This window comes from Desulfofundulus thermobenzoicus (assembly GCF_009428905.1).
GTDB classification, from domain to species: Bacteria; Bacillota; Desulfotomaculia; order Desulfotomaculales; family Desulfovirgulaceae; genus Desulfofundulus_A; species Desulfofundulus_A thermobenzoicus.
The window spans coordinates 1-57671 of record NZ_WHYR01000018.1 but is presented as its reverse complement, the minus strand read 5'-3'; the positions used below and the strand labels follow the sequence as shown (position 1 = coordinate 57671).

Below are 57671 nucleotides of genomic sequence, written 5' to 3'. Positions count from 1 at the left end.
GAGCTTTATACGTCCCGAGGCCGTGGTGCACTTGGCGGCGCAAAGCATGGTCTCCGTGTCGTGGCGCGAGCCGGCGCAGACTTTTGCCATAAACGTTCTTGGTACCATCAACCTGGTAGAAGCAATAGCTCAAACGGTACCTGAATGTAAAATTATCACGGTCGGTTCCGGAGAAGAGTACGGCCTTACGGCAACGGAGGGAAGCCTGCTTACTGAGGACCACCCCTGTCGACCTTACAATCCTTACGCTTTGAGCAAGTTTGCCATGGGGCAGGTGGCCTTGCAGATCGCGCGTCGGCACGGGCTGCGCGTGATCCATGTACGTCCCTTCAATCACTTCGGGCCCGGGCAGCAGGAGGGATATGTGGTCAGTGACTTTGCTGCGCAGATTGCCCGCATCAAAGCAGGCCTGCAGCAGCCGGTCCTGCGGGTGGGAGATCTTTCACCCTGCCGGGACTTCATTGACGTGCGGGACGTGGTAGAGGCCTATGCGGCCCTGCTGGAGTACGGAATGGAAGGAGAGATTTACAACGTATGCTCGGGAGTGGCCCGGTCCATACGGGAGGTTCTTGATCTGCTTTTGGAAGAAGCTCGGGTGCCGGTTAAAGTTGAAATTGACCCTGCCCGGATTAGACCCGCTGAGATTCCGGTTTTTGTGGGGTCCGCGGACAAGTTATCTGGGGCTACAGGATGGCGTCCACAAAGAGATTTTGCCGTCAGCCTCCGGGAAACGTTGGATTGGTGGCGGCGGAAGACCCAGGAGGGGCCAAAATAACCGGAAATAATTGGTTAGGCGGGGGAAAGACTTTTTCGGTTATGGAGAGGGGAAGCGCGGTGGAAACTGCCCAGAAATGACTTATTGACCTGGGAAGGCCGTTTCCGGCCGGAGGTGCTGCGCCGCAATGCGAAGCGCTTCAGCCGGGAGCGGTTTAAAATGAAAGTTACAGCTTTTGCCCGAGAGAAGTGGGAAGAATTTCAGAAGGAAGGCAGGAAGGATATTTGAAAGCCCTCGTGCAATCTGGAGGCAAGGGGAGGCGGCTTAGGCCCCTTACCATACCCCTACCAAACAGCTTATCCCAATTATAAACAAGCCCATCATTTTCTTCGTCTTCGAGCAGGTCCGCGTGGCGGATATAGAGCATGCGGGCATAATGATTTCTCCGGAAGTAACCGGTGTCACGGCGGACGCTATGGCAGCCATGGTGCACAGCAAAATCCTGGGCTTCAGGCGGGAGTCTGCACCGGCTGCCGTCGCATGAGAAATACTGGGCTGACTAACAGGCGAGGAGGGTGGAAAGCCGGGGGCTCTAAACCCGGCGTGATAAAGCATGGTTGCGTCAAGGGACCCCAAGCCTATCTTTGAGCGGTTGATCGGGCGATTGCTTGATGGAATGGTCGTGCCGTTTATTGGGGCAGGCGTTTCCATCGACGCAAAACATCGCGGGGGTATTTCCGGCCTGACAAAAACGAATTGCATGTGCAAGCGCGTCTTGCTTGCGCTCTTCGATAAAAAATGCCATGCAAGAGAGGGAGACCATTGCGCTTCGTGTGTGGTGCGCAAGGAGATCGAAAGTTATCCTATAAAAGAAATATCTTTTGATAAAGCCTGCGAATTGTGGGAGTGGTCCTGTCCGGGTGACCGGGGTGGTGGGACCAGTCGGAGATGCGAGCTTATCCGTGAGATTCTGAAAGTTCCTGAATTTGCAAACGTGGAGCCGGCAGATGCTCATTACTACCTTGCCTTTCTTGCACGTGAAGGGCTCATCGATGAAGTGATCACCACGAATTACGACACCTGTATCGAAGAAGCTTACTGCAATACTTTTGGGTTTAGTAACGCCCCGGGAGGCGACGATTCTCCCGCGGTGGTCATAAGAGACCTGGCAGAATACCGGGCCAACGGTGGCAAAAGGTTTACAGAAGGGAAGGACAAGCGTCGGTGCCTCAAAGTTTACAAGATTAACGGATGCGCAAGCATGCTGCGTACGAAGTGTATGAATGAGTGTCGAGATTACTGTAAAAATATTCTTTTGACGGAAAGGGATCTGCAAGATTGGGGCAAAAGGGGTTGGGCCCGGGATCTTTTCCGCGACCGGCTGCGTTCACGTGCCCTGCTGTTTTCCGGTTTCGGCAGTGATGAGCCGCAGGTGCGCCATACGGCCCTGCAGGTGTGTGAGGAATTTGCTTCGGAAGAACGTGACACCGCAACAAACCGTTCGCGTAACTCTGACACAATATGGGAAAAACCTAATGCACCGTTTATAGTTGCATATGTGAATACCCTTTCTTTTAGCCAGGCCCAGATAATGCGGGCTTATGCCCCTTACGAAGATGTTTCGTTAAGCCCCGAGAAAACAAATTCGAATGTGTTTCTCGGTTCCGACGTGCATTTTTTTGATGCCGGAGGCTCGTCAGGTGAGCAGCAACTGCCGGCCAACCTATTCTGGAAGCGCCTTTTCCAGGCCGCCTTTTGGCGGCTCTTGCGCAGGGCCTGCGGGCGTGAAAGCGCCATTGTGTCCTTTTTCCTGCTGGTGTTGCCCTGTGCTTTTGCATTATTGAACGAAGCCCTGGATTGGTTTATTTACCGGAATGGAGAGGAGTGTATTTTCGGTCGTTTTCCAGAAATGCTTGACCTGGCGGAAGACAAGGGAAGGATGATTCCTCTGGCCCGGTGGGTCGAGCGCGTGCGTACAATCCGGCCTGAAATTGTTCGCGGCTTGTATCACCCCCTGGTGGACCGCCCCGTGCTTATCCCGACTGTTCTCCTGTTAGTCTATTTAATAATTGGTAATAATGACCAGAAATCCGACATTTCTTGGGAAGAACTGAGGGCGAAGATCAATGTCGACGATAGTCCTTTAGGACTCTCCATTGACGGGTGCCAAACGTTTGGCGATGCTGGGGTCAGGTTATACATAGCCCACCGGAACGTTGCAGAGCAGTTGCCAAAACAGGTTGAGTGGCATGGATACAAGGAAATGACCGTGGCCATCCAGATAGTGATCAACCCCTGGCGCGCTAGAACGAGCAGGGTAAATTTAGTAGACGGGAAGGGTAATAAAGTCAAGGTGGTTACGGTTCGCCAGATTTCGATTCTTGAACTTTTTGGGTATGCGACCAGTGTTCCGGAGGCTATAAAGAGGTTCCACGAGAGGCTCCGTACAACTTTTCTCTTAATCGATCCCGGACGGGCCAGGTTGCACCACCGTTCAAAACTATTGCGTTCCGGGGGTGATGATGATGGAAGATATGAATTTAAATGAATGGGTTCTCGATGTCGACCTGGAATCGCTAATGAATTATACAGAATGTAAGGATTCTAACCTGAACATACATAAAATTTACCTGTCAGATGTTGCGATGGCTGTTCACGTTTCCTGCAGGAACGGAGTTTCTGGGAGCAGCAACACAAAGGAGCACCTGGGACGGCTCCTGCGCTTTTTGGCCGGATGTGCCGGTGAGGTAGGCTTCGTGGTTCCTATACTTTGTGTGATTGATGCTCGCGATGGAAAAAAGACAAATGAAAAAACAGTATATGAACAATGGTCTGCCGACCAGGACTGGCATCGCGGCGACTTTTCCATCATCGTTATAAAAGACGCTCAGACTCCGGAGGATACGATCCGGAAAATGCTGGGTGGAGTGGCGACAGCGTGGCCATCAATTGAACTGGAGCCCCACGACCTCGGTGCTATTATCAACAGTTTTGAAAGTGAACGGCGGTCACAGCAGGTATCGGATAATTACGCGAGTCTTTTGGCCGCCATGGCAGTGGCTTTGCGTGAGGAAAGCGGTGCCCCCATTAGCAAGTGGCTGGATGAGCGGATAAGTGATGTGCGGCGGATTATGGCGGGGAGTGATATTAATGGATCATAGGCATGTATTTCGCGTAAAATCGCTGAAAATTTGCCGGTTCAGGGGGTTTGTGAACAGCGATCCGGTCACACTTGATACCGATGCCGATGTTGTACTGCTCGCAGGCCCTAATGGATTCGGCAAGACCAGCCTCATTGATGCGCTCTGCCTGTTATTGAACGGCCATTATTACGAAGAAAGACGTCCGCTGGTTTCTTGCACGGCTGCCGGCGGCAACGGCCTTAATTATGCTCAAATAGAGGCTATTGTAGAATGCAACGGTTCTGAAAACGATAGGAGGAGGTTGGTTACTGTTCGCGACAACCAGAAGGGTCCCCCTGATATTTCGCCCCCGGACAGCTTCTGTCCCCACCACGATATGCCTAAAGAGCTGGCCGCCCGCTGCAGCTTTTATTACCAGGATCTCTTAAGCAAGCTGTTTGAAGAAGAAGGTGCGCAGGTTCGCCTTCTGGAATTTCTTCGGCCCCTGCCGAAACCGGTGACAGTGGTTCTTGATGCTGTAAAAAGGGCACGGGTGCAGTGGAAAGATATGGTATTAAGTGTACTGGGCGACCTGGCCAGTGAAGAGGGTTTGCCGGCCGAAAGCACGATCAACGAGGAGAGAAAGCGGGCTGCGGCTGCTTTCAGGGACGCCTGGAATGAGCTGGTAGAGATAGCGGGTGCGGAAGGAGATATCAAACTACCTGGAAGGTCCGGGGACTGGCTGTTTCTGATTAATTCGGATAACCTGCGCTCCGGATGGGCAGGCGAACTCAGAAACCTGGCGGCGGACTGTTTGGCCTTGCTTTTGCCTGATCGGAAGCAGTCCGCCCCGGACGAGAAACCGCCTGGTTCCTTGCGTCTCATTGAAGAATCACTTTTTGAGCTGCGGCGCAAAGTAATAGACCGAATAAGCGGGGCTGAAGAGAAGCTTCGCTCATTACTAGAGGACCTTCCCGATGATACCATGCTTCTGCCGCCTCACGCCTGGCCGGCAGAAGAAAAGGATATAGCTGCGGCGTTGGAAAAGGCCACTGAGTTGGAAGCTCAAGTTTTACTTCTTGAAAATTTGGAGCGTCACTTTGGCAACCCCGGTGGCCCCGATCTGCTGGCAATTTTGGTCGCGTTGCGGGACAGGGGTGGAGATTGGCTTAAAGTGCCGGATGCCGCCCCTGATTTCAGCCCTCCTCCCCCCGTCATCGCATGGCTGCGTGAGGCCGTATCGCATGATCTGGCCGGGTTGGCGGACCAGTTCGAGAAATGGCAGGCGCATGTTAAAGAAAGACGTATTGAGCTTCTGGAGCAACTGCTTGGTATGCGAAAAACGGTCCACAACAGAAAGGTGTTTCTGGAAAAGTGCAAGCAGATTTACGGATTGATGCAGCAGGTTTTACGGTTCAATCCTCATTTTAAAGTTTTAATAGATGCCGGTTCACCGATTTCTCTCCCGGAGTTGAAAAAAATCCTGGGGGATACGGGAGCGAAAGACCATCTTCTCACGGCCGTTGAGCGCGTACGGGAGGCAGTATCGGAGTGGATACGGATAGAGGAACTGGATGAAAAGAGGAAGGCTGCTTTACAGCAGAGAGCTGGTTACATGCGGGCCCAGGAGACGATAAATTCGGTTGCTAGAGCCCTGGAGGAAGAAGCCGGAAAAAATTCGATATTGAACTCGGCAATTCTACCACCGGATGATGTAATCAAAAAATTGGAACAAACAGTAGATGAGATTTTAAATCGTTTTCGCCTCGTGGACGGTATTTGCCCCGTTCACTTTAAAATAAAGAAGGATAGGAGGGTGAAGACGGGATCGCCTTTAGAGGTTTACACGGATGACAACCGTCCGCTGGGCGCCTTATCTACGGGTCAGAGGGCTCAGCTGGGCCTGGCCATGATCCTTGGGCTCAATTATTCGCTTAACAGGTATATAGGCCATAGCATTATAGCCCTGGATGACGTAACCACAGCTTTTGACATGGCGCAGTTGCCGCGGACTGCCGCGCTCATCAGGCAGATTGCGTATGCGAGCGGTGAGGAGTTTGGTCGGCAGGTCTTTATCGTCAGCCACCATGAAGATCTCACCAACCGTCTCCTTGACTTCCTTATACCCCCTGAGGGTAAAAAAATGCGAATTTTAAATTTTAGCGATTGGACTCCAAATAACGGGCCGGTGATTGAGCAAAGGGAAGTTATTCCGGGTCTGGAGGCTTCTGAAAGTAATAGGAAGAAGTTTGTGGAAACCCTCAAATCCATTTGTCTGGCGGGTTATTAATTTTAGTAATCAGAGCAGGTGCGAAAGGATGAGACGTTCTAATACCAATTGCCAGAGCCACGGCGGTGATTGCCGTTTTTACTTTGCTTTCTAAAGTACTGGGGTTTATGCGCGAAATGGCTCTGGCCTGCGTCTTCGGGGCCAGCGCGGCCACCGACGCCTACCTGGTGGCTTACACCGTGCCAAACGTGATTTTTACCGTGCTGGGCGGGGCGCTGACCGTGACGGCGGTGCCCCTGTTTGCTTCCTATGTTTCGGCGGGTAAGAAGGACGAGGCCTGGCGGCTTTTTGCCGTCTTTTCCACTTTGTTAAGCGCGGTCCTCCTGGCGGTGGTGCTGGCCGGTGTGCCCCTAGCGCGGCAGATCGTGTGGCTGGTGGCCCAGGGCCTGCCGGAAGGCACGGCCCGGCTGGCGGCGGCCTTGCTGGCGGTCATGCTGCCGGGCGTGCTGTTTCTGTCCCTGGGCAACCTTTTCTACGGCCTTTTAAACGCCAATAACATCTTCGGGCCCCCGGCCCTGGGTCCGGTGGTCACCAATGTATTTATCATTGCTTTCATTCTGGCCGGCCTGAGGTTTGGCATTGTTGCCGTGTCCGTTGGGACCCTGCTGGGTAATATTGCCGCCATGGTCCTGCAGTTGCCTTACCTGAGGCGGGCGGGTTTTCCCTTTCGACCCGTGCTGGAGCTCCACCACCCCGGCCTGAAGCAGGCCTTTGGCCTGATGTTCCCGGTGATGATTGGTACGGGGATTGGCTGCCCCGGGGGGTGATTGTGATGGCCCTGGGCACGGCTATTTTTCCTGCGCTGTCGAATAAGGCCGCTTCCGGGGACGGTACCGGTTTTAGCCACACCCTGCTGCGGGCGGTGAAAACGGTTTTGCTTGTCGCCCTGCCTGCGGGTGTGGGCCTGGCCGTACTGCGGGAGCCGGTGGTGAGACTGCTTTTTATGCGCGGGGCCTTTGACGAAAACGACGTGGCCATGACCGTTTTCACCCTTTTGTGCTTCTCTTTCGGCCTGGCGGGGCAGTGCCTGGGGCCGGTGCTCACGCGGGGCTTTTACGCCCTGCAGGATACGGCCACGCCGGTGAAGGTGGGGGTATGTACGGTGGGGTTGAACCTGGTTTTCAGCCTGCTGCTCATCCGGCCCCTGGCCCACGGCGGGCTGGCCCTGGCCAATTCCCTGGCGGCCACTTTTAACGTGGTGGTGCTGTTTTATTTGCTGGCGCGTAAAGTTCCCGGCTTCGGTGTAAAAAATGCCCTTTCCTTTGCTGCCGGCGCGGCCGTAGCTTCTCTTCTGGCAGGAGGCGCGGCGGCGTTCGTGGACGGGTACCTGGCCGGTGTGCCGGCGGGAGGTACCGTGGTGCTGGCCCTGAGGCTGGTTATGGATGCCCTGGCCGGGCTGCTGGTATTCGCCGGGGTCTGCCGGTTCCTTAGGCTGGACGAGTACCTGTACCTGGAGGGTGTCCTCCGGCGGGCCTTTTTGCTCGGGATGAGCTTTATCCGCGCGAGACCGTCGTACCGGTCCAGGTAGGAAAGCTTTTGGGGGTACGTGTTGATTGTTTTTCCAGGACAACCGCCGCGCCCCGGCGGATTTCATCCAGTTCTGGCTGCGCAAGGGGGCGCATGTGATAATTTACGGAGCACTTGGTCTCTCGTTGGCCGCCGCCCTGGGCGGTACTGGTTCTGGCGGCCGGCGGCGCTGGATGCTGGCCGGGGTAATCGTGGCTCTGGTGGCCGCCCTGGACGAGTGGCACCAGACCTTTGTTCCCGGCCGCACCGGCCGGGCGGTTGACGTGCTGGTGGACCTGGCGGGGTTTGTGGTTTTGGCCTTTTTGTCTGGCTAATTGGTCACCGCGCCAAATCTACCGGCTATAGTTTTCGGTCAGATATATAAAAAATTTTCTTCATGGCAGGAAATAAAACATATATTCACCAATATAATACCAGGGCGGCTTTGTAATAGTTTCATGGGGGGTGCTGCTGTTGCGGATAAGGGACCCCATTCATGGGATGATTGAACTTAATTCAGGGGAAGCTGCGATTATAAAAGAGGAAGCCTTTCAGCGATTGCGGCGCATTCGCCAGTTGGCCCTGACATCATTAGTATACCCTGGCGCAACACATACCCGCTTTGAACACAGCCTGGGAGTCATGCACCTGGCGTCCAGGGTAATGGATTCTTTGTATAAACGGCCGTTTCTACGGAAACGCTTCCCGGAAGACGAGTTTAAAAGGTTACGGCAGTTGGTCCGGCTTGCCGCCCTTCTGCATGATGTTGGACACGCTCCTTTTTCCCATGGTGGCGAAGGAGTTTTCCCAACGGGTTTAAAACATGAGCATTATTCGATTGCCATTATCCGCAAGTACTTTGCTCCCATTATTAATAAATATTTCCCAGAGATCAAGGTTGAGGAGATTGTAACCCTGTTAGATAAGGGATACTTAGGGTCGGACCTGGTTTTTCTTGGTAAGATAATTGATGGGGAAATGGATGCCGATAAGCTGGATTATCTCTTGCGGGATTCTTATTATTGCGGTGTCCGTTATGGAAAATATGATCTGGAAAGGATTTTAGATACGGTAACCTTTGTACCGGTTAGGGAAACTCTTTCTTCTAATGAATTTGAAGGTGAAGGAGGTTCCGGAACGGGTTTTTGGCTGTTGGGGGTAGATTCCGATGGAATTCAAGCCGTAGAAGAGCTTATCTTTGCCCGTTACTGGATGTTTATCCAGGTCTATTTTCATAAAACCAGACGAATTTACGATTACTATTTAACCGCATTTTTAAAGGATTTTCTCCATCAGAGATTTCCACAAAATGGAGGATGCCTGCCTGACCTGGATCACCTGGAAGATTACATTAACCTTGATGATTGTACTGTTTTGGATGCGATTAAGGAAATGCGGCAGTCTAACGAATGGGCCAGGCGGATTTATGAACGGGATCACCTTTCTGAAGCTTTTGTTACTCTGCCCCATCATAGCGGGCTCGCTAGTTATTTGATAGTTGAGGAGTTAAAAGAGCGTTTTACCGCACGGTATGGCAATGATCCAACCCTTGCATTTGTTGACGACAGAGCGAGAAAATTACCTACAAACCCCTTTTTCGGTTTAAAAAAGGAAGAAGAGGGTGGCGAGGATGGCAAGGAAAAGGAAACCTTTGCCAGTATAATAGTGCAGGATAAGCATAACCTCGAAAAGTGCCATTCAATATTTGAACTGTCACTGCCTCTGGAACTCTTATCCCAAAGAAATATAAATATTGTTCGCTTTTACGTAACGCGGGAAAAGAAAAGTGAGGCTGCCAGCTGGTGTAATGAACAATTTACTCAAATTCAATCTAAGGTTAAAAAAATTGAGAAGGGGTGGATCTGATGGAACTCGAAGCACTTATTGCCTGTTTGGTCGATGAAATGCCGGTGAGGGGGAAAAAAGCCCTACAAAAGTTAGTCTACTTCTGTGCTGAGGCTGGTGTTCCTGTGCGTACCAATTTCCGCTTATATATTTACGGACCCTACAGCAACGAGGTAGCCGAAGAGCTGGGAGAGGTTATTGGGCGTGAAATTGTAAAAGTAGGCGACGACGGATACAGCTTTTATAAAGGGCTTACTTGCGATAAAATTCTTTGCAAACACCAGGAACAAATCAGGGCCAACATGGACAAGATCCGGCGTGTTCTGAATACGTTCCGCAATTTTTCACCCACATTGCTTGAACTATATGCAACTGTCCATTTTATTGCCACTGCCTTAAAAGAAGCCTATGACAATGTATCTAAAGAAAGAATAATTGGGGAAGTTTATAATGCGAAGGCAGGGAAGTTTACAACTGAACAGATCGAGCGAGCTCATGATGATCTGGTAAAATGGGGTTGGCTTGAGGAAGGCGAAGTATGCCCGGGGGAAGCATTTCAGCATTAAACTCGGTCTCCAGACTCATTTTTCTGCCCCGGGGCGTAATAGTCATGGCCCTGGGACTTTTGTGCCCGGCCGCACCGGCCGGGCATTGGACGTGCTGGTGGACCTGGCGGGGTTTGTGGTTATGGCTTTCTTACCCGAAACCCACCTCATTCCCCTGGTGTTGCAGGCGGCCCTGGGGCTGCGCCCGAAAGTGATCATTTTCGGCGAGCGGGGCTACTCGGTTAATCAGGCAACGGCATGCTTCTTGAAACCCTTCTGGACCTGATGTAAACTGTAACCAGAAAGAACATGAGGAGACGGCTCGATGACTGAAAATCAGGTCGACCATGACCGCCTGTTTAAAGAATTGCTGGAAACATTTTTTGCCGAATTCATGGAGTTGTTCTTTCCGGAAGCCGCCCGATCCATAGACCTGACCCAGATCAGGTTTCTCCAGCAGGAAATCTTCACCGATGTTACAGCCGGTGACAGGCACAAAGTGGACATTCTGGTGGAAACCAGTCTCAAGGGCCAACCCGGATTGATTCTGGTACACATTGAACCACAATCGTATGTGCAAAAGAATTTTAACGAGCGGATGTTTGTTTACTTCAGCCGGTTATACGAGAAGTACCGGCGGAAGATATTACCGGTGGCCGTGTTCGGCTACGACCGGATACGGGATGAACCGGACAGTTTCGGGATTACCTTTCCCTTTCTGGATGTCCTGAATTTCCGGTTTTACAAGCTGGAGTTGAAAAAACTTGATTGGCGGGAGTACATACATAGTGATAATCCGGTAGCCGCGGCGCTGTTGAGCAAAATGGGCTTCAGGCCGGAAGAAAGGGTGCGCGTAAAGCTGGAGTTCCTGCGCATGCTGGCCCGGATGAAACTGGACCCGGCGCGGATGGAGCTGCTGGCCGTCTTTTTCGAGACCTACCTGAAGCTGAACCGCGAGGAAGAAGAACAACTTTACCGGGAATTGGGTAAAATGGACAAAAAGGAGGTTGACGCCATTATGCAAATAACCACCAGCTGGTATGAAAAAGGCCGTGTCGAAGGCCGTGCGGAAGGCCGTGCGGAAGGCCGTGCGGAAGGCCGTGCGGAAGGCCGTGCCGAAGGCCGTGTGGAAGGAAAGATTGAAGCCAAGCGGGAGGTCATATGCAAATACCTGGCCCGCAGGTTCGGAGTTGATTCTGCCAGTGTGCAGGACAAAGTGCAGCAACTGACCGACATGGATGCGCTGGACCGGGTACTGGAGCAGCTGTTTGCCGCCAACTCCCTGGAAGAAGCCCGGAACATCATATGGGAGGAACTGAGCAGGTTCACTCAGTGAGTGTATCTTGAAAAATTATATTCCCCAGGGCAGGCAGGTTCCTGGTCAGTGGAAATAACAGGTCGGGTGTTGCAGGTGTCATTTAAAGTTCAAAAACACTGGTGGCGGTGGCTGCTGGTTGGGGTCTGCCTGCTGGCTATCGCTTATTTTTCCGGCCAGTCCTTTGCCGAGCAGGACCTGCGGCCGGAAATTCGGCGGCACCCCCGTATGGTTGAAAAGGTGCGGGAACTGCCGCCGGTAAGCTTTTCCTACAGCGGCCAGCCGGTGGACAACCGCCGTGCCCCGGCGGATTTCATCCAGTTCTGGCTGCGCAAGGGGGCGCATGTGGTAATTTACGGCGCGCTGGGTCTGTCATTGGCCGCCGCCCTGGACGGTGCCGGTTCTGGCGGCCGGCGGCGCTGGATGCTGGCCGGGGTAATCGTGATTCTGGTGGGTGCCCTGGACGAGTGGCACCAGACTTTTGTTCCCGGCCGCACCGGCCGGGCGGTGGACGTGCTGGTGGACCTGGCGGGGTTTGTGGTTTTGGTCTTTTTCTTTTCTTTGTTTGTACGGTTCAGGGAAAAATCTTTTGCATCACAGGAAATTCGTACTGTTGACAGGGGGTCGGCATTTGTGTCATTGTTTGGTGAGAGGCTGGCATTTTTGCGCCAGCAAAAGGGGCTTTCCCAGGCGGAGCTTGCCCGCCTGCTGGGTGTGGGGCAGAGCACCATAGCCATGTACGAAAAAAATAAGCGTTTGCCGGATTATCAGTTTTTGATACGCCTGGCGAATTTTTTCGGTGTGTCCACAGACTATCTTCTGGGACGTGTTGACCAACCACACTTTAGTGGGGACGAAAAGGTAATGGATGTAAAACTGCACGCGGTGGCTATCGACCCCCTGTTTGCCGGCCTTCTGAGGCGGGTTTCAGACCTTACCGAAGAAAAAAAGCAGACCCTGGCTGAGTACTGGGAATTGGCCCTGGAATACGTGAAAAGCAAGAAAAAAAGCAAAAACTAAGGCGCAGGGGAGGCTTTTATGCGTGTTCTGGTTACCTTGGCAAACCGTAACTCAAGTTAATGACCGGCTACATTAATTTATCCGGGGTGATACCGTAAATGATCGATTTACATACGCATATTCTGCCCGGTATGGATGACGGTGCGCCGGAAGAGGGCGAGGCCCTTTCCATGGCCTGCCTGGCGGTGGAGGACGGCATAAGCCACCTGGTAGCCACGCCCCACGTGGTGGAAGGGCGGTTTTGCCCGACGCGCGGGGGAATTCTTCAGGCCGTTGCCCGATTGAATGAACTGCTGGTTCAATATGATCTTTCCTTAAAAGTCCTGCCCGGGGCCGAGTACCGCCTGGAACCCGACCTGCCGGACCGCCTGGCCCGGGGAGAGTTGCTGGCCTTAAATGACGGGGGTCGTTATTTGCTGGTGGAACTGCCGGCCGCTTTTGTGCCCCCCTATACGGAGCGGGTGCTATACGAACTGCAGCTCCGGGGGATTACGCCCATCATCGCCCACCCGGAAAGAAACGCCGCCTTCTGCCGCCGCCCGGCCCTGCTGCAGGCGCTGGTTTCCCGGGGGGTGCTGGCCCAGGTTACCGCGGGCAGTCTCACCGGGATGTTCGGCCGGGAGGCGGCCGGGAAGGCTTTTTATTTTTTGGAGCGCGGCCTGGCCCACTTTGTGGCCTCCGACGCCCATTCCTCCACCGGCCGGCCTCCTGTAATCTCCCCGGCGCTGAAGGAAGTGGAGTGCCGTTTGGGCGACGAGGCGGCCCGGTGGCTGGCTGAAAACTCCCGGCGGGTGCTGGAAGGCCGGGGTATCGCCGTGGAAGATGTGCCGGAACGGCGGCCTGGACGGTACCGGGGCTTTCTGCAGGCGCTCCTGGGGAAGCTGGGGCGTTGAAAAGCGCAGCGGTAAAAAGCCAGGTCCTTTTCCAAAAGCATGGCCCGGTGGGGATTATCCCGCTGGTGCCGCTGATGCGCCACCAGCTTCCGGACTAGGAAGTGCTTGCGGAATGCGCCAGGCGCATAGAAGAAGCGCCTGTCCAGTGGCAACCGGACCTGTACCTTGGCCTGGCGCTGTTTTCATCGCTCCGCTTTACCAGGGAGATCATCTTAAAAATAATCGAGGTGAGCAAAATGGAAGCGTCTCCGCTGTTTGACGGCATCCGGGAGAAATGATTAATCAGGGCCAGGAGTTGGTTTAATTCCCCGTGAGGTTGAATGTCTGGTTATGAAAAACCGGCCTATCTTTTTTCAGGGGTAAACGGATGGATAGGAAAAGACATGGAAGGGATTGTCGCCGAATTTATGTACCACATGTTTCCTACCAGGACGATCCGTTCTGTCGCGGGATGTGGGACAGGTATGATTAATCCGGCGGAACTTTACAGGACTTTACAAGGAGGCTTGAAAAATGAGCGTAACAACCGGTACATTGATTGACTGGACATACGAACAAAAATGCCAGAAAGCGGTGCAGGCCCTGGGCAGAAAAGGTTTCACCGCCATTTACTGCAAAACAAAACAGGAGGCAGTTGATTATATCTTGAAGGAAGCGGCAGAAGCCGACACCATCGGTTTCGGTGGCTCCTTTTCGGTGGCCGATTTAAAGGTAGCCGGGGCGTTGCGGGGGATGGGAAAAGAACTGCTTATACACGGCTTGCCCGAGCTGTCTCCGGAGGAAAGGCTGGCCATTATGCGCCGGCAGCTCACCTGCGACCTCTTTTTAACGGGCACCAACGCTCTGACCCTGACAGGGTGCCTGGTTAATATCGACGCCACCGGCAACCGGGTGGCCTCCATGGTCTTCGGCCCGAAAAAAGTCATTATCGTAGCCGGACGCAATAAACTGGTCGAGGATGAAGAGGAAGCAATCAAACGAATTAAGGCCCATGCCGCCCCGCCCAACGCCAGGCGCCTCAATTGCAAGACCCCTTGCGCAGAGACCGGCTTCTGTGCCGACTGCAATTCGCCCGACCGCATCTGCCGCATCATCACCATCATGGAGCGCAAACCCAGGCTTTCCGATGTGCGCGTACTGGTGGTCAACGAGGATATGGGGCTTTAGCAGGTATTGCCAGTTAAGTTGGAAAGCCATACGCCGGGAGCGGGGCGGCGGGCATGATAAATCAAAAACCAGATGGAGACCACTGGCCGGGTGTTTTACCCGGCCTTTATTCTCTGCAAAGGATGGAGGATTATTGTGGCCGGAAACGCTGGAAAGGTGGCCTTTCCCCGGGGTATAATACTTTCGGAGGTGAGCGCTTTGGATATGGAGAAAATCAAGGAAATAGCCGTTCCAATATTCCGGCGGTACGGCGTGGTAAAGGCCTTTGTCTTCGGTTCCTACGCGAGAGGGGAGCAAAACGAAGAAAGCGATGTAGACTTCCTGATTGAATACGCCCCCGGTGCAAGAAGGTCGCTTTTTACTCATGCCAGGATAATCGACGAATTAAAAGAAGCTCTTGAAAAAGACGTGGATGTGATAACGGAGAACTCTCTTTGCCATCTTTTACGGGAAAAGGTCCTGCGGCAGAAGAGGGCGATCATGTAAAGAAAAAGATGACAAAGTGCGACTTTTGCATGTTCTGGAAAGCGCCGAACTGATTTTGGAGTGGGTTCAAGGCGTAGAAAAAGAGAAATTCTTTGCCGATAAAATGCTCCAGGAAGCGGTAATCAGGCGTTTGGAGGTAATCGGAGAAGTGGTTAAAAATGTATCGGATCAGCTCAAAAAGAAGTATCCGGAGGTGCCATGGAGAGAAATAGCGGGAATGAGGGATATCTTAATTCATGAATATTTCGGGGTAGACCTGGAAGAAGTTTGGGAAACAGCAACAAGAGACATTCCTGAAGTGGTCAATCAAATTAATGTCATCGCCCATGGGTTGGGCTAGTTATTTCCAGCTGCCTGCTGGACAAATGTCCCTTGAGATCCGAATCCCGAACGCCCGGCGGGAGGAGAATCCCTTTTGAAAGTACGCATCAACCACTGTCTTCTGGGCGGAAAACCGGCCTATGATGTGCAAATAATTGACCGGGGCGCTACGGTACGGGATTACCTGGATGCTTTAAACGATTTTATCCGGGAACACTGTCCTCCCTGCAACGGCTGCACCGCCTGCTGCTGGGAGCGGGTGCCCCTGACCTTCCCCGATGTGGCCGCCTTCCTGCGGGACGAACATTTCCGGCGCCAGTTCCGGGGTCATCCCTCGCCCCTCCTGTCCTTTTTGCGCCGTTACGGCTATGTATACGTGGAGGGGCCGGTGGTGGACATCGGCCTGGGTTTTCGGCCCGACGGTTCCTGCATTTTCCTGGATGCCCGGCGGGGCCGGTGCTCCATTTATCGCTTGCGCCCTATGGTCTGCCAGACCTACATCTGCCGGCTCACCACCCGCCGGGCGGCGGCACTGCGGAGCCTGGTGGTCAACGCCGGCATGGATGAACTGGTCCGGCGCTGGCTGGCCGAAAGCCGGCGCTGCGGTGAAAAACCGGTGATGCACGAAGCTATCCGCCCCCGGCCCCGCCCGGCCGACTATCCGGCCGGCGCCTTTGGCGGGGCGGAGGATTTTGCCTGCGTGCCGTTAAAAAAACTATGCCCCTCCCGGTTATGGCGTTCACTGTATCATGATACGCGGGAGTCACGATAAATAAGTTATTCGACATGGTTTTTCTGGGCAAAAAAGTAATACTCCCGGCTGGTTGGAGGCCGATGGTTTTCCTGAAACTGGTTGCGCCATTGACAGGCCCGGCAAAGGGGGGTAGAATCTAATGAGGAGTATGTCCCGGGAAAATGTTTTAAAAGTCCGGTACCCGGTACCTGAATTAACTTATTTATGGAATGAGGGTTTCCACCAGTAACTCCTGGGGAAATGGGTGATATAGATGCCTGTTCAGCAGCGTCCCTTTAAATTAAAATCCGACTTTCAGCCCCGGGGTGACCAGCCCGGGGCCATTGCGCAACTGGTGGAGGGGCTGCAGAAGGGCTACCCCATGCAGACCCTGCTGGGTGTCACCGGCTCCGGCAAAACCTATACCATGGCCCAGGTGATCCAGGCGGTGCAGCGCCCCACCCTGGTGCTGGCCCCCAACAAGACCCTGGCCGCCCAGCTGTGCAGCGAGTTCAAGGAATTCTTCCCCGATAACGCGGTGGAGTATTTTATCAGCTACTACGATTATTACCAGCCGGAGGCCTACATCCCCCAGACCGATACCTATATCGAAAAGGATTCCTCCATCAACGACGAGATAGACAAGCTGCGCCACTCGGCCACCTGCGCCCTGTTCGAGCGGCGGGACGTGATCATCGTGGCCAGCGTATCCTGCATCTACGGCCTGGGTGACCCGGAGGAATACAGCACACTGGTGCTCTCCCTGCGCAGGGGGGGTAATTACGACCGGGATATGGTGCTGCGCAAGCTGGTGGACATCCAGTACGAGCGCAACGACGTGAACTTCACCCGGGGCAAGTTCCGGGTGCTGGGTGACGTGGTGGAGGTCTTCCCCGCCTCCTATACCGAAAGGGCCATCCGCATCGATTTCTTCGGGGATGAGATTGAGCGGCTGCTGGAGTTCGACGTGCTCACCGGGGAAGTGCTGGGGGAGCGGCAGCACGTGTCCATCTTCCCGGCCAGCCACTACACCGTCTCCCGGGAAAGGATGGAGCGGGCCATTGCCTCCATCGAAGCCGAGCTGGCGGAACGGCTGGCCGAACTGCGGGCCCGGGGCAAGCTGCTGGAAGCCCAGCGCCTGGAGCAGCGCACCAATTACGACATTGAAATGATGCGGGAGATGGGTTACTGCAAGGGCATTGAAAACTATTCCCGCCATCTCACCGGCCGGGCGCCCGGGGAGCCCCCCTACACCCTGCTGGACTACTTCCCCCGGGATTTCCTGCTGTTCATCGACGAGTCCCACGTGGCGGTGCCCCAGGTGCGGGGCATGTACGAGGGGGACCGTTCCCGCAAGGAAGCCCTGGTGGAACACGGTTTCCGCCTGCCTTCGGCCTTTGACAACCGGCCGCTCAAGTTTCACGAGTTTGAGCAGAAAATAAACCAGGTAATCTTTGTTTCGGCCACTCCCGGCCCCTATGAGCTGGAGCACAGCGCCCGGGTGGTGGAGCAGATCATCCGGCCCACGGGGCTGGTGGACCCCGAACTGGCGGTGCGCCCCACCCGGGGGCAGATGGACGACCTGCTGGCGGAGATCCGGCAGCGGGTGGCCAAAAACCAGCGGGTGCTGGTGACCACCCTGACCAAGAAAATGGCCGAGGATCTCACCGATTACTTCCGGGAAATGGGCGTCAGGGTGCGCTATATGCACTCGGACATCAATGCCATTGAACGTATGGAGATCATCCGGGACCTGCGCCTGGGGGTCTTCGACGTGCTGGTGGGGATCAACCTGCTGCGGGAGGGGCTGGACCTGCCCGAGGTCAGCCTGGTGGCCATCCTGGACGCCGACAAGGAAGGTTACCTGCGCTCGGAGCGTTCCCTGATCCAGACCATCGGCCGGGCGGCCCGCCACGTGGAGGGGAAGGTGATCCTCTACGCCGACCGGACCACCGAGTCCATAGCCCGGGCCATCAAGGAAACGGAACGCCGGCGCAAGCTGCAGATGGAGTTCAACCGGCAGCACGGCATCGTGCCCCGCACGGTGGTCAAGGGAGTGCGGGAGGTTATCGAGGCCACCCGGGCGGCGGAGCCCGCGGCGGTTTACCAGGCCGGTCCAAAACCGGCGAAGAAGAAGCTGTCCAGGAAGGAATTGAAGCAGATGATCGGCCGCCTGGAGAAGGAAATGCGGGAGGCCGCCCGCCACCTGGAATTCGAGCGGGCCGCCGCACTGCGGGATATGCTCATTGAACTGCGCCTGGAACTGCGGGGCAAGGACGCCCGCCTGCTGCCGGCGGCGGAAGTGGCGGGGGAATAGGCCGGCAGGCGGAACATGGGTTTACTTTACCCGTTGACAGTTCAGGCCCAAACTTTGCCCAGGTCCACTACCAGTCCGGGGAATATTTCCGGGGTGAAGGGGGCATTGCCGGCGACCCGGTTCACCGGGACGTAGCCTTCCCCTTCCAGGCGGTATTCCTCCACCGTGGTGCTGTCCGGGTCCACCAGCCAGTAGTATTTTACGCCGTACAGGGCATAGACGTGGGCCTTGGTTACTTTATCCCGTTTGGCAGTGGTGGGGGAAAGGATTTCCACCACCAGGTCCGGCGCCCCGGCGATGTTTTTGTCGGTAATGATTGCTGCCCTTTCATGGGAGATAAAGATCAGGTCGGGCTGGGCAATACTGATCCGGGAGAAAAGCACATCCAGTGGAGCATAGAATACCTCGCCCAGATCGTGCCGCAGCACGTGATCATCAACAATCCGTTGCAGGTTGCGGGAAATCCGCTGGTGGCGGGTGGTGGGGGATGGAGTCACGTGCAGCACTCCTTCCAGGATCTCATAACGGTTGCCGTCATCCGGCAGGTCCAGGTAATCCTCGTAGGTGAGGATGATCTTCCCGGCGGGAGGAGCGAGGTTATTCATAAAAAAGCCCCTTTCCTGAAAATTCCTTATTCTGTCCGGTTGGCTGCCTTCCAGATCGGTTCCTTACCGCCATTTTATTATCCGGGTATTTAGATGTCAAGAAAGGAAAGGTTTTTCGACGATGCCCGATAAAATTATCATTAAAGGTGCCCGCGTGCACAACCTGAAAAATATCGATGTGGAAATCCCCCGGGACAGGCTGGTGGTGTTTACCGGCCTTTCCGGATCCGGGAAATCTTCCCTGGCTTTCGACACCATATACGCCGAGGGGCAGCGCCGCTATGTGGAGTCCCTGTCGGCCTATGCCCGGCAGTTCCTGGGCCAGATGGACAAGCCGGACGTGGACTACATCGAAGGCCTTTCCCCGGCCATTTCCATCGACCAGAAGACCACCAGCCACAACCCCCGTTCCACCGTGGGTACGGTGACGGAAATCTACGATTACCTGCGCCTGCTCTTCGCCCGGGCTGGCCGGCCCCACTGCCCGTCCTGCGGCCGCCCCATTGCCCGGCAGACGGTGGAGCAGATGGTGGATCAGCTCACTTCCCTGCCCGAGGGCACCCGGTTACAAATCCTGGCCCCGGTGATCCGGGGGAAAAAGGGCGAGCACCAGAAGGTGCTGGAGGAGATCCGCAAAAACGGCTTTTCCCGGGTGCGGGTGGACGGCCAGGTGCGGGATTTAACGGAAAAAGTGACCCTGGAAAAGAATAAAAAGCATACCATTGAAATCGTGGTGGACCGGGTAATCATCCGTTCCGGGGCGGAAAGGCGCCTGGCCGATTCCCTGGAAACGGCCCTGGGGCAGGCCGGCGGGGTGGCCCTGGCGGCGGTGGTGGATGGCCCGGAAATCCTCTTTAATGAAAATTTCGCCTGCCCGGAATGCGGGGTCAGCCTGCCGGAAATCGCCCCCCGGCTTTTTTCCTTTAACAGCCCCTACGGCGCCTGCCCCACCTGCACCGGCCTGGGGGTGAAGCGGGAGGTGGATCCGGACCTGGTCATCCCGGACAAGAGCAAATCCATTGCGGGGGGGGCCATCGAGGGCTGGTTCAAGGGCAGCAACGCCTATGCCTGCCTGGAGGCCCTGGCCGACCGGTACGGTTTTTCCCTGGACACGCCGGTGGCGGAACTGGCCCCGGAGCATCTGGAAAAAATCCTTTACGGCACCGGCGGCGAGCGCATCCCGGTGGTTTACCGGGACACCTTCGGCCACCGGAAGCAATACTATGCTTCCTTTGAGGGCGTCATCAACAATATTTCCCGCCGCTACCGGGAGACTTCTTCCGAGTATATGCGGGAGGAAATGGAGCGTTATATGAGCGACCGCCCCTGCCCGGACTGCGGCGGCGCCCGCCTGCGGCCGGAGGCCCTGGCGGTGCAGGTGGGCGGCCTGTCCATAGTGGAGGTCACCCGCCTGTCGGTTAAGGAGGCGCAGCGTTTCTTTGCCGGCCTGGAGCTGACGGAGAGGGAGCGGATCATTGCCCGCCAGATACTCAAAGAAATCAACGCCCGGCTGGGCTTTCTGGTGAACGTGGGCCTGGACTACCTCACCCTGGACCGGGCGGCGGGCACCCTTTCCGGCGGGGAGGCCCAGCGCATCCGTCTGGCCACCCAGATCGGCAGCGGTCTCACCGGCGTCCTCTACATCCTGGACGAGCCCAGCATCGGCCTGCACCAGCGGGACAACCAGCGCCTGCTGGACACCCTTTTGCACCTGCGGGACCTGGGCAACACGGTGATCGTGGTGGAGCACGACGAGGACACCATCCGGACGGCGGACCACATCATCGATATCGGTCCCGGGGCGGGGGAGAAGGGCGGGGAAGTGGTGGCCCGGGGCACCCTGGAGGACATTATCAATACGCCGCAATCCATCACCGGCCAGTATTTAAGCGGCCGCCGGTACATCCCGGTGCCGGCGGTGCGCCGGCGGCCCAACGGCAAGGCCCTGGAGGTGCTGGGGGCGGCGGAACACAACCTGAAAAACATCGACGTTACCTTCCCCCTGGGGGTATTTACCTGTGTTACCGGTGTTTCCGGTTCGGGTAAAAGCACCCTGGTCAACGAAATTTTATACAAGTACCTGGTGCGGGAACTCCACGGCAGCCGGGTACAGCCCGGGGCCTGCCGGGGAGTTAAGGGGCTGGAGCACCTGGACAAGGTGATCAACGTGGACCAGTCCCCCATCGGCCGCACCCCCCGCTCCAACCCGGCCACCTACACCGGTGTGTTCGGCGACATCCGGGATCTCTTCTCCCAGACCCCCGAGGCGCGGGTGCGGGGCTACAAACCGGGGCGGTTCAGCTTCAACGTCAAGGGGGGACGCTGCGAGGCCTGCGCCGGGGATGGGATCATCAAAATTGAAATGCACTTTCTGCCCGACGTTTACGTGCCCTGCGAGGTGTGCAAGGGGCGGCGCTATAACCGGGAAACCCTGGAGGTCAAATACAAGGGGAAAAGCATTGCCGACGTGCTGGACATGACGGTGGACCAGGCGGTGGAGTTCTTCCGGCACATCCCCAGGATACACCGGCGGTTGCAAACCCTGCAGGACGTGGGCCTGGGCTACATCCGCCTGGGCCAGCCGGCGCCTGAGCTGTCCGGGGGGGAGGCCCAGCGGGTGAAGCTGGCCACGGAACTCTCCCGCCGCTCCAACGGGCGCACCCTGTACATCCTGGACGAACCCACCACCGGCCTGCACATGGCCGACGTGCACCGGCTGCTCATGGTGCTGCACCGCCTGGTGGAGAACGGCGATACGGTGGTGGTCATCGAGCACAACCTGGACGTGATTAAAACCGCCGATTACATTATCGACCTGGGCCCCGAGGGGGGCGACGGCGGCGGCCGGGTGGTGGCCACGGGCACCCCGGAGGAGGTGGCCCGGGTGGGCGCCTCCTACACCGGCCGGTTCCTTGGCCGGGTGCTGGCGGCCGGTCGCCGGGAGCAGGCCATCCTATCCGGTGAAACGGGGATGGGGATGCCCATGGAGAAGGGGGAAGCGGCCCGGGATAATGTGGCTTCGTTATAGGGTGGGTGGATGAACTATGGATGGGGAAGAAAAGCTGCAGCGCCTCCCGGACAAACCCGGGGTGTATCTTTTCCGGGATGCCGCCGGGGAGGTTATTTATGTGGGCAAGGCCGTCTCACTGAAAAACCGGGTGCGCTCATATTACCAGAACGGCGCCCGGCAGAGCCCCAAGGTGCGCTCCTTAATGGGCCGGGCGGTGGACTTTGAATATATCGTCACCGACAACGAAGTGGAAGCCCTGGTCCTGGAGTCAAACCTGATCAAGGAACACCGGCCCCGGTACAACATTTACCTCAAGGACGACAAAAGCTACCCCTACCTGAAGGTTACCCTGGGGGAGGACTTCCCCGGGATATACATCACCCGGCGGCTGGTGCGGGACGGCTCCCGTTATTTCGGTCCCTACACCCGGGTGGGGGCGGTGCATGAGACCCTGGACCTCCTGCGCCGGCTATTTCCCTTCCGCACCTGCAAGCAGAAGATTGAGGCCCTGCCGGTGGGGGAAGACCGCACCTCTCGCACCGGCGCCGCAAAAGAATTTCCAAAGGGACTCCCGGAAGCAGCGGGGCAGGCCGGAACCCTGAAGGGCGGGACACGGACCGTGGTCTCCCGCTCCCGCCGTCCCTGCCTGAACCACCACATCGGCCGCTGCCCGGCCCCCTGTGCCGGCCTGGTGGACCGGGAGAGCTACCGGAAAATGATCGGGGAGATCTGCCTTTTCCTGGAGGGGCGGCAGGACGACCTGGTGAGAGAACTGACCCGGCGGATGCATGAGGCGGCGGAAAAGCTGGAGTTTGAGCGGGCGGCCCGCCTGCGGGACCAGCTGCAGGCCATAAAACAGGTGCTGGAGAACCAGAAGGTGGTTTCCGATGACGCCGGCGACCGGGATGTGCTGGCCCTGGCCCGCCACGGGGATCTTTCTTACGTGATGCTTTTCTTTGTCCGCGGGGGCAAGGTGGTGGGGCGGGACGGTTTCCTGCTGGAGGGCACGGGGGACATGGAACGGGACGAGGTGATGACCGCCTTTGTCAAGCAATATTATCCCCGGGCCGAATTTATCCCCGCCGAGATCCTCCTGTCGGAAATCGACCCGGAGGAGAGCCGGGGGATAGAAGAGTGGCTGTCCCGGTTAAGGGACGGCCGGGTGCACCTGCACGTACCCCGGCGGGGGGAAAAGAAGCAGCTGGTGGACCTGGTGGCCCGGAACGCCCTTTTAGCCCTGCAGGAGGCGGAACTGGAACGGCGGTTCCGGGATAGAAGCGCCGCGGCGCCGGAGGAACTGGCCCGGGAACTGGGTCTGGAAAGGGTGCCCCGGCGCATCGAATGCTACGATGTTTCCCATATCCAGGGAGCGGAAGCGGTGGCCTCCATGGCCGTCTTCGAAGAGGGACGCCCGGCGCCGGACCAGTACCGGCGGTTCAAAATCCGCACCGTGGAGGGCCCCGACGACTTCGCTTCCCTGCGGGAAGTATTCCGCCGCCGCTTTACCCGGGCCCGGGAGGAGCGGGATCTGATCAATACCGGGCAGCTTTCCAGCAAGAAGGCCGGATTCCACCGCCTGCCCGACCTGGTGATTGTGGACGGAGGCAGGGGACAGCTCTCGGCCGCCAGGGAAGTCATGGAGGAACTGGGGTTCGGGCACATCCCGGCCTGCGGCCTGGCCAAGGAGGAGGAACTGCTCTTCGCCCCCGGCCGCAGCGGGCCCATCCGGCTGCCCCGGGAGTCCCCGGCGCTGCACCTGGTGCAGCACTTGCGGGACGAGGCCCACCGCTTTGCCGTATCCTACCACCGGCAGCTGCGCACCCGGCGCAATTTAAAATCCCTCCTGGACGAAATCCCGGGCATCGGTCCCGCCCGCCGGCGTTCACTGCTTAAGGCCTATCCTTCCCTGGAGGCCATATCCCGGGCCACGGTGGAGGAACTGGCCGCCCTGCCCGGCATGAACCGCCCCGCGGCGGAGGCGGTGCACCAATTTTTGAAAGGCCGTAACGGAAATAATTAACAAAAAGGGACGGACTTCCCGGGCCGGCTTACCACCGGCCTGGCAGTTAAAAGGCGGCCCGGGCTACCCCTCTGGGGATGGGCAAGGTATAACCCGGGTGGCCGGGAAAAATGCTAATTTTAAGGGAAACTGCGGTAATAGCCATGGACAGTCAGACTAAAATCTGGTAAAGTATTAACGGGCATGCCCGTCCGGTTTGTCCCGTATTTTACGCAGGAGTCACCCGTGGGAACGCTGATTCCCGCTGCAAATAAGACCGGTAAAGTTGGCTCAACCAGCCCGGCACTCACTGATACCATGATTTTACCAGGGTAAAGGAGTTTACTGCGGAGCTGCCTTAAACCGGTGTGTGCCGGGCTATTAAATCCAACGGTCAAGGACCATGGCAGGAGGTATTTTTGTTGCCGGAATACAAACTGCTGGCTGTAGATCTGGACGATACCCTTTTGGATAAAAACCTGCGCATAAGTGACGAGACCCGGGAGGCGCTGGCCCGGGCCCAAAGGAGCGGGGTGGTGGTTACCCTGGCCACCGGGCGGATGTTCCGGGCGGCCCTGCCCTTTGCCGTGGAATTAAAGATCAACGCCCCCATTATCACCTATCAGGGTGCGCTGGTGAAGCACCCGGTTACCGGGGAGGTGGTCCTCCACCGGCCGGTGCCCCTGGATTACGCCCTGGACATTATGGACCGGGTGAATGCATATGGTTATCATATGAACATTTACCTGGACGACCGGCTCTATGTGGCCCGCCATACGGAACAGAGCAGGCTGTACCAGTCCATCTCCCGGGTGGAGGCGGAAGAGGTGGGTCCCCTGATCCCTTTTCTGGAACGGGCCGGGCAGGACCCCACCAAGGTACTGGTGATTGCCCGGGAAGAAGAGCTGGATGCCCTGGCCGCACAGCTTAAACCCGTTTATGGGGACAAATTACATATTACCAAGTCCAAACCCTATTTTCTGGAATTCTCCCACCCCGCCGCCACCAAGGGGCACGCCCTGGCGGCGGTGGCGGGCTATTACGGCCTGGAACCGGGCCAGGTTATTGCCGTGGGGGACAGTTACAACGACCTGGAAATGATCGAGTGGGCCGGCCTGGGGGTGGCGGTGGCCAACGCCCGGCCGGAAATTCAGGCCCGGGCCGACGTGGTTACCGCCTCCAATGAAGAAGGGGGCGTGGCCCGGGTGGTGGAAAGGTTTATTCTGGGTATACGCGGGAATGGGTACCCCGGCGGCGCTGGCGGCGGCACCACCGGCTAATGAGGAGGAAAATACGTTATCAGTCCGGGGGTTCCCGGTTTTTGTGAAATCGTGCTCCCCGGCTAAAGAGGTGGAAAAATGTCCCGGTTTGTAATTGGCGTGGACCTGGGGGGGACAAAGATTTATACCGCCCTGGCCGACCGGGAAGGCAACCTGCTGGCTGAGGTGAAGGTACCTACGGAAGCGGGGGCGGGCACCCGGCACGTGATTGACAGAATTATACAGACAGTGGCGCAGGTGCAGCGGGAGGCCGGGGCGGACGGCCCTGCCGTTGCCCTGGGGATAGGCGCTCCCGGTCCTTTAAACGTTTCCACCGGTGTGGTCTACCAGGCTCCCAACCTGGGCTGGCATGACGTGCCCCTGAAATCCCTGCTGGAGGAAAGGCTGCAGGTACCGGTGGCGGTGGAGAATGACGCCAACCTGGCCGCCCTGGGTGAGTATATGTGTGGGGCCGGCCGGGGGGCGAAAGATATGGTTTATATCACCGTAAGCACCGGGGTGGGGGGAGGACTGATCTTGAACGGCCGCCTCTATCACGGCACCGGTTACGGGGCGGGGGAAATAGGGCATATTACCATTGATCCCCGCGGCCCCCGGTGCAACTGCGGCAATTACGGCTGCCTGGAAGCAGTGGCCTCGGGGACGGCCATGGCCCGGGAGGCCCGCCGGTTGGTGGAAGGCGGCGGTGGAAAGGCCATCCTGGAGGCCGCCGGCGGTGAGCGGGAGGCCATCACCGCCGGGGCGGTGGCCCGGGCGGCGGCGGCCGGCGACCGGGAGGCAGGGGAGATTATTGCCGGCGCCGGACGGATGCTGGGCATCGGCGTGGCCGGCATCATCAACCTGCTCAACCCCGATACGGTGGTCCTGGGAGGAGGGGCCATGCAGGCGGGACCTCTCCTCTGGGAAGCCATGGAGCGGGAGATAGACCGGCGGGCGCTTAAGAAGTCCCGGGAGCAGGTGCGCCTGGTACCGGCGGCCCTGGGGAGCCGGTCGGGCCTGCTGGGCGCCGTGGTCCTGGCCCGTCAGCAGGCGGGGTGGCTGAAGACCACATAACTTTTTCAAAAGACCGGAACCCTGAACCCGAAACTGGAATAGAGGGTGTAGTTATGGATCAACATATGCACCATGGCCCGGATTATCGCCCGCCCTTTGCGGAAGGAGGAGAGGGGGTGTGCTTCGGCAAGGGGGACTGGCGCAGTTATGAACAGGGAATTCAAAAGGAATGGCTGGTCACCAACGGTCTTGGCGGTTACGCCTCTTCTTCCATTATCGGCGTCAATACCCGTAAATACCACGGCCTTTTAATCGCCTCCCTTTCACCGCCGGTGAAGCGCACCCTGGTGCTGTCCAAGGTGGACGAACGCCTGGAGGTGCAGGGTCGTACATACAACCTAGCCACCAATCATACCGGCGGGGGAGTTACCGAATTCGGCTATGTGCACCTGCAGCGGGTGTCCCTGGAAACATTTCCCACCTTTATTTTTTCTTTTGCCGATATCTTTCTACAAAAGCAGATTTTCATGATTTACGGGGAGAATACCACGGTTATCCTTTACCGTATTTCTAACGGTATTTCCCCGGCGGTACTGCGCCTGATCCCCCTGGTCAACTGCCGGGACTTCCACTGGACCACCAGGCGGGGACAGATCAATTTCGCCCGGGAAGAAATTCCCCGGGGAGTGGCGGTAAGGGCCGTTCCCCAGGTGCCCGCCCTGCACCTGGTCTGCAGCGAGGGCGGTTTTACCGGGCGGGATGACTGGTTTTACGATATGTTTTACCCGGAAGAGCAAAACAGGGGGCTTCCCGCCCGGGAGGATCACTATATTCCCGGCAACTTCACCATCGCCCTGGCGCCGGGGGAGGAAAAAACCATCACTTTTATCGCCACCCTGGAAGAAGTCTTCACCCTGGACGGGGAGGCGCTGCTGGAAATGGAAACCCGGCGCTCCCATGAGCTGGTGGAGCGGGCCGGCCAGCGGGATTCCTTTGCCCGTTCCCTGGTCCGGGCGGCCGACGCCTTTATCGTTCACCGCCGTTCCACCGGCGCCAAAAGCATCATTGCCGGCTACCACTGGTTCAGCGACTGGGGGCGGGATGCCATGATTGCCCTGCCCGGCCTGACCCTGGTCACCCGCCGTTATGACGACGCCCGGGAGATCCTGCTCACCTTTGCCCGGTACTGTAAGGACGGGCTTTTGCCCAACACCTTTCCCGATGCAGGGGAGGAGCCCCTGTATAACACGGTGGATGCTTCCCTGTGGTATTTCCAGGCCGTATGGAAATATTTGCAATACACCGGGGATCACCGGTTTGTACGCCGGAACATTTATCCGGTATTGCGGGAAATCATTGATCACCACATCAGGGGCACCCGTTTTAACATCCGGGTGGATGAAGACGGCCTGCTGGCCGCCGGTTCTCCCGGGGTGCAGCTTACCTGGATGGACGCCAGGGTGGATGAGTGGGTGGTCACCCCCCGTCACGGCAAGCCGGTGGAAATAAACGCCCTGTGGTACAACGCCCTGTGCATCCTGCGGGAACTGGCCGGCCGCTACAAAGACGATTTTCCCTACGATGACATAATGGTGCGGTGTAAAGATAACTTCCTGAAGAAGTTCTGGTACGATCAGGGGGGGTATCTATACGACGTCATTGGCCCGGAGGGTGGGGATGCATCCCTGCGTCCCAACCAGGTGATTGCTTTAAGCCTGCCCTTTACCCTGGTGGATCCCCAACGGGGGGCCCGGATCCTGCGCCGGGTGTGGCAGGAGCTCTACGCCACCTACGGCCTGCGCTCCCTGTCCCATTACGACCCCCGCTACCGGGGTGTCTACGGCGGCGACCGCCGGCAGCGGGACGGCGCCTACCACCAGGGGACGGTCTGGAGCTGGCTGATGGGTCCCTTTGTCACCGCCCTGCGCCGGGTGTACAACTACTCCCCGGCCAGCCGGCTGCTGGCGGCCCGTTTCCTGGCACCCTTCCGGGAGCATCTCCGGGAGCACGGGGTGGGTTATATTTCCGAGATCTTTGACGGGAACGAGCCGGTCATCCCCCGGGGAGCCATTGCCCAGGCCTGGGGTGTGGCCGAGGTGCTGCGGGCCTATGTGGAGGATGTGCTGGAAATAAAACCCGGCTAAAAAAGGGGACAGGCTGCTTTTTTCACTCTCCCGCCTGGAAATTCCCACCCGTAAAGGGCGTGGGCATCGCTGGTATTTATCTTCACCGGCGGTTTATGATTGTTTTGTCCCGGTCCCCTTATCTTCCGGGAGGGGCCCGGCCTTATTCCAGAAAAAGGAGGTAGATATTTTGACCATACTAAACGATTGGCAGGCCATGTATGCAGGTGATTCCATGGGAATGCTGGAGGCCCTCTGGAACCTGCCCGACCAGTGCGCCCGGGCCTGGGAACTGGGGCTGGCCACACCCCTGCCCCCCGGGCGGGATGTGCGGCAGGTGGTGGTGACCGGCCTGGGGGGCTCGGCCATCGGCGGGGATCTGCTGCGGGTCTACGGCAGTGGACGGCTGTCCGTGCCGGTGGTGGTCAACCGGGACTATGTGCTCCCCCAATTTGTGGGGCCCCAAACCCTGGTCTTTGCCGTCAGTTATTCCGGAAATACCGAGGAAACCCTCAGCGCCTACCGGGAGGCCCGGGAAAGGGGGGCCCGGCTGGTGGTTTTGACCACGGGCGGCAGGCTCAAGGAAATGGCCCTGGCGGACGGCGTGCCGGTGATTACCGTGCCGGCGGGTATCGCCCCCCGGGCGGCCACCGGTTACCTGTTTATTCCCACCCTGGCCGTGCTCAGCCGGATGGGTATGCTTTCCGGCGTGGAAGCCGGGGTGGAGGAATTGAGCCGCCACCTGCAATCCCTGCGGGAAAAGTATAAGCCGGAGGTCCCCCTGGACGAAAACCCGGCCAAGCAGATGGCTGCAAATTTCCACAACCGCATCCCGGTAATCTGGGGTGCCAGCGGCACCACGGAAGTGGTGGCCCAGCGCTGGAAGGGGCAGGTCAATGAAAACGCCAAGGCACCGGCCTACTGGAACGTTTTCCCCGAACTCAACCACAACGAACTGGTGGGCTTCCAGTACCCGCCGGAACTTTTGCAAAGGCTTTACATCGTTATTTTGCGGGATCCCCGGGATCATCCCCGGGTGGTGCTGCGTTACGCCGTTACCCGGGAAATCATGGAAAAGGCGGTGGCCGGGGTGACGGAAGTAACGGCCACCGGCCGGGACGGCCTGGCCAGGCTGTATTCTTTGATTTACCTGGGGGACTATGCCAGCATTTACCTGGCCTTTCTCTACGGGGTGGACCCGGGGCCGGTGAAGGTGATCGACCGGCTCAAGGCCAGCCTGGCCGGGAAATAACGGCCCAGCGGGCACCGTAAGTGGTGCCCTTTTCTTTCCCGGCAGGGAAAGGGGGACGGATGTAGAATATAATCATCATAATCATTGCGAAAATTTCCGGTACCGGTGAGTGCCGGGTTGAGGTCAGCGAGCCGGCAGCGTGAATCGCGCCGGTACCAGTACATTTAGGGAGTGTTTTTCGTGCGTCTGGTTATTGTCACCGGCCTCTCCGGCGCCGGCAAAACCGCCGCCCTGCGCATCCTGGAGGACCTGGGTTTCTTTTGTGTGGATAACCTGCCCCCCACATTGATCCCCAAGTTCGTGGAGCTCTGTTCACAATCCTCCCGGATGATTAATAAAATAGCACTGGTGGTGGATATCCGGGGCGGGGAGTTTTTCGACGCCCTTTTCGAGGTGCTGGCCGACCTGGAACAGGAGGGCCTGCGCTATGAAATTCTCTTCCTGGAGACCGCCGACGCCACCCTGGTGCGGCGCTTCAAGGAGTCCCGGCGCAGCCACCCCTTGAGTGTGGATGGGGAAGTTTTGCAGAGCATCCGGGAAGAGCGTTCCCGTTTGCGGGAACTGCGGGGCAGGGCGCATAAGATCATCGATACCTCCGACCTGACACCCCACCAGTTGAAGGAAGAACTGGCCGCCCTGTTCGGGGACGGCGCCGCCGCTTCCCTGCGCATAACGGTGGTTTCCTTCGGTTATAAATACGGTATTCCCCTGGACAGCGACCTGGTTTTCGATGTGCGTTTCCTGCCCAATCCCCATTACGATCCGGCGTTGCGCCAGCTGACCGGTAACGATGCGGCCGTGCAGGATTTTATCTGCCGTACCCCGGTGAGCCAGGAATTCATGAAAAGGTTCTTTCAATTTATGGACTTTCTTGTGCCCCACTTTATCCAGGAAGGTAAAACCACTTTAACCGTGGCCATTGGCTGTACCGGGGGGCAGCACCGTTCCGTGACCCTGGCCAACCTGCTGGGCGCCCACCTGCGGGAACAGGGTTACCGGGTGGCCGTGCGGCACCGGGATATTGCGCGGAGGTGAAAGAAATGCACCTGCTGAAGTGGTTTTACCCGGGACTGCATTTTAAGCGCTGGCTGGCCCTGGCCTTCGGGGGGTTGCTCCTGGCGGCCGCAGGCATCGGCCTTTTGGGCCAGTTGCTGCCCTTTGAGTATCAGGTGCTGCTGCGCATCTGGTTCCGGGATCTTTTCGGTCCCGGCGGTGCCTTCTGGGGCGGCGTTTTTTTGCTGGTCCTGGGATTGCCGGCGCTGGTTTTCGGTATATTGAAGGCCTTCCGGTCGGTGGTGGACGCCCTGGCCCCGGAAGATAAGTGCTGCCTGGCGGATATCCTGTATACCCGCCAGTATTTGCGCCGGGGTCCCCGCATTGTGGTGATTGGCGGAGGTACCGGTCTGTCCGTTCTGTTAAGGGGACTGAAACAGTTTACCAGCAATATTACGGCCATTGTTTCCGTGGCCGACGACGGGGGAAGCTCCGGACGCCTGCGGGGCGATCTGGGTATGCTGCCCCCGGGGGACATCCGCAACTGCCTGGTGGCTCTGGCCGACAAGGAGTCCCTCATGGAAGAACTGCTGCAGTACCGTTTTAACTGTGGCGAACTGGCCGGGCACAACCTGGGCAACCTGCTGCTGGCCGCCCTCAATGAGGTGGCCGGGGGTTTTCACGAAGCGGTCCAGGGTTTGAGCAAGGTGCTGGCCATCCGGGGGCGGGTTTTGCCCGTCACCCTGCAAAATGTGGTGCTGGGGGCGGAGTTTGCCGACGGCACGCTGGTTTATGGGGAGTCGTCCATTCCTTTATGCCGGAAGCGCATAAAACGGGTCTTTTTAAAACCGGGGGATTGTTTGCCCCTGCCGGAAGCCCTGCAGGCCATTGCCGGGGCCGATGCCATTGTCCTGGGACCGGGCAGCCTGTATACCAGCATACTGCCCAACCTGCTGGTGCGGGGGATTCCCGAGGCCATTGCCCGTTCCCGGGCCGTTAAAATTTATGTCTGTAATGTGATGACCCAGCCAGGGGAAACCGACGGTTATACCGCCAGCGATCATTTAAAGGCCATTTTGACCCACGCCGGACCCGTAGTGGATTATATAGTGATCCATCAGGGGGAAATCCCCTACCGGTTGAAGCTCCGTTACCGCCGGGAGGGAGCGGCGCCCGTGGCCGTGGACCGGGATGAACTGGCCGGCCTGGGCGTACAGGTGGTGGGGGGCAACCTGGTGCAGGAAGGCAATGTGGTACGCCATCATCCCGACAGGCTGGCCCGGCTGATTCTGGAGCTGATCCTGGGCGAAAAAAAGCCGGGGGAACCGGTGGGCATATTCAACCCCGCGGCCGGTTCGGGTCATAAGTAGTCGACAGTTACCCCCACCCGACCCCTTTTGCCGGTGTTCCGGCAGTTTTTTATTTCAGGGAAAGCCGGCCGCAAGCAAAATCTGATCCCGTGGCGGCGGGATGTGGTATAATACTGGTAGAGTGGTGAGGGACTTTGTCCTTTTCAACAGTGACCAAAAATGAGCTGGCCCGGGTCGTCGGGAAGGACCAATGCTGTAAGCTGGCCGAACTGGCCGCCCTGGTGCGCATGGACGGTGCCCTGCACTCCGAAAGGCAGAAGGCCGCTTTGACCGTGGTTACCGAAAACGCGGCCGCCGCCCGGAAGGTATTTTCCCTGTTCAAAGACCTTTTCGGTGTGCACACCCAGGTGCTGGTACAGCGCCGGACCAGGCTGCGCAAAAACAACCTGTATGTGGTGCGCCTGCCCCTGGCCGGGGAGGGTGAGGAAATACTGGAACGGCTGGGGGTGCTGGACGGGCAGGGCCGCCTGACCGCGGGTTTGAAGGAAGAGCTGGTGCGCCGGGACTGCTGCCGGCGGGCCTACCTGCGGGGCGCCTTTTTGGGTGGGGGTTCGGTGAACAGTCCGGAAGGGACCTACCACCTGGAGATTGTCACCACCAGCCGCCGTCACGCCCGGGATATTTGTCGATTGATGGGCAGGTTCGGCCTGGGTGCCCGGGTGGCCACGCGCAAAAACTGGTATGTGGTTTACCTGAAGGAAAGCGAGCAAATCGTTGACTTTTTAAATATCATGGGTGCCCACACGGCCCTGCTGGATTTTGAAAATGTGCGTATATACAAGGAAATGCGCAACCAGGTAAACCGGCTGGTGAACTGTGAGACGGCCAATTTGAATAAGACGGTGGATGCTTCCATGCGCCAGGTGGAAAATATCCGCCTGATTGCCTCCACCGTGGGCCTGGACGGTCTTTCACCCGGTTTGAAGCAGGTGGCCGAGGCCAGGCTGAACCATCCCGACGCCAGCCTGCGGGAGCTGGGAGAAATGCTGGAGCCCCGGGTGGGCAAGTCGGGGGTCAACCACCGCCTGCGCCGCCTGGAGGAGATTGCCGGCCGGATCCGTGCCCGCGGTAACCGGGATAGCCATCTCACTTCTGGAAAAGACCTCCGGCCGGTGATGAAATAATTACCGTCCGAATATGCTGGTATAAAGGGAAATGGGGCAGGAAAAGCACCCCGGGTCAGAGAATTAGTTATTTACAGTGGGGAAGTTAAGGAGTGAACAACCATGCGCCTGGGTTACGGGCTGAACGTGGAACAACAGCAAAAGCTGATCATGACCCCCGAGTTGCGTCAGGCCATTACCATACTGCAGCTCTCTTCCCTGGAGCTTTCCATGTATATCGAGCAGCAGCTGGAGGAAAACCCCCTGCTGGAACTGAGGGAAGAGGATGCGGAGCGGGACCAGGAGCTGGTGGAATCCCTGGAAGGGCAGAAGGTGGAGGGGGAGCGGGCCGGTGAACAGTACGACCTGGACTGGGAGGAATATTTTCAGGACAGCAGCGACCTGGGCCTGCCCCGGGTGGAAAAGGATCCGGAACCGCCGGCCACCAGCTATGAAAATTTTTTGAGCCAGGCGCCCACACTGATGGAGCACCTGCTTTTTCAGCTGCATTTGAGCAAAGGTGTTCCCGGGAGCGAGATCATCGGGGAATACCTGATTGGCAATATTGATGAACACGGTTACCTGCGGACCACGGTGGAGGAGGTGGCCGCCGCCCTGGAGGTGGATGTCCCGGCCGTGGAGGAAACCCTGAAGCTGATCCAGACCTTTGATCCCCCCGGGGTGGGTGCCCGCACACTGCAGGAATGCCTTTTAATCCAGGTGGAGCAGCTGGGCATTAAAGATCCCCTCCTGGAAAAAATTATCCGGGATCACCTGATGGACCTGGGCCGGGGCCGGTATAACCGGCTGGCCCAGCAGTATAACGTTAGTGTGCAGGAAGTGCAGCGGGTGGCGGATATCATCAAAACCCTGGACCCCAAGCCCGGTCGCAACTTCTCCAGCGCCAACGACGTGCGCTACGTGGTGCCGGATGTGGTGGTGCAAAAAGTGGAGGGGGATTATGTCATTCTGGTCAACGATGTGTCCTTACCCAGGATTACCATCAACTCCACCTACCGCTCCGTGCTCAACCAGCGGGATTCCTGCGACAGCCAGACCCGCCGTTTTGTGGAAAGCAAGCTGAATGCCGCGGCCTGGCTGATCCGCAGCATTGAGCAGAGGCGCCTGACCCTGTACAAGGTGGCCAGTTGCCTGGTGGAACTGCAGCGGGACTTCCTGGACCACGGGGTGAAATATTTAAAGCCCCTGAATTTGAAACAGGTGGCCGAACTGGTGGGCCTGCACGAATCCACGGTGAGCCGGGCCACTTCCAACAAGTACATTCAGACGCCCCAGGGCGTATTTGAGATGAAATTCTTTTTCTCCTCGGGGGTGAATAACGACGCCGGAACCATGACCTCCGCCGAGAGCATCAAAAAGATGCTGGAGGAAATGGTGGCTTCCGAGGACCCAAAGGCACCCCTTAATGACCAGCAGATTGCCGAAATTTTCCGTCAGCGGGGCATACGCATCTCCCGCCGGACGGTGGCCAAATACCGGGACGAACTGGGCATTCCGCCCATCAGGCAGCGCAAGCGCTACTGATCCGGCCGGAAGCCGCCGCCGCCGGACGGGGGCAGGGATATTGCCCGGCGGATTTCCGGTAATGTTGCCTTATATCAAAACGATAATTCCTTGCGGGTAATACCCCGGCAATACCTTCAGCACCGGCTGGTACCGGTGTTTATTTTTTCTAAAAAACCGGGAGGAAACAATTGATTAAATGGCGAATAGAATGTCATAATCAAATAAATTTCGTTTAATAAGGCATACTATTGAAAGGAGAGAGCAGGAATAATGACGGTGAAAATAGGGATTAATGGTTTCGGCCGGATTGGCAGGTTTGTTTTGAGGGCAGCCCTGAAGCATCCGGATGTGCAGGTGGTGGCTGTAAACCATAAATCCCGGCGTGTTCCTGTGTCCGAGAACTATTCCCAGACCCTGGCCTATGCGTTGAAATACGACTCGGTGCACGGCTGCCTGGATGCCGATGTGCAGGCCGGTGAAAGATCCATCCTGGTTGATGGCCGGGAAATCACCGTTCTGGCGGAAGGGGACCCCGCCGCCCTGCCCTGGAGGGAGATGGGGGTGGATGTGGTGGTGGAGTCCACCGGCAGGTTCCGGAACCCGGAAGAGGCGGCCCGGCACCTGAGCGCCGGGGCCAGGAAAGTGATCATCAGCGCCCCGGCCAGGGGGGAAGCCCTGACCGTTGTGATGGGGGTAAATGAAGAGAAATACGACCCCGCCGTGCACCATGTGGTTTCCAACGCTTCCTGCACCACCAACTGCCTGGCCCCCGTGGCCAAAGTGCTGGATGAGCATTTCGGCATAGTCAAGGGGCTGATGACCACCGTCCACTCCTTTACCAACGACCAGCAGATCCTGGATATGCCCCACCGGGATCTGCGCCGGGGCCGGGCCGCCGGCGTGAACATAATTCCCACCTCCACGGGCGCTGCCAAAGCGGTGGGGCTGGTGCTGCCCCAGCTCCAGGGCCGGTTGAACGGCATGGCCATGCGGGTGCCCACGCCCAATGTGAGCGTGGTGGACCTGGTGGCCCAGCTGCGCCGGCCGGTGACTGTGGAGGAGGTAAATGAGGCACTGAAGGATGCGGCGGAAGGCCGGTTGAAGGGTATCCTGGCTTACAGCGACCTGCCCCTGGTCTCCGGCGATTATAACGGCGATCCCCATTCGGCCATTGTGGACGCCACCTCCACCATGGTGGTGGGGGAGGATATGGTCAAGGTGGTGGCCTGGTACGACAACGAGTGGGGTTATTCCAACCGCATCATCGATCTAATTTTATACATGGCCGGAAAAGGATTTTAGCAAAAGATGTCAAAGTAATCTTCTATAGCCTGAAGGATCCCCTTTCCAGCTTTTCACCGGCGGGCCCTTGGGGTCCGCCTTTATTACGAACGGCAAAACCTGTCGGAGGAGGTATGCTTACGGAATGAATCCCAGAACCATCCGGGATATTGAGGTGGATGGAAAACGGGTGCTGGTGCGGGTGGATTTCAACGTACCCCTGGACAGTCAGGGCAACGTGTCCGACGATACCCGCATCCGGGCCGCCTTACCGACCATCCAGTACCTGGTACAGCACGGGGCAAAGGTAATCCTGGCCTCCCACCTGGGGCGCCCCAGGGGCAAGGTGGACGACCGCTACCGTCTGGACCCGGTGGCCCGCCGCCTTGGGGAACTGCTGGGCAAACCGGTGGTGAAGGTCAACGACTGCGTGGGGGAGGAGCCCCGGGCGGCGGTGGCCGCCATGGGGCCCGGTGACGTGGTGCTGCTGGAAAATGTGCGCTTTTATCCCGGGGAAGAAAAAAATGACGAGCATTTTGCCCGTCAGCTGGCGGAACTGGCCGATATTTACGTGAACGACGCCTTCGGCACCGCCCACCGGGCCCACGCCTCCACCGAGGGGGTGGCCCGTTTCCTGCCCGCCGCCGCCGGCTTCCTGATGGAAAAGGAGATCAAAGTCCTGGGGCGGGCGCTGGCCGACCCGGCCCGGCCCTTTGCGGCCATCCTGGGCGGGGCCAAGGTTTCCGATAAAATTGCCGTTATTGAAAACCTGCTGACCCGGGTGGACCGGCTGCTAATTGGTGGCGGAATGGCCAATACCTTCCTGGCGGCCGCCGGCTACCCCATGGGTAAATCCCTGGTGGAAGGGGACAGGCTGGAGCTGGCCCGGGATTTGATGGCCCGGGCGAAGGAGAGGGGCGTGGAACTGCTTCTTCCCGTGGATCTGGTGGTGGCCCCGGCGGCCGAGCCCGATGCCCAACCCCGGGTGGTGCCCGTGGATCAGGTGCCGGCGGAGTGGATGGCCCTGGATATCGGCCCGGCTACGGTGGAGTCCTTCAGCCGGGCGGTGGGGGATGCCCGCACGGTGATCTGGAACGGTCCCATGGGCGTTTTTGAAATGGCCCCCTTCGCCGCCGGCACCTTCGGCCTGGCCCGGGCGCTGGCCGAATGCCTGGGCGAAACCATTGTGGGCGGCGGGGATACGGCTGCGGCGGTGGAAAAGGCCGGGGTGGCGGACAAAATGTCCCACATTTCCACCGGCGGAGGCGCCTCCCTGGAGTTCCTGGAGGGTAAAGTGCTGCCCGGCGTGGCGGCATTATTAAGAGGTGAGAGGTGAGAGGTTGAAAGTGGGATTAAGAAGGCTTTGGCAAAGCCAAAGCCGATAATAAATCTCATATCTCACTTGTCACATCGTCTCCTGTCGCTCCGGGGGATGACACTGCACGCCCGGGTTACTTGACGTTTGGGGGGGAAGAACGGCATGCGCATACCGCTCATGGCGGGCAACTGGAAAATGTACAAGACGGTGGCCGAAGCGGCCGCCTTTGTGCGGGAATTAAAACAGGCCCTGGCGGGGGTGCAGGGGGTGGAGGTGGCCGTCTGCCCGCCTTTCACCGCCCTGCAGACCGTCTCCCGGGAACTGGCCGGCAGCCCCATTGCCCTGGGCGCCCAGAATATGTACTGGGAGGATGAGGGGGCCTTTACCGGCGAGATATCCCCGGTGATGCTCAAGGAAATCGGCTGCCGCTATGTAATCCTGGGGCACTCGGAAAGGCGGCAGTATTTTGGCGAAACCGATGAAAAGGTAAACCGCAAGGTGAAGGCGGCCTTCAAACACGGCCTGGTACCCATTGTCTGTGTGGGGGAACTGCTGGAAGAGCGGGAAGCCGGCCGCACCGCAGAGGTGATCGGCGCCCAGGTCCGGGGTTCCCTGGCCGGCCTTTCCCCGGGGGAGCTGGCCGCCCTGGTGGTGGCCTATGAGCCCGTGTGGGCCATCGGCACCGGCCGCACCGCCTCGCCCCGGGACGCCCAGGAGGTGAACCGTTTCATCCGGGGGCTGCTGCGGGAAATGGGTGGGGAAGATGCCGCCGGCCGGGTGCGCATCCAGTACGGCGGCAGCGTCAAGCCGGACAATGCGGCCGCCTTGATGGCCCAGCCGGACATCGACGGCGCCCTGGTGGGCGGCGCCAGTTTAAAGGTGGATGCCTTCACGGCCATTGTGCAGGCGGCAGCGAAATAACCAACGACTATACATGGAGGTTTATCAGTGGAACTAAAACATATCCCCATGGTCCTGGTGGTCCTGGACGGCTGGGGATTGAACGACGAAAAAAAGGGAAACGCCATAGCCCTGGCGGGCACCCCCAATATGCAGCGCTTCTGGTCCCAATATCCCCACACCACCCTGGGTACTTCCGGGGAGGCGGTGGGCCTGCCCGAAGGCCAGATGGGCAATTCGGAAGTGGGCCACCTGAATATAGGCGCCGGGCGCATCGTTTACCAGGAATTCACCCGCATTACCCGGGCCATCAGGGACGGCAGCTTTTTTACCAACGAAGAACTGGTGGCCGCCGTCAAACACGTGCAGCAAAAGGGCAGTGCCCTGCATCTGATGGGTCTTTTATCCGACGGGGGGGTGCACAGCCACATCACCCACCTTTTTGCCCTGCTGGAGCTGGCCGGAAGGCATAATCTGGAGCGGGTTTACGTACACTGTTTTCTGGACGGCCGGGATGTGCCGCCGGACAACGCCGGCCAGTACATCCGCCAGCTGGAAGACCGCTGCCGGGAACTGGCCGCGGGGCGCATAGCTACGGTAATGGGCCGCTACTACGCCATGGACCGGGACCGCCGCTGGGAGCGCACCGAAAAGGCCTACCGGGCCATGGTGCTGGGGGAGGGGCTGCGGGCGGCATCGGCCATGGAGGCCCTGGAGGAAGCCTACCGGCGGGGGGAAACGGACGAATTTGTGCAGCCCACGGTGGTACTGGACGGCAGCGGGCAGCCGGTGGCCACGGTGAATGACGGCGACGGGGTGATTTTTTACAACTTCCGCCCCGACCGGGCCCGGCAGATCACCAGGGCCTTTGTGGATGAGGACTTTCAGGGATTTAACCGCCCGGAAAACCGCCCCCGGGTGTGGTATACCTGCATGACCCAGTACGACAAAACCATCCGCGCCCCGGTGGCCTTCCAGCCCCAGCACCTGAACAACACCCTGGGAGAAGTCTTAAGCCGCCTGGGCGTCCGGCAGCTGCGCCTGGCGGAAACGGAAAAATACGCCCACGTCACTTTCTTTTTCAACGGAGGGGTGGAAACGCCCTATCCGGGGGAGGACCGCATTTTAATCCCTTCCCCGAAGGTGGCCACCTACGATCAAAAGCCGGAGATGAGCGCCGTCGAGGTCACCGATACCTTTCTGGAACAGCTGTCCTCGGGCAAATACCAGGTGGTCATTATGAATTACGCCAATGCTGATATGGTGGGGCACACCGGCGATATGGCCGCGGCGGAAAAGGCGGTGGCCACGGTGGACCGGTGCCTGGGGCGGCTGGTGGAGGCGGTGCAGGCCCGGAAAGGGACGGTGCTGATTACCGCCGACCACGGCAACGCCGACGAGATGACGGAGCCCGACGGGCACCCCCATACGGCCCATACCACCAACCCGGCGCCCTTTATCCTGATCAACGATGAGTTGAAAAATGTTCAGCTGCGCCCGGGCATTTTGGCCGACATAGCCCCCACCATGCTTGAATTGCTGGGGGTGGACAAACCGGCGGAAATGACCGGGGAGTCTTTAATAGAACATTGGGGAGGTTATAATAAATGAGCACCACCATTGTTGATGTCTTCGCCCGGGAAATACTGGACTCCCGGGGCAACCCCACCGTAGAGGTGGACGTGCAGCTGGAGGACGGCAGCCTGGGGCGGGCGGCGGTGCCTTCCGGGGCCTCCACCGGTGCCCACGAAGCGGTGGAACTGCGGGATGAGGACCCGGACCGCTACCTGGGCAAGGGCGTTTTAAAAGCGGTGGACAACGTCAATGAGAAGATTGCCCCGGAGGTAATTGGTTTTGATGCCACCGATCAGGTGGGGATTGATATGACCCTGATCGATCTGGACGGCACGCCCAACAAAAGCAACCTGGGGGCCAATGCCATTCTGGGGGTTTCCATGGCCGTGGCCCGGGCCGCCGCCCGGTCGGTGGGGCTGGCCCTGTACCAGTACCTGGGCGGGGTGAATGCCCGGCAGCTGCCGGTGCCCATGATGAACATTTTAAACGGCGGCAAACATGCCGACAACAACGTGGATATCCAGGAATTTATGATCATGCCCGTGGGGGCGCCCAATTTTGCCGAGGCCTTACGCATGGGGGCGGAAGTTTTTCACCAGCTCAAGAAGGTGCTCAAGAAAAAGGGACTGAATACGGCGGTGGGAGACGAGGGCGGCTTTGCCCCCAACCTTTCTTCCAATGAGGAAGCCCTGGCGGTCATTGTGGAAGCCATCCAGGGGGCCGGTTACCGCCCCGGCGAGGACGTGGCCCTGGCCATTGACGCGGCGGCCACGGAATTTTTCAAGGACGGCCGGTATATGCTGGAGGGGAAACCCTTTAATGCCGGAGAATTGATCGATTTTTACGCCTCCCTGGTGGACCGCTACCCCATCCTGTCCATTGAGGACGGCCTGGCCGAGGACGACTGGGAAAACTGGCCGGAGCTCACCGCCCGCCTGGGCCGGAAGATACAGATCGTGGGGGACGACCTTTATGTAACCAATACGGAGCGGCTGCAGAAAGGCATCGCCTGCGGGGCCAGCAATTCCATTCTCGTCAAGGTGAACCAGATCGGCACCCTGACGGAAACCCTGGAGGCCATCGAAATGGCCAAACGGGCCGGTTTCACCGCCGTGGTCAGCCACCGCTCCGGGGAAACGGAAGATACCTTCATCGCCGATCTGGTGGTGGCCACCAATGCCGGGTTGATCAAAACCGGTGCCCCCTCCCGCACCGACCGGGTGGCCAAGTACAACCAGCTCCTGCGCATTGAAGAGGAACTGGGGGACACCGCCCTGTTCCGCGGACGGGCGTCCCTGTATTGCCTGCGGTAGGATGAAAAGGGGGCGGGGTGTAATATCCCCCGCCCCGGAACAGTTTAACTTTACATGCTTGTACCCCTTTGCACACTCGTCCATTGTTATTTTTACCCGCATGTGCTATAATTATTGACATACAGGCTGTTGAAGGAGGTGAAATATTTGTTAAAAGGTCTGGTGACCGCCCTGCATGTAATTGTATCCATTGCACTTATCGCTACCGTACTGCTCCAGTCGGGAAGAAGTGCCGGTCTGTCGGGAACCATTGCCGGCGGCGCAGAAGCCATTTTCGGGAAAAAGAAGGGCCTGGATGAATTTTTGGGCAAGGTCACCACTATTGCAGCGGTTGTCTTTGCGGTGACGGCTCTTCTGCTGGGGCTCTGGCATTAGTAAGAAAGTGCCAAATTTAAGGGGATGAGGAGGGTTATTCAAAAGTGCTGGATATGCAGTTGGCGTATATAGGTGCTGCCGCCGGCGCCCTGGGGCTGCTATTTGCCCTGTTTACCATGGCCAGCGTTTTAAAAGAGCCCATGGGCACGGAAAAGATGAAGCAGATCTCCGAGGCCGTGCAGGAAGGGGCCATGGCTTACCTGAACCGGCAGTACAAGACACTGATTCCCTTTGCACTGGTAATTTTCGTACTGCTTTTCTTCATGCATAACGGTACCTCCCTGGCCATTTCCTTCATTGTTGGTGCCATTTGTTCCGCCATTGCCGGTTACATCGGCATGAACAGCACCACCAAATCCAACGCCCGTACTGCCGAGGCCGCCCGCAGTCACGGCCTGGGCAAGGCATTAAACGTTTCTTTCCGGGCCGGTGCCGTGATGGGTCTTTCGGTGGCCGGCCTGGGTCTTTTGGGCGTGTCCGTACTGTATATCATTTTCAAAGATGCGGTCATCATTAACAGCTTTGCTTTCGGCGCCAGCGCCATCGCCTTCTTCGCCCGGGTCGGCGGCGGTATTTATACCAAAGCGGCCGACGTGGGCGCCGACCTGGTGGGTAAGGTGGAAGCCGGCATTCCCGAGGACGACCCCCGCAACCCGGCGGTTATTGCCGACAACGTGGGGGACAACGTGGGCGACACCGCCGGCATGGGTGCCGACCTGTTCGAATCCTACGCCGCCACCACCATTGCGGCCATGATCCTGGGCAACAGCCTGTTCGGCCTCTCCGGTGCCCTCTTCCCATTGCTGGTGGGTGCAGCCGGCATTGTGGCGGCCATCATCGGCACCTTCTTTGTCCGCACCGGTGAGGGCGGCAACCCGCAGGCCGCTTTAAACGTGGGCCTGTGGACCACCAATATTTTAACGGCCATTGCCGTGTTCTTCCTGGGCCGCTCCATTTTCGGCGCCACCGAAGGCACGGGTATCTTCCTGGCGGTGCTGGCCGGGCTGGTGGTTAACGTGGCCGTGGGTATGCTCACCGAGTATTATACGTCCAACCAGAAATCTCCCACCCTGCGTATTGCGGAAGCTTCCAAAACCGGTCCCGCCACCAACGTCATCCACGGCCTGGCCGTGGGCATGGAGAGCGTTTTCATCCCCATGCTGGTGTTTGCGGCGGCCATTTACTTCGCCTTCTGGGCCGCCAGCTGGGTGGATCCGGCCCACGCCATCTACGGCATCGCCATGGCGGCCATGGGTATGCTTTCCACCGCCGGCATGGTGGTGGCCATGGACTCCTTCGGCCCCGTGGCCGACAACGCCGGCGGTATTGCCGAAATGGCCGAACTGCCGCCGGAAGTGCGCCAGAAAACCGACAAACTGGATTCCGTGGGCAACACCACCGCGGCCATTGCCAAGGGTTTTGCCATTGGTTCCGCGGCCCTGACCGCCCTGGCCCTCTTCCAGGCCTTTGCCGATGAAGTGGTGCGCAACCCCCGTTTGCAGCACCTGCTGCAGGGCGGCAAGCTGGTGATCAACCTGAACGAGCCCCTGGTGCTGGTGGGCCTGTTCATCGGAGCGTCCATGCCCTTCCTGGTGGCGGCCATCACCATGCGGGCCGTGGGTGAAGCGGCCTTCGGCATGGTGAACGAAGTGCGCCGCCAGTTCCGGGAAATCCCGGGCCTGCTGGAAGGTACCGGCCGTCCCGACTATGCCCGCTGCGTGAGCATCGCCACCGGTGCCGCCATCAATAAGATGATCCTGCCCGGTCTGCTGGCCGTGGGCGTGCCCCTGGTGGTGGGCTTCGGCCTGGGCGCCCTGGCTCTGGCCGGTTTCCTGGCCGGCCTCACCGCCACCGGTGTTTTGATGGCCCTCTTCCTGGCCAACGCCGGCGGTGCCTGGGACAATGCCAAGAAATGGATTGAAGCAGGCAACCTGGGCGGCAAGAAGAGCGATCCCCACAAGGCCGCCGTTATCGGCGACACCGTGGGCGACCCCTGCAAGGACACTTCCGGTCCGGCCATGAACCCGTTGATCAAGGTGGCCGGTACCATTTCCCTGATTATCGGTTCCATGCTGCTCCACTAAGCTGGAAAAACCCGCAGAAGAGCTTTTTGCCGGGCTTTAAGCCCGGCTTTTTTGTCGCCTGTTGTCAGCCCCGGGCCAGGGGGGGCGGTGGCAGGCCTTGCTAAAATGAGTGATATTTGTTAAAATTAGATACGTGTTTCGGGAAATTTTTCCTTAATGTGGCAGCCTGTCAGTTCTGTTGTTAATGTCTGCGTTTCGCAAATCGTTTTGGACCCGGCATTCACTTATATACCAGACCACCATGCAGCTTAAAAGCGGCACCAACTGAGGATGAAAATAAGCCTGCATCGATTATTTTCGGGGGTAGCTCTTTCTAAAACCGGTGGTATCAATTACAGCCCGCAAATATCCACTGCATTCAACAACCTTTAAAACCGCCGAAAATATTACTCCATTTCCGTGTTTTAATATTGCCGTGTCCTTTTACCAGAGGTGATATTCTGTGGCGTTATTAAACAAAGACGATCACATGTGCTTCGCCTGCAGCCCGCGGAACCCCATCGGCCTGCACCTGCGGTTTTCCATGGACGGTGACACCTGCCGCACCACCTTTACCCCCCGGGAGGAGCACCAGGGCTGGAACGGCTGCATGCACGGGGGGCTGATCTCCACCCTGCTGGACGAGGTGATGGCCCAGTGGCTCTGGCGGCAGGGCATCTCCGCCATGACAGCGGAAATGACCACCCGTTTCAGCCGGCCGGTGCCCATTGGCGTGCCGGTAAACGTGGAGTCCCGGCTGGTGGAACATAAGGGCCGTCTGTGGGCGCTTTCCGCCCGGGTAATCCTGCCCGACGGCAGGGCGGCCGCCCGGGCGACGGCCAAATTTCTGACGGTGGATTAAAAGGCCGCCGGTGAACGACATCCGGTAAATGGCATTTCGCTTCGAAGGAAGTGAACGGTCCAGTGGCTGAAATACAAAAATATCTCTTCACCCTTACCTGCCGGGAAGCGGGCGCCGTCCGGGGCCTGGGGGGCGCCGAATTGCACGGCCTGCTGTTCAGCCTGTTGCAGGACCTGGACCCGGCGGAGGCCACGGTTCTCCACGAGGCGCCGGACAAGCCCTTTGCCCTGGGACCTCTCACCGGCCCCGGCCGGCGGGAAAAGGGTTTTCTGCATTGTGAATCCGGTACACATTATCGTTTTACCCTTTCCTGTCTCGACCCATCCATGACCGGCCTGGCTGACGCACTGGCCGGTTACTGGTCGGGAATGGCCGTACGCCTGGGTACGGCGGAGTTCAGCGGCGAAGCCGTAGAGGAAGTTTACCCCGGCGGACTTACCTACCAGCACCTGCTGGAAAGACCACCCCTGCCCAGGGAAATCACCCTGGCCTTCCGTTCCCCCACCTCCTTCCGCCAGTTGGGCACGCAGATTGTCTTCCCCCTGCCCGAGCGGGTTTTCGGCAGCCTGTTACAGCGCTGGAACAACTTCAGCCCGCTGCAATTGCATCCGGATCTGGACTTCAGCGTCCTGCTGGTCAGCCGCTATGAGCTGCAGACCTCCCTGGTGGCCTTCGACCGCTACAGCATCGTGGGCTTCACCGGCCGCTGCAGTTACCGCCTGCCTCCCCGTTTCCCGGACTTTCTCGCCTTTCAGATCCATGCCCTGGCCCGCTACGCGGCCTTCGCCGGGGTGGGATACAAAGTGACCATGGGCCTGGGACAGACGGAACTGGTGGGTGAGGGGTAAATTAAAGGATGCCGGGTCGGCGACAGGAGCGTTTATTGCCGGATTTTTTCCCGCGGGTGCCGGGTGAGCGGCCAATCTGCCCGATACCTCGTCCGGGAGCTGGTTTGACCACCGGGAATCGGGTACCGGCGATTGGGGGTAGCCGTAATGATTCACCAAAGTTTTTTGCATCCAAAAAATTAAATGACAGGATGTGTTCAGGGGATGGTGGTAAGCTGAAATGGCGGGAGCAAAAAAGGAGGAGGTGATAATGAGTGCGCATCCTGCTAACCCGTACCGGCGATCCCTGGATGGACTGGGGACTGGTGGCCTTTTACCACATGGCACGGCAGCATTACCGCTATATGGCCGCCTGCCGCCTGACGGCGGGATGGTTGGACGTGGAGTTGAAACCACAGATTAAGACGGAGGAATATGGAGAAATTATTTTCCATTACCTGCGGGAGAGGTTAAACGACCTGATCTTGCCGGCAGTGGAAATGAAAGTTCTGGGTATGGATTACCGCCGCCCCGGTTCCGGCGGCTTTAACGACCCGGCGTATACCATTTCTTTGACGGGGCAGGAGAAGCAGCGTTTAAAAGAAGCCCGTCTGAATGCCGGAGCCCAGGTCTCGGTAAGCCTGCGCCGGAATTACGTGGGACTGAAAAACGACTGGCTGAAGCTGAAGGACGAACTAAAGACAGCAGTCTCTAACTTCCTGGCCCAGCAGGGTCAGGCCGCTTCCAGCGGGGATCAGTGCCAGCTTTGCGGGCGCAACGCCCCGGCAAAGGCCTACAGCGACATGCGTCAGAATAAAAACCCGTTTTACAACCAGCACCATAACAACCGGGTGCGGGGATATCTGAGCACCGTAACCACCGGCACCATGTGCCCCACCTGCAATATGTTAAACATTTTTGCCGCCACCCACCACAACATCCCTTATTTTGTTGAAGGGCAGAAAATGACCCACCTGCTACTGCCGGTGGTGGACGACCTGGCGGTATTGTACAAGATCTTTGTGAACACCAGTACCCGGCTGCTGGACCTGCTGGACCCGCAGTTGACCACCTACCGCACCAACATCCGGGACCTGCGCCAGCCATCCCTCTACCAGGCCCTGATCGGCGTGTATTTTTCCATAGCGCACCGTTACGAGCCGGCGGAGGAAGAATACCGGGAGGATCCCGCCCTGGCGCCCGGGGAAAGGCCGGCACTGCACCGGTGGGTGGTCCTTCGTTTCAGCAAAGGGCAGAATGTGAGTTTTGCCCACTTTAACCTGCTGGAAGTACACCACCGGCTGTTCGACCTGGTGCGGGGCCTGGACTACGGTTCGGCCGGCGACCGGCGGGGGAACCTGTATACCACCTTTTTTGGTGCCATCACTGCCGGTGATCACCGCCTGGCCGACGAGGTGGCCCGGGGAATAATCTTCAGGGATTGGAGCCGGGTAGGCCGGGGTCTCTTTGCCCTGTTGAAGGAAAGCCGGGCACCGGGTGGCCGGGTAAGGTGGAACGGGCGGGCCTGGCCCTTTTTCGAAGCCTTTGTTGATTACGCCGCAGGGGAGGTGGATCATTTGCTGGAACCCGAATTGATGGAGGATTTGAAAGTGGTGGGGCGGACCATCGGGATTAACTTCCGGGAGGACATCGCCCTGCTGACCCGCTTAAACAATGCGCCCGACGCCGGTGTACTGCGGGGTGTGTTGAGCGAAGCCTTTTTCAAAATGTATAAACGCAAAGCGGGGAGCAAGAAGGAAGGCGGTGCCGACCTGCTGGTGCCGGGGGAAGCGCGGGTGGAAAATATCCTGAACAATGTGACAGCAGATAACATTGAAGCAGTGCGGGATATCCTGTTGATTTACGCCTGCCTTTCGGCCCTGCGCACTCAGCCGGCAGAAAAGGCGGAAAATGCAAGCAAGGCAGAATAACTGGAGGTGCCATACAGTATGGATATCTGGAAATGCATCAGCCTGGTCTGGCTGGCCAGGGCCGATCTGAGCAATTTAAACTCCGGGGAAGGCAGCGGCAACCTGACCGAGCTAAAAACCTATGATCACGGTCGCAAACCATACATTTCCGGGCAGGCCACCCGCACGGCCATTTTTGAGACCATGGCCCGCAGCCACCCGGATAAATTCCAGTGTACAGCCGAACTGCCCTGTACCGATGTGGCCGGATGCTGGGGCTGCGACCTGCGGGGGTTTCTGGCCACCGAGGAGGACGTGGGTGGCCAGCGCCGCTGGTCGCCTTTAAAAGTATCCCCCGGTCTGGGGCAAATTCCCGGGGAAATAGTTACCGATCTGCTCACCAGGAGCAGTGTGGTGGAAAAGGAAGGACGCGGCAGCAAAGACATGCGCATTGCCCACGTGCAGATGATGAACAACATCTACCGTTTTGGCCTGGTTATTGATGTGGCCAATGTGGGCCTGGTACGGGTGCCGCGCCTGGAAGGGAAAGGCAAAGAGCAGCGTTTTGCCGGCTGGGATATTGCGGTAAACATTTCGGACGCCGAGCGGGCGCAAAGGGTGCGGGCCGTGCTGGACGCCGTGTTTAACCTGAGCGGCTTTGCCAAACAGGCCCGGGCGGCGGTTTCCCTGTCCCCGGATATTATTCTCATAGCCTTCCAGCCCACCTATAACCAGAGGGGCTTGAAGGCGCTGGAAATGAACGACCGGGGAGAAGTAAAGCTGGATCTGCTGCGTTATGCCCTGCAGGAGCACCGGGCGTTGGGCCATGAAATATTATTCGGTTATACCCCGGAAGTGGTGGCCAACGGCCAGGAGGTAACGGCGCTGGTGGAAGAGGAAGGGGTGCCTGTGCAGCCGGTGCATCAGGTCTTTGCCCGTGCGCGGGAAAAGATGAGCGGGTAATTGACGGGGAAAAAGGGGGTCTGGCAGTGGAAGCAATCCTGGCGGCTACCCTGGAAGTACCCTTCTGGTGTTCCTTCCGGGTGCCCTATACCATTAACGTGCACTTTACCTATCCCGTGCCCCCCATAACCACCCTTTACGGTCTGGTGGCCTGCGCGTTCGGTTATCCGGCGGATCATCTGGCTCCCCTGGAGGGGTTGCTCTTTGGCATCGGCATACAGGAGGAAGGCCGGCTGGTGGAAACATATAGTAAAATCATCAAATGGGACCGCCGGGATCTGCGCAATCAGATGCGTACCCTGGTGATGAAACAGAAGCTCCACCAACCCGTTTACCGCATGTATATCTGCGGTCCGGCGGGAATGATGATGCGTCTGGCCGGTGCGCTGGAGAGCCCCCATTTTCCTCTGTACCTGGGTGAATCCGACGACCTGGTGGAGGTACGGGATGTGGCCCTGTACCCAGTGTGTCCGGTGGAAGCCAGCATACTGCACAGCTGTGTGCCGGTGGACGCAGGCAACCTGCGGAGCGGGCGGGCTATGGTGGTGCACCTGCCGGTGGCATTTACCGCCGGCCGCCGGAAAGGTTGGACGGGGGTGCAGTACCGGGATTATTACGTAGCACCCACGGTGGAACTGGATCGGGAGGTGGCAGCTTTCGCCGTGGAGGGGAAGAATGTGGTGCTGGTTTGAGGCAGGCATATCCGGTGCTTTGTCGCTGGCTTACCCGGCACTAAACCCGGCCTGGAAACTGATGACCGGTGATGCCTATCAGGGGAGGATTTTAAATTGAGCGTCAATTTACCGGAGGCGGAAAGAAATGGTGGTAGAGCTATGGTAGATGCGATTGAAACTTTGCTCCGGGCCAAGCCCCGGCAGACCCTGGCCGGACACCTGGCTGATTCCCTGGCCGTATTCCGGCGCCTGTGGGAATTGGACGGGGCGGTTTTGCAAAGGCGGGTGGTGGAACTGGGCTTTGACCCGGACCTTTTTGCCTGCCTGGCTCCCCTGGCTGTATATACCCACGATCTGGGCAAGGCCCTGGATCGCTGGCAACAATATCTGGACACGGGCCGGGGGCAAATTTCGCACGCCGTTTTTTCAGCCTTAATGCTGCGGGATATCCTGGCCGGGAATGAAGGAGGCGGGACAGGACGATTGCCTAAAGTAGACCCGCTACTTAACGACGAAGCGACGGCAATGTTGCTGGCCGTGCTGGCCCACCATCAGATGCTCCACGACGGGGCCTTCCAGGGGGAGCAGATGCAGGCGGCCGGCACAAAGCCTTACCCCGCAGGGATGGTGAACAGTCTTCTGGGAAAATTCCCGGCTGCATTGGGCCCCCTTCACGGGCAGTCCATGAATACTTCGCGTTGTAACCGGCCATCTGCCGGCAGCGGTACATCGACCGCATTTCCCCTTTCCCTGCGTCCTCTGCAGGCATCTCAATATACCGGCAGCCAGGCGGCCGCCCTGGTGGAGCAGTTGCGCCGCCGGGTGGCCGGCCTGCCGCCGGAGCGCCTTCTGCCCTTCAAAGCCCTTTATACCCTGCTCCTGGCCCTGGTGCGCCTCTGTGACAACGAAGCCAGCCGGCATTACCACCGGTGGATTAAGGGAGCCGGCCGGGCGGAGGTTATTGCCGGGCCGCTGGTGGGTGTGGATGCCAGGTACCGTTTCCTCCATAATGCAGCGGAGTCTTTCGCCGGTTTCCGGCAGTCGCCCGCCGGACGATCGCCCAACCCTTTGCAGCAAAGATTATCCCGGGGAGGTAGACCTTATGTCATTTTGCAGGCCGGCTGCGGTACGGGCAAAACGGCGGCCGCCCTGCATTTCGCGGATTCCCTGGTGCGGGAGGGTAAAATCAACCGGGTGATCTTTACCCTGCCCACTCAGTTTACCACCAGTTCCATGTACTGGGATTTCAGCGAAAAATACGGCCTGGCCCGGCAAGACACGGGTATATACCACAGTGAGGTGGAGGCCGTGCTCAGGGCGGTGGAGCAGGAACAGGAAGATGAGGGGTGGCTGGCGGAAGAAAAGTTTGCCAATGCTTTTTTTAACAAGCCGGTCAACGTCTGCACCGTGGATCATTTGCTTTATTCATTATTGCATTGTTACCGCTATGCCGACCGGGCCTTCGGCCACATAATGACCGCAGCGGTTATCTTCGACGAAATTCACTATTACGACTCTTTCACCCTGCGCAAAATCGGCCAGTGTCTGGAAATCCTGCGCGGTTTAAAGGTGCCCCATCTGATTATGTCCGCCACCATTCCCCGGGCCATGGTGGACTACCTGGTGCAGGAAGGCCGGCTGGACGGGGTGGACTACCTTTTCATCCGGCAGGAAGAAAATCCGGGGGATAAAGAAGATGAACCCTATGTGATTAAAAAAGCCGCCGGTAGTATGACCGGCCCCGGCAACCGGGTATCGGTGGAGTTGCTGGATTTGCTTGAACAACATCTAAACCTGCGGCAGATGGTGGTGGTCAACCAGGTGGAACGGGCCAAAGCCGTGGCCCGGACCATCCGGGAACGCCTGCCGTGGGTGAACGTGATTTGCTATCACTCGGAATTTACCCGGCAGCACCGCAGCGCCAAGGAAAAAATAATCCGGGCCCTGTTCAAGCCGGTGCATGACCGCAGCGTGGAGGAAAAAAAGCTGATCCATGACTGGGGGCTGGCTGATACCGGTGAGGTAATCCTGGTCAGCACCCAGGTGTGTGAGCTCAGCCTCGACATAAGCGCCGATTTAATGTATTCGGAAATAGCGCCGCTGGATGCCCTGGTGCAGCGCGGCGGCCGCCTGCACCGCCGGGGGAAGAGGCCGGAGCGCCGTGCCTGCCGGTGTGCCGCCTGTGCCGGAGAGCGCCTGCCGGACGATCACGTTTATACCCTGCACCTCTTCCCCCTGGACTGGCGGGACACCGGGGTACAAATGCCCTACAGCGGACCGGGGATGGACAGGGACATTTTAAAGCGCAGCTGGGAGCTGATCGGCGACATTTATTCCTTTACCCGGGCGGCCGGTTGGGTAGATCGTCTTTATCCCCGGGTGCCCTTGTTGCGGGATGATGAAATGCTGGGCATGATCCGGGAAGACGCCGTTTTCGGCCGCCGGCCCCGGGAGCGGTACGGCAATGAAGAGGATGAGCAGAGCAGCGGTTCATTCCGTGTCCGCCATTCCAGTCATCTGACCATGACTGTGGTGCCGGCGGGAATGCTTCCGGCAGTGGTAGCCGACCCGGTTGCCCTGTTGCAGAAGCACGGGGTGCGGGTTGGCAGGAATAAAGTGCTTCACCGGCGTGACGCATGGGAAGTGTGGGATGACCAGGGCATCAATGTGTTGCATTTGCCCTATGACCGGGAAACGGGGTTTGTCTTTTGAAGCGGTTAGGTCCTTTCAAGCACTTTTTTATGAATATATGCTCCAGGGGGATTTGTCCCTGTCGGGTTAACCTTCCTTAAACTGGCAATAATATTGATAAAACGGATACGACGGGAATGAGATGCTTTGTGCCGGGAAAATTCAGGGGGTTTTATCTGTGGAGGAAAACAGTGGTCCTGGGCGGGAATCTCCGGTTCAATATCTACCCATATCCGCTGTGGCGGAGATTTTGTACTGCCCGCGCAATTTTTACTACCGCCTGGTAGAGGGGGCTGAAGATAGTAACGCCCACCTGCTGGAAGGCCACCTGCAGGAAGAACGCCGCAATGAGCGGGAACGACTGGTGAGGGAAAAGGCATTGCAACTCCGTTCGGTAATGGTCTCATCGGAGCGCTTGCAGTTGCTGGGCGTAGTTGATGTGCTGGAAGAGCGGGGAGAACCCTACCCGGTGGAATATAAAAAAGGAATGCGCCGGGAAAACCTCAACGATGATGTGCAGCTTTGCGCCCAGGCCATGGCTCTCGAAGAGCACCTGGGCCGGGACCTGATCCGGGGCTATATATACTATGCCGGGTCCCATGCCCGGCGGGAAGTGTACTTTACAGAGGAATTGCGGGCCCTGGTGGAAAGCACCGTCCGCCGTGCACGGGCCATTCTGGAGTCCGGCGCCATTCCACCGCCCCTGGCCGATAACCGCTGTCGGGGCTGCGCCCTGCAGTCCCGTTGTCTGCCGGAAGAAATAAAATACCTGAAAGGTGAAAGCCCGGGCCCTGTCCGTCCGGTGCCCGGGCTGAATCCGGGCCGGGTGCTTTACGTGGATCAGCAGGGCGCCTGCATCCGCCGTAAAGGGCAGCGACTGCTGGTGACCATGGAAAAGGAAACCCTGGCCGACATTCCCCTGTGCAACGTGGATCAGGTGGTGCTGGTGGGCGGGGTGAATATTTCCACGCCGGTAATCAAATTGTTGCTGGAAAGCGGTACCCCCGTATCCTTCCTTTCCACCGGCGGTGCCTTCCGGGGCGTCCTGGAGCCATCCCTGAACCGCAACTGTATCCTGCGCCTGGCCCAGTACGGCGCCTATTTCGATCCGGTTAACCGATTAAATCTGGCCAGGGAATTTGTCCGGGGGAAGCTGGCTAATATGCGTACCATGCTCCTGCGTTACAACCGGGAATTGCATGACACCGAAATAGATGCGGCTGTGCGGCGCATGGCGCGGTATATTACCGCAGCGGCCGGAGCCGGTGAACCTTCCTTGTTGCTGGGCCTGGAAGGGATGGGTTCCCGGGAATATTTCCGCGTTTTTGGCCGGCTCATCCGTCGGGAAATGCCTTTTATGTTTGAAGGCCGTAACCGCCGGCCGCCCCGGGATCCGGTGAATGCCATGCTGGGATACTGTTATTCCATGCTCATGAAAGACCTGCGCAGCGCCGTGGCGCTGGTGGGCTTCGACCCCTACCTGGGCTTTTTCCACGAGGCCAAGTACGGCCGGCCCGCCCTGGCCCTGGATTTGATGGAAGAATTCCGTCCCATCGTGGCCGATTCGGTGGTGCTTACGGCCATCAACAAGGGTATGATATCGGAAACGGATTTCGAATACCGCCTGGGCGGATGCTTCTTAAATGACACGGGGCGGAAAAAAATCTACCGAGCTTACGAGGAAAGACGCCAGCAGCAAATCACCCACCCCCTGTTCGGATACCGCCTGCCCTACAGGCGCGTATTTGAGCTGCAGGCCCGTTTTCTGGGCAAGGTGCTACAGAAGGAACTGGACCGGTATATTCCGTTTACCGTGAGGTAGCAAAACTCGTTTAGCCATTTAGAAACGCCATCACGGTTTTGGACCGGCGGCCTGGCATGCCCTGTTGCCCTGGTCGTTGGTAAAAGAAATTCATGACAGGAAGGAAAAATGGTTATAATGGAGAACTATGTAATTGCCTACGATATCCGGGACGACCGGCGACGGCTAAAAATATATAAAACCCTCAAGGATTATGCCATACCCGTCCAATATAGTGTTTTCGAATGCAGCCTGCGCCGGGAGGATTATCTTATATTGCGTTTTAAGCTGGAGAAACTGATACGTAAAGAAGAAGACAGCATCGTTTTTTACCGGCAGTGCCCCCGCTGTTCCGGCCGGGTGGAGCGCCTGGGCACTTCTCGGGATCCCTTCGGCGATGGTATTTTTATAATTTCCAGCGGCGAGGATTAACGTTGTACAAATAAGCCCGGGGAAGCTCGCGGGAGAGGGAACCCGGGGGAGGAAAGGAAAAAGGCTGTTAAATGGGGCATAGGGAGTATAATCCATCTGTCAGGTGAACGTTCTAATGTTTTTTTGCCCGTTGTTGATGAAGCATTTACCACAACGGAGCGGGGTTCTCGAAAACGGTTCCTGAAGCGCCCATGTATTAAGGCCTCCCGATTGGCGCGGGTAACCAAACCGCTAATTCCCCATGGGAATTGAAACAACCACTGTTCTAGAGACATTTTTGGATTAGGCATGTTCGTAACCAAACCGCTAATTCCCCATGGGAATTGAAACATGTCATGCCCTGATTTTCGCGGGCCAACCGTATCCGCGGGTAACCAAACCGCTAATTCCCCATGGGAATTGAAACTTTAAGTCTCCTGCGAGGCTTGTATTCCAAAACGTATCGGTAACCAAACCGCTAATTCCCCATGGGAATTGAAACAGGAAGCCATCAGGGACGCAAAGGCCGGCCTGTTTAACGTAACCAAACCGCTAATTCCCCATGGGAATTGAAACAATACACATGGCTGAAGGCGGAGAGTTTCACCAAGGGAATGTAACCAAACCGCTAATTCCCCATGGGAATTGAAACATTCTCTGACTGTCGTCTTTATGTTTCTTGGACAACTTGTAACCAAACCGCTAATTCCCCATGGGAATTGAAACTAATCATACACCCTCCTAAACCTGCCCGTGCAGGCCGCGTAACCAAACCGCTAATTCCCCATGGGAATTGAAACAGATATTCCTTCTGCTTCAACCAATCCACCCACTGTTCCAAGTAACCAAACCGCTAATTCCCCATGGGAATTGAAACAAATACTTTTTAAACAGGTGCGTACTCTTTCCAAAGACACGTAACCAAACCGCTAATTCCCCATGGGAATTGAAACCGGCAGACGGCCGCCGTGGCAACCATCAACCTTATGTCGTCACCAAACCGCTAATTCCCCAACCCACAGGCCCTGACCCTGAGGCTGGAAATGGTAATTACTGAGGAAATGCGCCGGGCGGGAAAGCTGGACGGGTCAATGGACCGGACCAGCAGGGAAGAATTTTCTAAATCTTTATCAGGCCAGTATAAAAATAATTACAATAATAATTCACCCTTGGGCAGGCTTTACAGCCGGTTGTTTAATTTCTGGAATACCGCCCAAAACGGCGGCCGGGCGGCCGCCCGGCCACTTCGGGCTAACCGCAAAGTATTGTGTTCCGGTGCTTTAGCCGGTAACTGTCGCCGGTCATGTTAAATAATTCCAGTTCTTTGTATTCATTCCCGATGTTTGTGTGGGACGCACGTACCAGGCCAACCCGCCGGGCCAGTTCGGACTGGGTCAGACCCACCTGGAACCTGGCCTTGAGCAAAGAAGCACGCATCCGCCACCTCCTGGTTTATGCGCCATTGCTCCCATCACGTACCATTATGAAAGACCAATGTTCAACCGCCTTATCCCCCGTTTTTTAACCCGGGGATAAGGCGGTCACTTGTCTTTCCGGATAATCAGTTATAGAATGGAAAGCGGAATGCCAGGTACACCTTAATGGGTTACGAATCTCCGGGTCCGGCGGTGGTAACGGATGGTGCAGCCGGGACCAAAGTCATTACGGGCAGATATTCAAAGCCCGACTGCCTGGGGGGGGTGCATTAATGTTCCTGCGGGCTATTCAGTTTACCGGAAAGCGGGGTGCGGCCGGGAAAGGTTATCCTTTCAACATCCCGGCCTTCCGGAATGTAGAAACTATTTCCATTACCCGTCCGGTTACATTTTTCATCGGCGAAAACGGCACCGGTAAATCCACCCTTCTGGAGGCAGTGGCTGCCCTCTGCGGTTTTCACGCCGGCGGTGGTAGCCGGAGCCATTCGTTTTCTTATCAGGCCACCGAATCGGAGCTAAAAGAACACATCCGCCTGTCCTGGCGGCCGAAAGTTACTGATGGTTTCTTCCTGCGGGCAGAGACGTTTTACCATTTTGCCTCCTATATAGATGAACTGGCAAAAGAGGAGCCACTTATCCTAAAATATTACGGTGGCCGCTCCCTACATGAGCAGTCCCACGGCGAGGCCTTCTTTGCCCTCTTCCAGCACCGGTTTGACCGCCGTGGAATCTACCTCCTCGACGAGCCCGAGGCGGCCCTGTCTCCGGCCCGCCAAATAGCCTTCCTGCGGCTCCTATGGCAGATGGAGCAAACCGGTAACGCCCAGTTCCTCATTGCCACCCACTCGCCCATCCTGCTGGCCTACCCCGGGGCAACGATTTACAACCTGGATTATTCCCCGCTGCAATCTGTGGAATATGAGGACACCGAACACTACCGTCTTACCCGCGACTTTTTGAACAACCGGGCAAGTTTCTTCCGCCACCTGTTTGAAGGGTAAAAAGTGAGGTGCCGTGTATTTCAAGAACAGCTGGCTCCGGTCGGCAGTAAACGTGCCAGGGCAGACGCATCCATCCGGCTTTGCCGGTGGCCGGGTCGGTCATTTTCATGTACATTTTTCCGCCCACCAGGTACTGCTCCATTTTCAGCTCCGGCAACTGCGCGCCCTTTGCGGCGGGACCTCTGGCAGCCTCAAACCGCCACCGGGCAGCCTGGTGCATGGTTGCCGGGAAAACCACTTCCATGCTCATTACTCCTGAGCCGCTCAAAATGGGTACCTGATCGGCCATCCCGGTGCGGGGCCGCATTACCATATCCATGTGGGTTTTGAAAGCACAGATGGCTATGGCTAAAATGGATATCTGGGCATGCCTTATACCACGCCGTTTCCGGGGGTCTTTAACCAAAGCCAGGTAATCCAGTAATCCGCCTTTAGTTTCAAGAGCAACCTTATTCAAATCAACCATCGCCCGTTCCCCTCCTGTTAATTCTGGAGGCAGAAACGGTGCAGATAAAATTGCGGAGGCTTTTTTCACCAGGGGTTTAATAAAAACAGTTTTCGTCTGACCGTGATAATAATAGACGCCGTTTTTGCGACCGTAACCGCTGGTCCGACCCACGGGGATCCAGCCGGCGGCCCGGTAACAGGTGCCCGCAAAACGGCTGTGATCCACAAATGTTTCCACCATGAGGAGCGGGTGACCATAAACGGCTTCCCAGTCGGCGGACAACCTCCGGCAATTCAATGCCAGAACCCTGGAGGTCAGGTTTTTAACGGACACACCCGGCAGAATGAGGAAACGCTGGTTATTGGCCATATACTTCAGCCGCTGATTCTTTTGCTCCTGGGACCAACCGATCCATTTATCCCGTTGGCCGCACATTTTAAGGCCGCTGCTCCCCAGCCAATCAGCGCCACCCACTGGTCGTTGAGCAAGGCCACGTATTTGAGGTTCTGACCGGTCAGGCTATGAAACCCAAGATAGTGGTGGTTGGCCATTAGAATGTTCCAGGTTTTCTCTTCTCCGGGGTGAATGGGGCGTACGACCAGCTCCTTAAGGTTGCCGCCCTGGCTATTAGTGGTGTTGTCAGGCTTTGCTCCGTTTCTGTTCATACAATTAATTTTATATTAATACGAGGGAAAAGGTCAGACATCTTCTGGTAATTGGGCGGGCTCTGGATTATTTTTTACTTTGACGTGATCCTGCCCTTTCTCCAGGCTGATTTTATGCCTGGCAACAACTGAACCGGTTTGCGGATGGCGAATAGTCAGTATGCCTGCTGCTGCTGCTTCTTCTACTACCAATTCCAACCCGGGTTCGTAGGTGCCAATGGGCACGGAGTAGCGGTTACCCTTGTACAATATGGTGTTGTCTTTTCGCACCACCCTGCCCTGAAAATACATTTTCGTTCCTCTGTTGGTGCCGCCGCAGGCGACGTGGGGGTCTTGTTAGAATGTCTTTAGGGATTGTTCTTGTACAGGGTATCGGGCGCAGGTATTGCCTTTCTACGAGGAATACTTCTGCTGGTACCTTTTTTGTTGTTCCATGGATCTCCCTGTTGGCTGTCCGTTCCAGCCAATCTTCGCAACTTTTGTTCCAGGTATTGATGTCAGTAAATGGCCGGTTGGCTGCAAAATTGCCCTTCATGTACTTGACCAGGGCTTCAATCCGGCCTTTGCTTTCCGGGTCGCCGGCCCGGCAGAGCCAGACTTTGAAACCCATGGCCTGTTTGAAGCGCT

The 57671-nt window shown here is 57.8% G+C and carries 52 protein-coding genes and 1 CRISPR repeat array (1 of these 53 running past the window's edge); of the genes, 47 read left to right on the top strand and 5 right to left on the bottom strand.

Features of this window, described 5'->3' with window-relative positions:
- From GFC01_RS08330 to uvrB, 20 genes are all read left to right on the top strand, one after another.
- Positions 1–775, top strand: the 3' portion of a protein-coding gene (locus GFC01_RS08330) for a GDP-mannose 4,6-dehydratase (RefSeq protein WP_152946169.1). 176 nt of this gene lie to the left of the window's left edge; 775 of the gene's 951 nt are visible here — the last part of the coding sequence; the start codon falls outside the window, past its left edge; its stop codon occupies positions 773–775.
- Between the two features lie 349 nt (positions 776–1124).
- Entirely contained in the window at positions 1125–1259 is a 135-nt protein-coding gene (locus GFC01_RS19735) for a hypothetical protein (protein WP_279233449.1), read from the top strand.
- Positions 1260–1328: 69 nt separating this feature from the next.
- A complete protein-coding gene (locus tag GFC01_RS08325; RefSeq protein WP_152946168.1) occupies positions 1329–3263 on the top strand; it encodes an SIR2 family protein in 1935 nt (644 codons plus the stop codon).
- Positions 3241–3876 carry a hypothetical protein gene (locus tag GFC01_RS08320; RefSeq protein WP_194174873.1) on the top strand — a complete coding sequence of 212 codons (636 nt, stop codon included), beginning with the start codon at positions 3241–3243 and terminating at the stop codon, positions 3874–3876. Before GFC01_RS08325 ends, GFC01_RS08320 begins: the two co-directional genes overlap by 23 nt.
- The gene (locus GFC01_RS08315; protein ID WP_194174872.1) at positions 3866–6127 is read left to right on the top strand and encodes an AAA family ATPase; all 2262 of its coding nucleotides are present in this window, start codon (positions 3866–3868) and stop codon (positions 6125–6127) included. Before GFC01_RS08320 ends, GFC01_RS08315 begins: the two co-directional genes overlap by 11 nt.
- A 107-nt stretch (positions 6128–6234) precedes the next feature.
- A complete protein-coding gene (locus tag GFC01_RS19730) occupies positions 6235–6894 on the top strand; it encodes a lipid II flippase MurJ (RefSeq protein ID WP_279233448.1) in 660 nt (219 codons plus the stop codon).
- A 5-nt stretch (positions 6895–6899) separates the two neighbouring features.
- Entirely contained in the window at positions 6900–7655 is a 756-nt protein-coding gene (murJ, locus tag GFC01_RS19725) for a murein biosynthesis integral membrane protein MurJ (protein WP_279233447.1), read from the top strand.
- 25 nt (positions 7656–7680) lie between these two features.
- Positions 7681–7968, top strand: a complete 288-nt coding sequence (locus GFC01_RS08305; protein WP_152946165.1) for a VanZ family protein — start codon at positions 7681–7683, stop codon at positions 7966–7968.
- A 139-nt stretch (positions 7969–8107) separates the two neighbouring features.
- Positions 8108–9499 (top strand): HD domain-containing protein, encoded by a 1392-nt coding sequence (locus GFC01_RS08300; protein ID WP_152946164.1) that lies wholly within the window; start codon positions 8108–8110, stop codon positions 9497–9499.
- Entirely contained in the window at positions 9499–10044 is a 546-nt protein-coding gene (locus GFC01_RS08295) for a hypothetical protein (protein ID WP_073167008.1), read from the top strand. The genes GFC01_RS08300 and GFC01_RS08295 overlap by 1 nt, the downstream gene beginning before the upstream one ends.
- A 61-nt stretch (positions 10045–10105) precedes the next feature.
- The gene (locus tag GFC01_RS08290; RefSeq protein ID WP_152946163.1) at positions 10106–10309 is read left to right on the top strand and encodes a hypothetical protein; all 204 of its coding nucleotides are present in this window, start codon (positions 10106–10108) and stop codon (positions 10307–10309) included.
- A gap of 39 nt (positions 10310–10348) precedes the next feature.
- Positions 10349–11359 (top strand): Rpn family recombination-promoting nuclease/putative transposase, encoded by a 1011-nt coding sequence (locus GFC01_RS08285; RefSeq protein WP_152946162.1) that lies wholly within the window; start codon positions 10349–10351, stop codon positions 11357–11359.
- Positions 11360–11407: 48 nt separating this feature from the next.
- The gene (locus tag GFC01_RS08280; protein ID WP_152946161.1) at positions 11408–12358 is read left to right on the top strand and encodes a VanZ family protein; all 951 of its coding nucleotides are present in this window, start codon (positions 11408–11410) and stop codon (positions 12356–12358) included.
- 98 nt (positions 12359–12456) lie between these two features.
- Positions 12457–13251, top strand: a complete 795-nt coding sequence (locus GFC01_RS08275; RefSeq protein ID WP_152946160.1) for a tyrosine-protein phosphatase — start codon at positions 12457–12459, stop codon at positions 13249–13251.
- 101 nt (positions 13252–13352) lie between these two features.
- Positions 13353–13529 (top strand): hypothetical protein, encoded by a 177-nt coding sequence (locus GFC01_RS08270; protein ID WP_243137360.1) that lies wholly within the window; start codon positions 13353–13355, stop codon positions 13527–13529.
- Between the two features lie 235 nt (positions 13530–13764).
- Positions 13765–14418: a lactate utilization protein gene (locus GFC01_RS08265; protein WP_152946159.1), complete on the top strand. Its 654-nt coding sequence runs from the start codon at positions 13765–13767 to the stop codon at positions 14416–14418.
- 135 nt (positions 14419–14553) lie between these two features.
- Complete coding sequence (locus GFC01_RS08260; protein ID WP_194174871.1) at positions 14554–14904, top strand: nucleotidyltransferase domain-containing protein; 351 nt, start codon at positions 14554–14556, stop codon at positions 14902–14904.
- A 16-nt stretch (positions 14905–14920) separates the two neighbouring features.
- The gene (locus GFC01_RS08255; RefSeq protein WP_341473842.1) at positions 14921–15244 is read left to right on the top strand and encodes a HepT-like ribonuclease domain-containing protein; all 324 of its coding nucleotides are present in this window, start codon (positions 14921–14923) and stop codon (positions 15242–15244) included.
- Between the two features lie 75 nt (positions 15245–15319).
- Positions 15320–15997, top strand: coding sequence for a YkgJ family cysteine cluster protein (locus GFC01_RS08250; protein WP_152946156.1), 678 nt, complete (start codon positions 15320–15322; stop codon positions 15995–15997).
- Between the two features lie 235 nt (positions 15998–16232).
- Positions 16233–18275, top strand: coding sequence for an excinuclease ABC subunit UvrB (gene uvrB / locus GFC01_RS08245; RefSeq protein WP_152946155.1), 2043 nt, complete (start codon positions 16233–16235; stop codon positions 18273–18275).
- Between the two features lie 41 nt (positions 18276–18316).
- Here uvrB and GFC01_RS08240 read toward each other — a convergent pair whose 3' ends face one another.
- Positions 18317–18880, bottom strand: a complete 564-nt coding sequence (locus tag GFC01_RS08240) for a Uma2 family endonuclease (RefSeq protein WP_152946154.1) — start codon at positions 18878–18880, stop codon at positions 18317–18319.
- Between the two features lie 121 nt (positions 18881–19001).
- Between GFC01_RS08240 and uvrA the strand changes: the two genes are divergently transcribed.
- The 25 genes from uvrA to cas2 all read left to right on the top strand — a co-directional run bounded on the left by uvrA (position 19002) and on the right by cas2 (position 53515).
- Positions 19002–21908, top strand: coding sequence for an excinuclease ABC subunit UvrA (gene uvrA / locus GFC01_RS08235; RefSeq protein WP_152946153.1), 2907 nt, complete (start codon positions 19002–19004; stop codon positions 21906–21908).
- A 16-nt stretch (positions 21909–21924) separates the two neighbouring features.
- Positions 21925–23910, top strand: coding sequence for an excinuclease ABC subunit UvrC (gene uvrC / locus GFC01_RS08230; RefSeq protein ID WP_243137358.1), 1986 nt, complete (start codon positions 21925–21927; stop codon positions 23908–23910).
- A gap of 401 nt (positions 23911–24311) precedes the next feature.
- A complete protein-coding gene (locus tag GFC01_RS08225; RefSeq protein ID WP_152946152.1) occupies positions 24312–25169 on the top strand; it encodes a Cof-type HAD-IIB family hydrolase in 858 nt (285 codons plus the stop codon).
- 78 nt (positions 25170–25247) lie between these two features.
- The gene (locus GFC01_RS08220) at positions 25248–26222 is read left to right on the top strand and encodes an ROK family protein (RefSeq protein ID WP_152946151.1); all 975 of its coding nucleotides are present in this window, start codon (positions 25248–25250) and stop codon (positions 26220–26222) included.
- Between the two features lie 53 nt (positions 26223–26275).
- Positions 26276–28306 (top strand): amylo-alpha-1,6-glucosidase, encoded by a 2031-nt coding sequence (locus tag GFC01_RS08215; protein ID WP_423244378.1) that lies wholly within the window; start codon positions 26276–26278, stop codon positions 28304–28306.
- Positions 28307–28475: 169 nt separating this feature from the next.
- Positions 28476–29537: a bifunctional phosphoglucose/phosphomannose isomerase gene (locus GFC01_RS08210; RefSeq protein WP_243137357.1), complete on the top strand. Its 1062-nt coding sequence runs from the start codon at positions 28476–28478 to the stop codon at positions 29535–29537.
- Between the two features lie 180 nt (positions 29538–29717).
- The gene (gene rapZ, locus GFC01_RS08205) at positions 29718–30572 is read left to right on the top strand and encodes an RNase adapter RapZ (RefSeq protein ID WP_423244377.1); all 855 of its coding nucleotides are present in this window, start codon (positions 29718–29720) and stop codon (positions 30570–30572) included.
- A gap of 5 nt (positions 30573–30577) precedes the next feature.
- Entirely contained in the window at positions 30578–31900 is a 1323-nt protein-coding gene (locus tag GFC01_RS08200) for a gluconeogenesis factor YvcK family protein (RefSeq protein WP_243137355.1), read from the top strand.
- 134 nt (positions 31901–32034) lie between these two features.
- Complete coding sequence (gene whiA, locus GFC01_RS08195; protein ID WP_152946150.1) at positions 32035–33024, top strand: DNA-binding protein WhiA; 990 nt, start codon at positions 32035–32037, stop codon at positions 33022–33024.
- 102 nt (positions 33025–33126) lie between these two features.
- Complete coding sequence (rpoN, locus tag GFC01_RS08190) at positions 33127–34548, top strand: RNA polymerase factor sigma-54 (protein WP_152946149.1); 1422 nt, start codon at positions 33127–33129, stop codon at positions 34546–34548.
- A 252-nt stretch (positions 34549–34800) separates the two neighbouring features.
- Complete coding sequence (gene gap / locus GFC01_RS08185) at positions 34801–35832, top strand: type I glyceraldehyde-3-phosphate dehydrogenase (RefSeq protein ID WP_152946148.1); 1032 nt, start codon at positions 34801–34803, stop codon at positions 35830–35832.
- Positions 35833–35956: 124 nt separating this feature from the next.
- Positions 35957–37147, top strand: coding sequence for a phosphoglycerate kinase (locus GFC01_RS08180; protein WP_194174870.1), 1191 nt, complete (start codon positions 35957–35959; stop codon positions 37145–37147).
- Positions 37148–37291: 144 nt separating this feature from the next.
- Entirely contained in the window at positions 37292–38050 is a 759-nt protein-coding gene (gene tpiA, locus GFC01_RS08175) for a triose-phosphate isomerase (RefSeq protein ID WP_152946147.1), read from the top strand.
- Positions 38051–38077: 27 nt separating this feature from the next.
- Positions 38078–39640: a 2,3-bisphosphoglycerate-independent phosphoglycerate mutase gene (gene gpmI, locus GFC01_RS08170; protein ID WP_423244376.1), complete on the top strand. Its 1563-nt coding sequence runs from the start codon at positions 38078–38080 to the stop codon at positions 39638–39640.
- Positions 39637–40917: a phosphopyruvate hydratase gene (gene eno, locus GFC01_RS08165; protein ID WP_152946146.1), complete on the top strand. Its 1281-nt coding sequence runs from the start codon at positions 39637–39639 to the stop codon at positions 40915–40917. The genes gpmI and eno overlap by 4 nt, the downstream gene beginning before the upstream one ends.
- A 147-nt stretch (positions 40918–41064) precedes the next feature.
- Entirely contained in the window at positions 41065–41292 is a 228-nt protein-coding gene (gene secG / locus GFC01_RS08160) for a preprotein translocase subunit SecG (protein ID WP_152946145.1), read from the top strand.
- Between the two features lie 53 nt (positions 41293–41345).
- Positions 41346–43376 (top strand): sodium-translocating pyrophosphatase, encoded by a 2031-nt coding sequence (locus GFC01_RS08155; protein WP_152946178.1) that lies wholly within the window; start codon positions 41346–41348, stop codon positions 43374–43376.
- Between the two features lie 442 nt (positions 43377–43818).
- Positions 43819–44217 carry a PaaI family thioesterase gene (locus GFC01_RS08150; RefSeq protein ID WP_341473840.1) on the top strand — a complete coding sequence of 133 codons (399 nt, stop codon included), beginning with the start codon at positions 43819–43821 and terminating at the stop codon, positions 44215–44217.
- 62 nt (positions 44218–44279) lie between these two features.
- The gene (gene cas6, locus GFC01_RS19980; protein ID WP_152946144.1) at positions 44280–45065 is read left to right on the top strand and encodes a CRISPR system precrRNA processing endoribonuclease RAMP protein Cas6; all 786 of its coding nucleotides are present in this window, start codon (positions 44280–44282) and stop codon (positions 45063–45065) included.
- Positions 45066–45319: 254 nt separating this feature from the next.
- Positions 45320–46975, top strand: a complete 1656-nt coding sequence (locus tag GFC01_RS08140) for a hypothetical protein (protein ID WP_152946143.1) — start codon at positions 45320–45322, stop codon at positions 46973–46975.
- Positions 46976–46993: 18 nt separating this feature from the next.
- Positions 46994–47917, top strand: coding sequence for a DevR family CRISPR-associated autoregulator (locus tag GFC01_RS08135; RefSeq protein WP_152946142.1), 924 nt, complete (start codon positions 46994–46996; stop codon positions 47915–47917).
- A gap of 26 nt (positions 47918–47943) precedes the next feature.
- A complete protein-coding gene (gene cas5 / locus GFC01_RS08130; protein WP_194174869.1) occupies positions 47944–48609 on the top strand; it encodes a CRISPR-associated protein Cas5 in 666 nt (221 codons plus the stop codon).
- A 96-nt stretch (positions 48610–48705) separates the two neighbouring features.
- Complete coding sequence (gene cas3 / locus GFC01_RS08125) at positions 48706–51303, top strand: CRISPR-associated helicase Cas3' (RefSeq protein ID WP_152946140.1); 2598 nt, start codon at positions 48706–48708, stop codon at positions 51301–51303.
- A gap of 157 nt (positions 51304–51460) precedes the next feature.
- Complete coding sequence (gene cas4g/cas1g, locus GFC01_RS08120) at positions 51461–53104, top strand: CRISPR-associated endonuclease Cas4g/Cas1g (protein WP_341473839.1); 1644 nt, start codon at positions 51461–51463, stop codon at positions 53102–53104.
- Between the two features lie 108 nt (positions 53105–53212).
- The gene (cas2, locus tag GFC01_RS08115; protein WP_243137353.1) at positions 53213–53515 is read left to right on the top strand and encodes a CRISPR-associated endonuclease Cas2; all 303 of its coding nucleotides are present in this window, start codon (positions 53213–53215) and stop codon (positions 53513–53515) included.
- Between the two features lie 219 nt (positions 53516–53734).
- Positions 53735–54448: direct repeats of the CRISPR family, unit length 37 nt; unit sequence GTAACCAAACCGCTAATTCCCCATGGGAATTGAAACA.
- A 297-nt stretch (positions 54449–54745) separates the two neighbouring features.
- On the opposite strand, the gene GFC01_RS18755 is transcribed toward cas2, so the two are convergent.
- On the bottom strand, positions 54746–54931 hold the full coding sequence (locus tag GFC01_RS18755) for a hypothetical protein (RefSeq protein WP_194174868.1): 186 nt from the start codon (positions 54929–54931) through the stop codon (positions 54746–54748).
- A 271-nt stretch (positions 54932–55202) separates the two neighbouring features.
- Here GFC01_RS18755 and GFC01_RS08105 point away from each other — a divergent pair, with 271 nt between their 5' ends.
- Complete coding sequence (locus tag GFC01_RS08105; protein WP_152946137.1) at positions 55203–55931, top strand: AAA family ATPase; 729 nt, start codon at positions 55203–55205, stop codon at positions 55929–55931.
- On the opposite strand, the gene GFC01_RS08100 is transcribed toward GFC01_RS08105, so the two are convergent.
- The 3 genes from GFC01_RS08100 to GFC01_RS08095 are packed head-to-tail and all read right to left on the bottom strand — an operon-like array spanning position 55873 to position 57335.
- Positions 55873–56814, bottom strand: coding sequence for a Druantia anti-phage system protein DruA (locus GFC01_RS08100; protein WP_207707593.1), 942 nt, complete (start codon positions 56812–56814; stop codon positions 55873–55875). The two genes, GFC01_RS08105 and GFC01_RS08100, sit on opposite strands and share 59 nt — an antisense overlap.
- Positions 56754–57044: a Druantia anti-phage system protein DruA gene (locus tag GFC01_RS19975; RefSeq protein ID WP_207707592.1), complete on the bottom strand. Its 291-nt coding sequence runs from the start codon at positions 57042–57044 to the stop codon at positions 56754–56756. Before GFC01_RS19975 ends, GFC01_RS08100 begins: the two co-directional genes overlap by 61 nt.
- Before the next feature lie 33 nt (positions 57045–57077).
- A complete protein-coding gene (locus GFC01_RS08095) occupies positions 57078–57335 on the bottom strand; it encodes a Mu transposase domain-containing protein (protein WP_152946136.1) in 258 nt (85 codons plus the stop codon).
- A gap of 94 nt (positions 57336–57429) precedes the next feature.
- On the opposite strand from GFC01_RS08095, the gene GFC01_RS19020 reads away from it, so the two are divergent.
- The coding region (locus tag GFC01_RS19020; RefSeq protein WP_207707591.1) for a hypothetical protein at positions 57430–57671 on the top strand (242 nt) is incomplete at its 3' end.

Excerpts from the sequence above, each read along its gene's own strand:
- eno (WP_152946146.1), top strand. The coding sequence starts at position 39,637 with ATGAGCACCACCATTGTTGATGTCTTCGCCCGGGAAATACTGGACTCC.
- GFC01_RS08180 (WP_194174870.1), top strand. The coding sequence starts at position 35,957 with ATGAATCCCAGAACCATCCGGGATATTGAGGTGGATGGAAAACGGGTG.
- GFC01_RS19975 (WP_207707592.1), bottom strand. The coding sequence starts at position 57,044 with ATGAACAGAAACGGAGCAAAGCCTGACAACACCACTAATAGCCAGGGC.
- tpiA (WP_152946147.1), top strand. The coding sequence starts at position 37,292 with ATGCGCATACCGCTCATGGCGGGCAACTGGAAAATGTACAAGACGGTG.
- gap (WP_152946148.1), top strand. The coding sequence starts at position 34,801 with ATGACGGTGAAAATAGGGATTAATGGTTTCGGCCGGATTGGCAGGTTT.
- GFC01_RS08285 (WP_152946162.1), top strand. The coding sequence starts at position 10,349 with ATGACTGAAAATCAGGTCGACCATGACCGCCTGTTTAAAGAATTGCTG.
- GFC01_RS08320 (WP_194174873.1), top strand. The coding sequence starts at position 3,241 with ATGGAAGATATGAATTTAAATGAATGGGTTCTCGATGTCGACCTGGAA.
- murJ (WP_279233447.1), top strand. The coding sequence starts at position 6,900 with ATGGCCCTGGGCACGGCTATTTTTCCTGCGCTGTCGAATAAGGCCGCT.
- GFC01_RS08100 (WP_207707593.1), bottom strand. The coding sequence starts at position 56,814 with ATGTGCGGCCAACGGGATAAATGGATCGGTTGGTCCCAGGAGCAAAAG.
- uvrB (WP_152946155.1), top strand. The coding sequence starts at position 16,233 with ATGCCTGTTCAGCAGCGTCCCTTTAAATTAAAATCCGACTTTCAGCCC.
- GFC01_RS08215 (WP_423244378.1), top strand. The coding sequence starts at position 26,276 with ATGGATCAACATATGCACCATGGCCCGGATTATCGCCCGCCCTTTGCG.
- GFC01_RS08295 (WP_073167008.1), top strand. The coding sequence starts at position 9,499 with ATGGAACTCGAAGCACTTATTGCCTGTTTGGTCGATGAAATGCCGGTG.
- GFC01_RS08135 (WP_152946142.1), top strand. The coding sequence starts at position 46,994 with ATGGATATCTGGAAATGCATCAGCCTGGTCTGGCTGGCCAGGGCCGAT.
- GFC01_RS08200 (WP_243137355.1), top strand. The coding sequence starts at position 30,578 with ATGCACCTGCTGAAGTGGTTTTACCCGGGACTGCATTTTAAGCGCTGG.
- GFC01_RS08105 (WP_152946137.1), top strand. The coding sequence starts at position 55,203 with ATGTTCCTGCGGGCTATTCAGTTTACCGGAAAGCGGGGTGCGGCCGGG.
- uvrC (WP_243137358.1), top strand. The coding sequence starts at position 21,925 with ATGGATGGGGAAGAAAAGCTGCAGCGCCTCCCGGACAAACCCGGGGTG.
- GFC01_RS08325 (WP_152946168.1), top strand. The coding sequence starts at position 1,329 with ATGGTTGCGTCAAGGGACCCCAAGCCTATCTTTGAGCGGTTGATCGGG.
- GFC01_RS19730 (WP_279233448.1), top strand. The coding sequence starts at position 6,235 with ATGCGCGAAATGGCTCTGGCCTGCGTCTTCGGGGCCAGCGCGGCCACC.
- rpoN (WP_152946149.1), top strand. The coding sequence starts at position 33,127 with ATGCGCCTGGGTTACGGGCTGAACGTGGAACAACAGCAAAAGCTGATC.
- GFC01_RS08240 (WP_152946154.1), bottom strand. The coding sequence starts at position 18,880 with ATGAATAACCTCGCTCCTCCCGCCGGGAAGATCATCCTCACCTACGAG.
- GFC01_RS08315 (WP_194174872.1), top strand. The coding sequence starts at position 3,866 with ATGGATCATAGGCATGTATTTCGCGTAAAATCGCTGAAAATTTGCCGG.
- GFC01_RS08265 (WP_152946159.1), top strand. The coding sequence starts at position 13,765 with ATGAGCGTAACAACCGGTACATTGATTGACTGGACATACGAACAAAAA.
- GFC01_RS08275 (WP_152946160.1), top strand. The coding sequence starts at position 12,457 with ATGATCGATTTACATACGCATATTCTGCCCGGTATGGATGACGGTGCG.
- cas2 (WP_243137353.1), top strand. The coding sequence starts at position 53,213 with ATGGTTATAATGGAGAACTATGTAATTGCCTACGATATCCGGGACGAC.
- uvrA (WP_152946153.1), top strand. The coding sequence starts at position 19,002 with ATGCCCGATAAAATTATCATTAAAGGTGCCCGCGTGCACAACCTGAAA.
- GFC01_RS08220 (WP_152946151.1), top strand. The coding sequence starts at position 25,248 with ATGTCCCGGTTTGTAATTGGCGTGGACCTGGGGGGGACAAAGATTTAT.
- GFC01_RS18755 (WP_194174868.1), bottom strand. The coding sequence starts at position 54,931 with ATGCGTGCTTCTTTGCTCAAGGCCAGGTTCCAGGTGGGTCTGACCCAG.
- GFC01_RS08095 (WP_152946136.1), bottom strand. The coding sequence starts at position 57,335 with ATGTATTTTCAGGGCAGGGTGGTGCGAAAAGACAACACCATATTGTAC.
- GFC01_RS08155 (WP_152946178.1), top strand. The coding sequence starts at position 41,346 with ATGCAGTTGGCGTATATAGGTGCTGCCGCCGGCGCCCTGGGGCTGCTA.